At 72.2% G+C, this 56,066-nt stretch carries 52 protein-coding genes and 2 pseudogenes (1 of these 54 running past the window's edge); 20 read left to right on the top strand and 34 right to left on the bottom strand.

Going from position 1 to position 56,066, the window contains the following annotated elements:
• The 11 genes and pseudogenes from ACFV20_RS10665 to ACFV20_RS10715 form a co-directional block, all read right to left on the bottom strand.
• Positions 1–1,542 (bottom strand): annotated as a pseudogene (locus ACFV20_RS10665) (YibE/F family protein); the annotation flags it as partial.
• 312 nt (positions 1,543–1,854) lie between these two features.
• Complete coding sequence (locus ACFV20_RS10670; RefSeq protein WP_385654916.1) at positions 1,855–3,426, bottom strand: ABC transporter ATP-binding protein; 1,572 nt, start codon at positions 3,424–3,426, stop codon at positions 1,855–1,857.
• Positions 3,423–4,301, bottom strand: coding sequence for an ABC transporter permease (locus ACFV20_RS10675; protein WP_385654918.1), 879 nt, complete (start codon positions 4,299–4,301; stop codon positions 3,423–3,425). The genes ACFV20_RS10670 and ACFV20_RS10675 overlap by 4 nt, the downstream gene beginning before the upstream one ends.
• Positions 4,298–5,251 (bottom strand): ABC transporter permease, encoded by a 954-nt coding sequence (locus ACFV20_RS10680; RefSeq protein WP_385654921.1) that lies wholly within the window; start codon positions 5,249–5,251, stop codon positions 4,298–4,300. Before ACFV20_RS10680 ends, ACFV20_RS10675 begins: the two co-directional genes overlap by 4 nt.
• Positions 5,248–6,816 (bottom strand): ABC transporter substrate-binding protein, encoded by a 1,569-nt coding sequence (locus ACFV20_RS10685; RefSeq protein WP_385654924.1) that lies wholly within the window; start codon positions 6,814–6,816, stop codon positions 5,248–5,250. The genes ACFV20_RS10680 and ACFV20_RS10685 overlap by 4 nt, the downstream gene beginning before the upstream one ends.
• Positions 6,817–6,837: 21 nt before the next feature.
• A complete protein-coding gene (locus tag ACFV20_RS10690) occupies positions 6,838–7,641 on the bottom strand; it encodes a class I SAM-dependent methyltransferase (protein WP_385654926.1) in 804 nt (267 codons plus the stop codon).
• Positions 7,638–8,906, bottom strand: coding sequence for an MFS transporter (locus ACFV20_RS10695; RefSeq protein WP_385654928.1), 1,269 nt, complete (start codon positions 8,904–8,906; stop codon positions 7,638–7,640). Before ACFV20_RS10695 ends, ACFV20_RS10690 begins: the two co-directional genes overlap by 4 nt.
• Positions 8,890–9,948: a dipeptide epimerase gene (locus tag ACFV20_RS10700; RefSeq protein ID WP_385654930.1), complete on the bottom strand. Its 1,059-nt coding sequence runs from the start codon at positions 9,946–9,948 to the stop codon at positions 8,890–8,892. Before ACFV20_RS10700 ends, ACFV20_RS10695 begins: the two co-directional genes overlap by 17 nt.
• Positions 9,945–11,024: a PLP-dependent cysteine synthase family protein gene (locus tag ACFV20_RS10705; RefSeq protein WP_385654932.1), complete on the bottom strand. Its 1,080-nt coding sequence runs from the start codon at positions 11,022–11,024 to the stop codon at positions 9,945–9,947. Before ACFV20_RS10705 ends, ACFV20_RS10700 begins: the two co-directional genes overlap by 4 nt.
• Positions 11,021–11,884, bottom strand: coding sequence for a Rossmann-like domain-containing protein (locus tag ACFV20_RS10710; protein WP_385654933.1), 864 nt, complete (start codon positions 11,882–11,884; stop codon positions 11,021–11,023). The genes ACFV20_RS10705 and ACFV20_RS10710 overlap by 4 nt, the downstream gene beginning before the upstream one ends.
• Positions 11,881–13,137 carry an ATP-grasp domain-containing protein gene (locus tag ACFV20_RS10715; protein ID WP_385655296.1) on the bottom strand — a complete coding sequence of 419 codons (1,257 nt, stop codon included), beginning with the start codon at positions 13,135–13,137 and terminating at the stop codon, positions 11,881–11,883. The genes ACFV20_RS10710 and ACFV20_RS10715 overlap by 4 nt, the downstream gene beginning before the upstream one ends.
• Positions 13,138–13,285: 148 nt before the next feature.
• On the opposite strand from ACFV20_RS10715, the gene ACFV20_RS10720 reads away from it, so the two are divergent.
• Entirely contained in the window at positions 13,286–14,770 is a 1,485-nt protein-coding gene (locus ACFV20_RS10720; protein ID WP_385654935.1) for an alpha/beta hydrolase, read from the top strand.
• 119 nt (positions 14,771–14,889) lie between these two features.
• Here ACFV20_RS10720 and ACFV20_RS10725 read toward each other — a convergent pair whose 3' ends face one another.
• From ACFV20_RS10725 to ACFV20_RS10770, 10 genes and pseudogenes are all read right to left on the bottom strand, one after another.
• Complete coding sequence (locus ACFV20_RS10725; protein ID WP_385654937.1) at positions 14,890–15,621, bottom strand: TIGR03943 family putative permease subunit; 732 nt, start codon at positions 15,619–15,621, stop codon at positions 14,890–14,892.
• Positions 15,618–16,556 carry a permease gene (locus ACFV20_RS10730; protein ID WP_385654939.1) on the bottom strand — a complete coding sequence of 313 codons (939 nt, stop codon included), beginning with the start codon at positions 16,554–16,556 and terminating at the stop codon, positions 15,618–15,620. The genes ACFV20_RS10725 and ACFV20_RS10730 overlap by 4 nt, the downstream gene beginning before the upstream one ends.
• Positions 16,557–16,844: 288 nt before the next feature.
• A complete protein-coding gene (locus ACFV20_RS10735; protein ID WP_385654940.1) occupies positions 16,845–18,032 on the bottom strand; it encodes a GTP-binding protein in 1,188 nt (395 codons plus the stop codon).
• A 6-nt stretch (positions 18,033–18,038) separates the two neighbouring features.
• Complete coding sequence (gene rpmF / locus ACFV20_RS10740; protein WP_385654942.1) at positions 18,039–18,209, bottom strand: 50S ribosomal protein L32; 171 nt, start codon at positions 18,207–18,209, stop codon at positions 18,039–18,041.
• 186 nt (positions 18,210–18,395) lie between these two features.
• Positions 18,396–20,063, bottom strand: coding sequence for a hypothetical protein (locus tag ACFV20_RS10745; RefSeq protein ID WP_385654944.1), 1,668 nt, complete (start codon positions 20,061–20,063; stop codon positions 18,396–18,398).
• Positions 20,064–20,220: 157 nt separating this feature from the next.
• Positions 20,221–20,481: a hypothetical protein gene (locus ACFV20_RS10750; protein WP_385654945.1), complete on the bottom strand. Its 261-nt coding sequence runs from the start codon at positions 20,479–20,481 to the stop codon at positions 20,221–20,223.
• A gap of 65 nt (positions 20,482–20,546) precedes the next feature.
• A complete protein-coding gene (locus tag ACFV20_RS10755; protein WP_385654947.1) occupies positions 20,547–22,355 on the bottom strand; it encodes a hypothetical protein in 1,809 nt (602 codons plus the stop codon).
• Between the two features lie 280 nt (positions 22,356–22,635).
• Entirely contained in the window at positions 22,636–25,413 is a 2,778-nt protein-coding gene (locus ACFV20_RS10760; RefSeq protein WP_385654948.1) for an AAA family ATPase, read from the bottom strand.
• A 281-nt stretch (positions 25,414–25,694) separates the two neighbouring features.
• Positions 25,695–26,519: a DUF1684 domain-containing protein gene (locus tag ACFV20_RS10765; RefSeq protein WP_385654950.1), complete on the bottom strand. Its 825-nt coding sequence runs from the start codon at positions 26,517–26,519 to the stop codon at positions 25,695–25,697.
• Positions 26,520–26,674: 155 nt separating this feature from the next.
• A pseudogene (locus ACFV20_RS10770) lies at positions 26,675–26,850 on the bottom strand (LLM class F420-dependent oxidoreductase); the annotation flags it as partial.
• A 325-nt stretch (positions 26,851–27,175) separates the two neighbouring features.
• On the opposite strand from ACFV20_RS10770, the gene ACFV20_RS10775 reads away from it, so the two are divergent.
• The 3 genes from ACFV20_RS10775 (at position 27,176) to ACFV20_RS10785 (ending at position 29,373) form a co-directional block, all read left to right on the top strand.
• Positions 27,176–27,289 (top strand): putative leader peptide, encoded by a 114-nt coding sequence (locus ACFV20_RS10775; protein ID WP_344369967.1) that lies wholly within the window; start codon positions 27,176–27,178, stop codon positions 27,287–27,289.
• A 152-nt stretch (positions 27,290–27,441) separates the two neighbouring features.
• Positions 27,442–28,305: a glutathione S-transferase C-terminal domain-containing protein gene (locus ACFV20_RS10780; RefSeq protein WP_385654952.1), complete on the top strand. Its 864-nt coding sequence runs from the start codon at positions 27,442–27,444 to the stop codon at positions 28,303–28,305.
• Between the two features lie 462 nt (positions 28,306–28,767).
• Positions 28,768–29,373 carry a dihydrofolate reductase family protein gene (locus ACFV20_RS10785; RefSeq protein WP_385654954.1) on the top strand — a complete coding sequence of 202 codons (606 nt, stop codon included), beginning with the start codon at positions 28,768–28,770 and terminating at the stop codon, positions 29,371–29,373.
• A 25-nt stretch (positions 29,374–29,398) separates the two neighbouring features.
• Here the strand turns inward: ACFV20_RS10785 and ACFV20_RS10790 are convergent, their stop codons facing one another.
• Together ACFV20_RS10790 and ACFV20_RS10795 are read right to left on the bottom strand one after the other, a co-directional pair.
• A complete protein-coding gene (locus ACFV20_RS10790; protein ID WP_385654955.1) occupies positions 29,399–30,307 on the bottom strand; it encodes an SDR family oxidoreductase in 909 nt (302 codons plus the stop codon).
• 40 nt (positions 30,308–30,347) lie between these two features.
• Positions 30,348–31,124, bottom strand: coding sequence for an SDR family oxidoreductase (locus ACFV20_RS10795; RefSeq protein ID WP_385654956.1), 777 nt, complete (start codon positions 31,122–31,124; stop codon positions 30,348–30,350).
• Between the two features lie 79 nt (positions 31,125–31,203).
• Here ACFV20_RS10795 and ACFV20_RS10800 point away from each other — a divergent pair, with 79 nt between their 5' ends.
• Genes ACFV20_RS10800 through ACFV20_RS10815 form a run of 4 tightly spaced genes read left to right on the top strand, consistent with a single transcriptional unit; the run spans position 31,204 to position 34,656 of the window.
• Entirely contained in the window at positions 31,204–31,968 is a 765-nt protein-coding gene (locus ACFV20_RS10800; protein WP_385654958.1) for an enoyl-CoA hydratase family protein, read from the top strand.
• Between the two features lie 11 nt (positions 31,969–31,979).
• The gene (locus tag ACFV20_RS10805) at positions 31,980–32,828 is read left to right on the top strand and encodes a CoA transferase subunit A (protein WP_385655297.1); all 849 of its coding nucleotides are present in this window, start codon (positions 31,980–31,982) and stop codon (positions 32,826–32,828) included.
• Positions 32,825–33,595, top strand: a complete 771-nt coding sequence (locus ACFV20_RS10810; RefSeq protein ID WP_385654960.1) for a CoA-transferase subunit beta — start codon at positions 32,825–32,827, stop codon at positions 33,593–33,595. The genes ACFV20_RS10805 and ACFV20_RS10810 overlap by 4 nt, the downstream gene beginning before the upstream one ends.
• Positions 33,596–33,606: 11 nt before the next feature.
• Positions 33,607–34,656 (top strand): NAD(P)H-dependent flavin oxidoreductase, encoded by a 1,050-nt coding sequence (locus ACFV20_RS10815; protein ID WP_385655299.1) that lies wholly within the window; start codon positions 33,607–33,609, stop codon positions 34,654–34,656.
• On the opposite strand, the gene ACFV20_RS10820 is transcribed toward ACFV20_RS10815, so the two are convergent.
• Genes ACFV20_RS10820 through ACFV20_RS10830 form a run of 3 tightly spaced genes read right to left on the bottom strand, consistent with a single transcriptional unit; the run spans position 34,607 to position 37,733 of the window.
• Entirely contained in the window at positions 34,607–35,674 is a 1,068-nt protein-coding gene (locus ACFV20_RS10820; protein WP_385655300.1) for an acyl-CoA dehydrogenase family protein, read from the bottom strand. The genes ACFV20_RS10815 and ACFV20_RS10820 overlap by 50 nt on opposite strands.
• Entirely contained in the window at positions 35,674–36,876 is a 1,203-nt protein-coding gene (locus ACFV20_RS10825; protein WP_385654962.1) for an acyl-CoA dehydrogenase family protein, read from the bottom strand. Before ACFV20_RS10825 ends, ACFV20_RS10820 begins: the two co-directional genes overlap by 1 nt.
• On the bottom strand, positions 36,876–37,733 hold the full coding sequence (locus ACFV20_RS10830) for an enoyl-CoA hydratase (RefSeq protein WP_385654963.1): 858 nt from the start codon (positions 37,731–37,733) through the stop codon (positions 36,876–36,878). Before ACFV20_RS10830 ends, ACFV20_RS10825 begins: the two co-directional genes overlap by 1 nt.
• A gap of 76 nt (positions 37,734–37,809) precedes the next feature.
• Here ACFV20_RS10830 and ACFV20_RS10835 point away from each other — a divergent pair, with 76 nt between their 5' ends.
• From ACFV20_RS10835 to gdhA, 5 genes are all read left to right on the top strand, one after another.
• Complete coding sequence (locus ACFV20_RS10835) at positions 37,810–38,598, top strand: SDR family oxidoreductase (protein ID WP_385654965.1); 789 nt, start codon at positions 37,810–37,812, stop codon at positions 38,596–38,598.
• A gap of 15 nt (positions 38,599–38,613) precedes the next feature.
• Positions 38,614–39,240, top strand: coding sequence for a TetR/AcrR family transcriptional regulator (locus tag ACFV20_RS10840; protein WP_385654967.1), 627 nt, complete (start codon positions 38,614–38,616; stop codon positions 39,238–39,240).
• A 58-nt stretch (positions 39,241–39,298) separates the two neighbouring features.
• Positions 39,299–40,456 (top strand): acetyl-CoA C-acetyltransferase, encoded by a 1,158-nt coding sequence (locus tag ACFV20_RS10845; protein WP_385654969.1) that lies wholly within the window; start codon positions 39,299–39,301, stop codon positions 40,454–40,456.
• Positions 40,457–40,529: 73 nt separating this feature from the next.
• Positions 40,530–40,853 carry a DUF6980 family protein gene (locus tag ACFV20_RS10850; protein WP_385654971.1) on the top strand — a complete coding sequence of 108 codons (324 nt, stop codon included), beginning with the start codon at positions 40,530–40,532 and terminating at the stop codon, positions 40,851–40,853.
• Positions 40,854–41,041: 188 nt separating this feature from the next.
• Positions 41,042–42,388 (top strand): NADP-specific glutamate dehydrogenase, encoded by a 1,347-nt coding sequence (gdhA, locus tag ACFV20_RS10855; RefSeq protein WP_385654974.1) that lies wholly within the window; start codon positions 41,042–41,044, stop codon positions 42,386–42,388.
• 168 nt (positions 42,389–42,556) lie between these two features.
• On the opposite strand, the gene ACFV20_RS10860 is transcribed toward gdhA, so the two are convergent.
• Positions 42,557–42,778: a hypothetical protein gene (locus tag ACFV20_RS10860; RefSeq protein WP_385654976.1), complete on the bottom strand. Its 222-nt coding sequence runs from the start codon at positions 42,776–42,778 to the stop codon at positions 42,557–42,559.
• A 610-nt stretch (positions 42,779–43,388) separates the two neighbouring features.
• A complete protein-coding gene (locus ACFV20_RS10865; RefSeq protein ID WP_385654978.1) occupies positions 43,389–44,093 on the bottom strand; it encodes a GAF and ANTAR domain-containing protein in 705 nt (234 codons plus the stop codon).
• Positions 44,094–44,334: 241 nt separating this feature from the next.
• Between ACFV20_RS10865 and ACFV20_RS10870 the strand changes: the two genes are divergently transcribed.
• The 5 genes from ACFV20_RS10870 (at position 44,335) to ACFV20_RS10890 (ending at position 49,724) form a co-directional block, all read left to right on the top strand.
• The gene (locus ACFV20_RS10870) at positions 44,335–45,180 is read left to right on the top strand and encodes an endonuclease/exonuclease/phosphatase family protein (protein WP_385654980.1); all 846 of its coding nucleotides are present in this window, start codon (positions 44,335–44,337) and stop codon (positions 45,178–45,180) included.
• Between the two features lie 178 nt (positions 45,181–45,358).
• On the top strand, positions 45,359–47,077 hold the full coding sequence (locus tag ACFV20_RS10875) for a SpoIIE family protein phosphatase (RefSeq protein ID WP_385655302.1): 1,719 nt from the start codon (positions 45,359–45,361) through the stop codon (positions 47,075–47,077).
• 104 nt (positions 47,078–47,181) lie between these two features.
• Positions 47,182–47,712 (top strand): GNAT family N-acetyltransferase, encoded by a 531-nt coding sequence (locus ACFV20_RS10880; protein WP_385654982.1) that lies wholly within the window; start codon positions 47,182–47,184, stop codon positions 47,710–47,712.
• Between the two features lie 90 nt (positions 47,713–47,802).
• Positions 47,803–48,339, top strand: a complete 537-nt coding sequence (locus tag ACFV20_RS10885; protein ID WP_385654984.1) for an AAA family ATPase — start codon at positions 47,803–47,805, stop codon at positions 48,337–48,339.
• A gap of 194 nt (positions 48,340–48,533) precedes the next feature.
• Positions 48,534–49,724 carry a Rieske 2Fe-2S domain-containing protein gene (locus tag ACFV20_RS10890; RefSeq protein WP_385654986.1) on the top strand — a complete coding sequence of 397 codons (1,191 nt, stop codon included), beginning with the start codon at positions 48,534–48,536 and terminating at the stop codon, positions 49,722–49,724.
• 58 nt (positions 49,725–49,782) lie between these two features.
• On the opposite strand, the gene ACFV20_RS10895 is transcribed toward ACFV20_RS10890, so the two are convergent.
• The 3 genes from ACFV20_RS10895 to proP all read right to left on the bottom strand — a co-directional run bounded on the left by ACFV20_RS10895 (position 49,783) and on the right by proP (position 52,116).
• A complete protein-coding gene (locus tag ACFV20_RS10895; protein ID WP_385654988.1) occupies positions 49,783–50,091 on the bottom strand; it encodes a hypothetical protein in 309 nt (102 codons plus the stop codon).
• A gap of 6 nt (positions 50,092–50,097) precedes the next feature.
• Positions 50,098–50,511 (bottom strand): SRPBCC family protein, encoded by a 414-nt coding sequence (locus ACFV20_RS10900; RefSeq protein ID WP_385654990.1) that lies wholly within the window; start codon positions 50,509–50,511, stop codon positions 50,098–50,100.
• 108 nt (positions 50,512–50,619) lie between these two features.
• Entirely contained in the window at positions 50,620–52,116 is a 1,497-nt protein-coding gene (gene proP / locus ACFV20_RS10905; protein ID WP_385654991.1) for a glycine betaine/L-proline transporter ProP, read from the bottom strand.
• Positions 52,117–52,350: 234 nt separating this feature from the next.
• Here proP and ACFV20_RS10910 point away from each other — a divergent pair, with 234 nt between their 5' ends.
• Complete coding sequence (locus ACFV20_RS10910) at positions 52,351–53,865, top strand: MFS transporter (protein WP_385654993.1); 1,515 nt, start codon at positions 52,351–52,353, stop codon at positions 53,863–53,865.
• A gap of 3 nt (positions 53,866–53,868) precedes the next feature.
• On the opposite strand, the gene ACFV20_RS10915 is transcribed toward ACFV20_RS10910, so the two are convergent.
• Positions 53,869–54,609 (bottom strand): hypothetical protein, encoded by a 741-nt coding sequence (locus ACFV20_RS10915; protein ID WP_385654995.1) that lies wholly within the window; start codon positions 54,607–54,609, stop codon positions 53,869–53,871.
• 75 nt (positions 54,610–54,684) lie between these two features.
• Positions 54,685–54,846: an amidohydrolase family protein gene (locus tag ACFV20_RS10920; RefSeq protein ID WP_385654997.1), complete on the bottom strand. Its 162-nt coding sequence runs from the start codon at positions 54,844–54,846 to the stop codon at positions 54,685–54,687.
• Here ACFV20_RS10920 and ACFV20_RS10925 point away from each other — a divergent pair, their 5' ends adjacent.
• Entirely contained in the window at positions 54,847–55,110 is a 264-nt protein-coding gene (locus tag ACFV20_RS10925; protein WP_385654999.1) for a hypothetical protein, read from the top strand.
• A 10-nt stretch (positions 55,111–55,120) separates the two neighbouring features.
• Here ACFV20_RS10925 and ACFV20_RS10930 read toward each other — a convergent pair whose 3' ends face one another.
• Positions 55,121–56,066 carry the 3' portion of an ABC transporter ATP-binding protein gene (locus ACFV20_RS10930; RefSeq protein WP_385655001.1) on the bottom strand. It continues 869 nt past the right edge of the window, so the window shows 946 of its 1,815 coding nt (coding positions 870–1,815); the start codon falls outside the window, past its right edge; it ends in the stop codon at positions 55,121–55,123.

Below are 56,066 nucleotides of genomic sequence, written 5' to 3' on the forward strand. Positions count from 1 at the left end.
CCCCGCCAGTGGCGCCGTCACCGCCCCGGGGCCGACGACAACGCTTGCGTCGCCGTCGGCCCCGGCGGGTAGCCGCCGCCCCGGCCACCGCCGGGCCCGCCGTCGCCGTTTCCGTCTGTCGGCCGGGCCGGTCGGCGGCGACCATCAGGGCGGCCAGGCCCGTGGTGACCGGCACCGACGCCACGAGGCCGATGGAACCCACCAGCGTGCGTACGATCTCCTCGGCGACCAGTTCGCTGTTGGCGACTGTGCCGGCGCTGCTCCGCGCGATCGAGAAGAGCAGCAGCAGCGGTAGCGCGGCACCGGCATAGGCGAGGACCAGCGTGTTCACCACGGACGCGATGTGGTCGCGGCCGATGCGGATGCCGGCCTGGTACAGCCCGCGCCGGCCCATCGCCGGGTTCGCCTCGTGCAGTTCCCAGACAGCCGACGTCTGGGTGACCGTCACGTCGTCGAGGACACCGAGCGAGCCGATGATGATGCCGGCGAGCAGCAGACCGCTCATGTCGATCGACGGGTACAGGCCGTGGATCAGGCCGGTGTTGTCGTCGGTGTCGCCGGTGAGCGCCGCCCACTCGACGAACCAGGAGCCCAGGAAGCCGATCAGCAGCAGCGAGATCAATGTGCCGAGGACCGCCACCGACGTGCGGGCCGAGAGGCCGTGACACAGGTAGAGCGCGATCAGCATGATGGCGCTCGAGCCGATCACCGCCACGAGCAGGGGGTCGGAGCCCTGCAGGATCGCGGGCAGGATGAAGAAGTTCAGGATCAGAAAACTGGTGGCCAGCGCGACCAGCGCCATGACGCCGCGCAGCCGCCCGACGACCACGACGGCGACGGCGAAGATGACGGCCAGCACCGTCATCGGGACCCGGCGGTTGACGTCGGTGACCGAGTACTGCAGGTCCTTCGGCGCGGAGGGCTCGTAGGCGACCAACACCTTCTCGCCTTGTTCCAACTGCCGTGACTGGTCCGGTTGGACGATCTCGGTGAACGTACGGCCCTTGTCCTTCCCGGTGTCCACGCGGACCGTGGCTCTCTTGCAGGTGCCGCCCTCCTGCTCCTGGGCGGAGGAGCCCTCGGCCGTGGAGGTGTCCCCGGTCGGTGTGTCGCCCGAGGCATTCACGGACGCGCAGCTCACCTCGACGACCTCGGTGACCGTGGCCCGTTGGGTCTGCCGGTCGAAGCCCACTCCGGTGCGCTCGTGCCCCGGAGCGCCGCCGGGCCACAGCACCACGAGCCCGACCAGTACGGCGGCACCGAACGGGATGAGGATCGCCGCGATGACCTTGCGCAGATGCGTCGAGACAGGCGCGGCGGGCCCGTGGCTGTGACTGTGGCTGTGTGCCTGCCCGTGACCGCCGGCACCCGCTCCGGATCCGTGCCCGGAGCCATGTCCGCTGCCGGTCATCTTGCGCGCCCGTCGTCCATCACCGGGATGTGCCCGTGGCCTGTGGCCGAAGGCGGGAAGTGACCCGCGCCGGTACCGGGTCCGCCGACCCCGTCCTGGTCTCCGGCGTTCTGCCGGTCAGCGGCTTCCATGCCGTCCGTCTCCCTCGCGCTGGTTCCTACCCCCCTCCGGAGCCGGGCCTGCGCGGCGCCTCTGATGAAGAGTACGGGAAGGGCCGTGTGTGGTCTCAGCCTCGATCACGGGAGGTCATCGGCTGGGCAGGTCCCCCCGTGGTCGGTGGGTGCGCCCTGTCCCCCCCGGTGGTCGGTGGGTGCGACCGGGGCGCGTCGACCGGGTCAACGCTGCTCGTACGGGTCCGACGGCGTCTCGACCATCCTGACCGTCTTCGCGACTGTTCTCCGCCGTTCCGCCGATGATGCCAAGCCGCGCGATGGCCGGGACATTCATCGCCGACCCGACGTGGAGAACGGGTGGCTCGGTGTGCTGAGGACCTTGTGGGCCGGTCCCTGTTCGATGAGTGCGCCCGCGTCCAGGACCGCGATGCGGTGGGCCAGGGCCGCGGTGTCCTGGTCGTGGGTGATCAGGACCAGGGACAGGTCGTCGCGGCCTTTGAGCAGGGTCCTGAGGACGCCGAGGATGCCGCGCCGCGTGATCGTGTCGAGTCCGGAGGTGATCTCGTCGCAGATGAGGACACGGGGCCGGGCGAGCAGGGCGCGTCCGAGGGCCGCGCGCTGGAGTTCACCGCCGGAGAGCTGTCCGGGCCGTCGGCGGACCAGGTCCTCGGGGAGGCCGAGGTCGGCCAGAGTCGTCAGTGCCTCCTGCGTCGCGGCGGAGGTCTCGGCGCCGCGCAGCCGGACCGCGGTGCGGGCGACCTGGTGCAGGACGGGACGGTGTTCGTCGAATGCGGCGCGGGCGTCCTGGAAGACGTACTGCACGGACGCCAACCGGGCGCGGTCGCGGTCGCGCAGGCTGCGCGGAAGGGACGTGCCGTCGAGGAGGATCTGGCCGGAGTGGTCGCGGTGGAGTCCGGCGAGGCAGCGGGCGAGGGTCGTCTTGCCACTGCCGGAGCGGCCGACGACGGCCAGGCATTCACCCGCGCGCAGCTCCAGCCCGGGAACGCGCAGCACCTCGGTCGTACGGCGTGTGCCGGTGCGGTGGTATGCGGTCAGGTCGCGTATCCGCAGGAGTGGGCGCCCGGCACCGGGCGCGCTGTCCGGCCGCTCCGGTTCGCCGGAGAGCAGCTCGCGCGTCCATGCGTGCCGGGGCGCGAGCAGCACATCGTGCGGCGGGCCCGACTCGACGACCCGGCCCGCCCGCATGACGATCACCTCGTCGGCGAGTGCCCGCACGACGTCCAGGTCGTGGCTGAGCAGCACGACGGCGATGCCGCGTGCCGCGAGGGCCGTCAGCTGGTCGACGATACGGCTCTTCGTGAGGGCGTCCTGACCGGTGGTGGGCTCGTCGGCGACCAGCACCCGCGCGCCGAGCAGCAGGGCCTGGGCGAGGACGACGCGTTGCTGCTGGCCGCCGGAGAGCTGGTGCGGGTAGCGGTTCAGCAGGGACTCGGCGTCCGGGAGCTGGGCCTCGGCGAGGGCGCGCAGGACGCGTTCGCGAGTCGCTGACCTGCGGTGGCGGCGGGGCAGGTGGCGTACCTGGGGGCGGGCGATGTCGGTCAGGAGGGCCGTGATGCGGCGGGCGGGGTTGAGCACGGCGGCGGGGTGCTGGGGGATGTAGCCGACCAGGCCGTCGGCCGCTCGGCGTACGTCACCGGTGACGCGGGCGCCGGACGGGTACTCGCCGAGCAGGGCGAGCCCGGTGGTGGTCTTGCCGCTGCCGGAGGCGCCGATCAGGGCGGTGATCGTGCCGGGGAGGGCGCTGAGGCTCACTCCGTCGACGAGTGCCCTGCCGTCGACCTCGACGCGCAGGTTGCGGATCGTGGCCACGGCCCTCTCCGCGGTGTCACCGGGCTCCAAGGGCGTGCCGGTCTGGTCCGTCGTGTCGTCTGTGCTGTTCACGGGCGTGCCTCGCTCTCTGCCCGGTTGCGGACGGTCCTGGTCGCTCGCGGGATCCGTCCGACTCCGTCGCGGGTGCGATCCCGTCGTCGGTCGTCGGCCAGCGCGGCGTCGAAGAGGAGGTTGGTGCCCATCGTCAGGGCCACGATCAGCAGGGCGGGAACCACGACAGCCCAGGGCTGGACGAACAGGCCGGTTCGGTTGCGGTCGACCATGACCGCCCAGTCCGCGGCATCCGGGGCCACACCGACACCGAGGAACGCGGCTGTGGCGACCAGGTACAGCACGCCGGTCAGCCGGGTTCCGGCGTCGGCGGCCAGGGTGCGCAGGATGGATCGGCCGACGTATCCGACGGCGATCCCCCACCACGTCTCCCCCTGCATGCGCAGCGCCTCGACCGCGGGACGGGCGGCGGCCTCCGCGGCGGTGGCGCGGACGAGCCGGGCCGCATCGGGCACGTTCACCAGTGCGACCAGCAGGGTGAGACCCACGGCGCCGGGGGAGAAGACGGTGGCGGCCAGCAGGATCAGCAGCAGCGACGGGACGGCGAGCAGGACGTCCAGGGGCCGCATCAGCAGTTCGTCCAGCCAGCGGCGGTGGGTGAGCGCACCGGCCAGGCCGACCGGGAGCGCGACGAGACAGGACAGGGCGGTCGCGGCGAGGGCGGTCAGCACGACCGGACGGCCGCCGTGCAGGACCTGCTGCCAGACGTCGCGGCCCACGAAGTCGGTACCGAGCCAGTGGCCGTGGCCCACGGTGAAGGACCTTGTCCGCGGTTCTGGCTCACCGGCGAACACCGGGCCGAGCAGGGCCAGTGCGAGGGGCACGGCGACGACCGTCACGCCGAGGGCGAAGCGACCGGTCCCTTGCCTCGTCATGCGGCCACCCCCGCCCGAGGCGTGAGCCGGTGGGTGACGAGATCCGCGCCCAGGTTCAGTACGACGGTCAGCACGCCGAACACCACGGCGAGCCCCTGGACCACCGGCACGTCGCGTTCGGCGACGGCGTTGAGCAGGACGGTGCCGAGTCCCGGGATCACGTAGAGAGCCTCCACGACGATGACGCCGCACAGCAGCCAGTCGATGGTGCGGGCGAGTTGCTGGGCAGCGGGGGCGAGCGCGTTGGGCAGGGCGTGCGTGTAGCGGACGCGGGCGCCGGAGACGCCGTAGCGGCGGGCCTGGGCCGCGTAGGGGGAGGCGAGCGCGTCGATCATGCCCGCCCGCACCAGACGAGACAGGGAGCACACCGGCCGGGACAGCAGCACCAGCACAGGCAGGACGAGCGCGGCCGGGTGGCCGAGCAGGTCGGTCCCGTAGCCGACGGCGGTCGGCGGCAGCCAGCCCAGCCGGAGCGCGAGGACGCTCACCAGCAGCACGCCGAGGGCGAACTCGGGCACCGCGTACACGGCGAGCGTGACCGAGCTGATCAGCCGGTCGGTGAGGCGCCCTTCATGACGGGCGGCGAGTACGCCGAGGCCGAAGCCGGCCGGGATGAGCAGGGCCACGGTGAGCGTCGCCAGCAGGACGGTGGGGCCGAAGCCGTCGGCGATGTACTGGCCGACCGGGCGGCCGGAGGTCAGGGAGGTGCCGAGGTCGCCGTGGAGCAGTCCCGCTGCCCAGTCGGCAAGCCGTTCGTGGGCGGGCCGGTCGAGGTGCATGGCCTCGCGGATGGCGGCGATCCGAGCGGGGTCGGGCTGGTCGCCGGCCAGGGCGACGGCGGCATCGCCCGGCAGCGCCTCGGTGAGCACGAAGACCAGCAGCACGACGGCCACGGTCTGCGCGGCGCCGAGGAGCAGCCGCCGGGCGACGAAGGAACGCAGTCCGCTCACGCCAGCCAGACCTTGTCGAACCGGGCCCAGTCGAGGGTGTTGGCGGGAGCCTTGCTCTCAACCCCCCGTACGCTGCGCGCGGTTCCGAGAATCCAGTCGGCGAACCCCCAGATGAGGAAGCCGCCTTCGGAGTACAAGCGGCGCTGCATCCGCTCGTACACGGCCGCCCGTTCGGTCTTGTCACGGGTGGACTGGGCCTGCTGGTACTGCGCGTCGAAGTCCTTGTGCTTCCACCTGGTGGCGTTGGTGGTGGAGTCGGTGAGCAGGCGCTGGGAGATGTGGGACTCGATGGGCATGGCACCGGAGCGGTAGCAGCACAGGGTGCCGCCGTCGAGGATGTCGGCCCAGTAGGAGTCCTTGCTGCCCATCTTCACGTCGATCGTCACGCCCGCCTTCTTCGCCTGGTCGCGGAAGATGCCGGCGGCCTCGGTGAATCCGGCGGCGACGGCCGAGGTGTCGAGGGTGACCTTGAGGTTCTCGGCACCTGCCTGCTTGAGCAGGGCGCGGGCCTTGTCCAGGTCCTGTTCCCGCTGGGGGAGGCTGTCGGCGTAGTACTCGTAGCCCTTGCCGAACAGGTCGTTGCCGATGACGCCCGCGCCGGCCAGGGCACCGTCGACGAGTTCCTTGCGGTCGGCCATGAGGAAGAACGCCTCGCGGACCCGCTTGTCGTCGAAGGGGGCCCGGTCGGTCTTCATGCAGAACGCCTGCATGGCGCTGCCCCGGAGCCGCACGATCTCGATCTGTCCCCTGCCCTCATGGGCGCGGGCGGTGGTGGGGTTGAGCTCGTGGGCGTACTCGACCTGTCCGCCGAGGAGGGCGTTCACGCGGGCGGACTCCTCGTTGGCGACGACGAACTCGAGCTCGTCGAGGTGCGGGGCGCCCTCCCAGTAGTCGTCGTTGCGGCGGAAGACGGCGGAACGGCCGGGGGTGAAGGAGACGAACCGGAAAGGGCCGGAACCGATGGGCTTCCTGTCGAAGTCGGAGGCGTTCTCCGGGACGACGTAGGCACCGAACGCGGCCAGAACGTTGGGGAATTCGGCGGTGGGCCGCTTGAGGACGAACTCGATCGACCGCTGACCGGTCGCGCGGCTGGCGTCGAGGTCGATGGGTTCCAGGGACGCCTTGGCGCGGAACGCCTGCTTCGGGTCGGCGATGCGGCGGTAGCTGTAGAGGACGTCCGCGGCGGTGACCGGCCTTCCGTTGTGGAAGGTGGCCTCGCGCAGGGTGACATGCCAGCGGTCCAGGGTCTTGTTGGATTCCCATTTCTCGGCGAGGCGGGGTTGTGCGGACAGGTCGGCGCCGTAGTCGGCGAGCTTGTCGAACAGTGCCTTGGCCCGGGCGGCGTCGGCGAAGAGGTTGGCCAGATGCGGGTCGAGGGTCTCGCCGGCGCCACCGCCGGCGAACGCGGCACGCAGCCGGCCGCCGCGCTTCGGCGTGTCGCCGGAGCCGCTGTCCGCCTTGTCGTCGGTGCCGCCGCCGCAGCCGACGAGGGCGAGGCCGGCGACCCCTGAGGTGGCGGCGAGGAAGCCGCGGCGACGCAGGCCGGGAAGACGTTCGTCGTACATGAGTGTCCCTTGGAGTGTGGTTCAGCGGATGGAGTGGAGGCGTGCGACGACGTGCAGCCGGTCGGCGTCCGTCGTGCGGCCGGGCGGCTGTCCTTCGTGCCAGCGTGGTTCGGTGCGTGGGCCGGGCCCGTCGTGGAGTTCGAGGACCTCGAAGCCGTGGACGGCCAGCAGATGGCGTAGTTCCTGCGGGAAGAGCAGGCGCCAGGCGGAGTGCTGCTCGACCGGTTCCGATCCGTCGTCGGCGGACCATATGCGGGTACGGCGCAGGAGTTGGGCCGTGCGGTCCACGGTGAGCGAGGTGATGGAACGGTAGGCGGTGCCCTGCCAGGTGAACTCGTGGACGGTGGGCCCGTCCAGCAGGTCGGTTCGGCCGAGGAAGTAGGCGCCGTTGCGCATCTCCGCGACCAGCAGGCCGCCCGGGGACAGGGCCCGGCGGCAGGAGGAGAGAAAGGTGTCGAGCTGGTCGTTGGTGTGGCAGTACAACAGGGCGCTGTCCAGGCATACGACGGCGTCGTACGCGCCGTGTCCCAGGTCGAAGCCGTGCAGGTCTGCCCGGACGTACTCGGGTCCGGGGTGGTGGACGCGGGCATGGGTGAGCATCGCCTCGGAGAGGTCGGCGGCGGTGACCGTGTGGCCGGCGCCGTGCAGCTGGGCGGCATCGCGGCCTGTGCCGCAGCCCATGTCCAGCACCCGCTCTCCCGACCCGTGACGTCGCAGGCAGTCATCCGTCCAGCGGCCGGCCAGCCGGTCGGGGTCGGGGAAGCGGGCCTCGTACAGCTCAGGGTTGTCGGTGAGAAGGTTGTGCGGGAGGATCGCGGGGGTCATACCGTCTCCTTCCTCAAGCTGGCGGGCTGCGGCCTCGTCGGGAGCGATCCGTGACGGTGCAGCCAGACCACGCCGAGTGCGGAGGCGAGCCCGAACAAGGCGCAGCAGACCCACGGCAGCCAGTCGGCGCCGCCATGCTTCCCGGTGTCCATGGCCCAGCCGACGACGGTGTTACCGACGGCGGCGGCGATGCCGGACACCACGTAGAAGACGCCGAAGTAGGTGCCGGTGAGCTCGGCCCGGCCGAAGCCGGGGATCATCTCCATCACGAAGGGCTGGGCGATCATCACGCCGAGGTGGAGCAGCAGCGTGCCGATCAGGACGGGCAGGGCGCGCAGTGCTGCGTCGAGCGGGCCGTCCGGGCCGCCGGAGCCGTACGCCACCAGTGCGGGCGGCAGGAATGCCAACGCCATCAGGCCCAGGCCCGCCGTGATCCACTGCGCCCGGTCCCCTCGCACCTTGAGGGTGCGGGTGATGCGCATCTGGAGCGCCAGGTTGGCGAGAGTGCCGACGACGAAGACCAGTCCGGCGGCGCCGTCCCAGCCGGTGGCCCGCCGGGCTCCGTCGGGCAGCAGCAGGTACAGCTGGTTCTCCAGGGTGAACATGCCGACCATGGCGAGCGCGAAGGCGAGGAAGGCGCGATTGCCCAGGACCTCGCGCCAGTCGGCGATGACCGTGCTCGTGTTGGGCTCGACTTCCCGGGCGGGCAGCACGACGGCCTGCGCGACGGTGAGGACGGCGAAGATCCCGGCGGCGGTCAGCGCGGACGTGCGGAAGTCCACGAGCAGCAGCGCGCTGCCCAGCAGCGGCCCGATCAGGGCGCCGGTGGTGGCGAACACATTGAACAGTGCGAACGCCTCGGCCTTGCGTCCGTCCGCCTCCTGGGCGATGTAGGTGCGCACGGCGGGGTTGAACAGCGCCCCGGCGAGCCCGCTGAGCACGGACGCGGCGAGCAGCACGGCCAGGTCGTCACCGAGCGCGAACAGGGCGAACCCGAGGGTGCGCAGGGCGCATCCGGCGATGATGACGCCTCGTGCGCCGAGCCGGTCGGAGGCGGAGCCGCCGATGATGAACAGGCCTTGCTGGCTGAGGTTGCGGACGCCGAGGACGATGCCGACGACGGCCGCCGACAGGCCCAGGTTCTCGGTGAGGTGCGTGGCGAGGTAGGGGATGAGCAGGTAGAAGCCGGTGTTGACGCCGAGCTGGTTGACGAGCAGGAGCTGGACGGCGAACGGGAAGCGTCGCATCTCACGCCACGTCCTCATAGGCCCTCACCTCCTGAACTCCGAGGCCAGGGCGGGCGCTTGCGCGTACGACGCCGTCTTCGCCGCCGATCCCGTGCCACGGGTCGTGGGCGAGCAGCAAGTGCCCGTCGAGGTCCGCCCAGCGGGCCCGGTCGGCGAGGTGGACGGCGGGCGCGAGGCCGAGACTGCTGGCCGTCAGGCAGCCCAGCATCAGCTCCGTGCCACTGCCGTCGATCAACTCCGCGATGCGCAGGGCCGCGTGCACACCGCCGCACTTGGCGAGCTTGACGTTGACGCCCTGCACGCGTCCGGCCAGGCGGCGGACGTCCTCCAGGTGCACGGCGTCCTCGTCGGCGATGACCGGCACGGGTGAGCGTTCGGCCAGCGCGCCCAGTGCCTCCGGGTCGCCGGGTGCGAGGGGCTGTTCGACGGCCTCGACGCCGAGCCCGGACAACCGGGGCAGCAGCTTCTCCGCCTGTGCCACGGTCCACGCGCCGTTGGGGTCGAGCAGGAGCCGGGCGCGGGGCGCGGCGTCGTGGATGACGCGGACGCACTCCACGTCGTGCTCCGGATCGGGAGTCCCCGCCTTGATCTTGATGACCTCGAAACCGCTCTCCGCGAGACAACGGGCCTGTGCCGCCGCGTGGGTGAGGGAGGTGATGCCGATGGTGCGTGCGGTGGCCGCGACCGGCGGTGTCCTGGTACCGAGCAGCCGGTGCACGGGGCTGCCTGCGCGCTTGCCGACGAGGTCGAGCAGCGCGGCCTCCACGGCGGCCGTCACGGCCGGGGGAGTGCCGGCACCGGCCCACTCGCCCGACCGCAGGGCTGCAAGGGCGTTCTCGGGGTCGGGAAAGCGGGAAAGGTCTGTACCGACGTCGGTGAGGAGCCGTCCCAAGGTGTCGGCGTCGAGCCCGTAATAGACGCTCGTGACGGCCTCGCCGTGGCCACGGACGCCGTCGTGCTCGACGGTCAGCCACAGGGCGTCGCGGGCCGTCATGGTGGATCGGGAGATGCGCAGCGGCTCGGTGAGTTCGAGGCGTACGGTGCGCAGGGTGGCCTTCACGGGGTCCTCCCTGAGGCGAGCGGATCGGCGACGCGGGCGCAGCGCACCCAGCCGGTGGCCTCCGCCGCACGGGGGTGCGTGATCTCGACGGGGCGGGTGGCCGCGGCGGACGGGTCGAGGCCGTGGACCGTGGCGAAGTCGTCGTCGTAGACCGTGCCGAGGTAGCGGTGCGGGCCGTCGGGGAAGACGGTGGCGACGACCGCGCCGGGGTGGACGCGGGCGGCCCAGGCGGCGACGCGGGCGGCCGCGCCGGTGCTCCAGCCGCCGCTGACGAAACTGCCCCGGGCCAGGCGCCGGCAGCTGTCCACGGCCTCCGCCGGACCGACCCAGTGGACCTCGTCGAAGGCGTCGTAGGCCACGTTGCGCGGGTGGATGCTGCTGCCGAGGCCGCGCATCAGCCTCGGCCGGGCGGGCTGGCCGAAGATCGTGGACCCCGTCGAGTCGACGCCGATCAGCCGCAGCGCGGGCCAGCGCCGACGCAGCGGGCCGATGATGCCCGCGCTGTGGCCGCCGGTGCCGACGCTGCACACGAGGATGTCCAGATGGTCGAGCCGGTCGACGAGTTCGGCGGCCAGGGAGGCGTAACCGGCGCTGTTGTCGGGGTTGTTGTACTGGTCGGGCCAGTAGGCGCCGGGCAGCACGGACAGCAACTCCCGCAACCGTGCGAGGCGCGCGGCCTGCCAGCCGCCCTTCACGGCGGGGCGGTCCACGATCTCCAGACGCACCCCGTGGGCCCGCAGCAACTGCCGCATGAAAGGCTCCAGTTCACTGTCACCGACCAGCACGACGGGATGGCCGAGGGCCTGGCCCGCGAACGCCAGCCCGATTCCGAGCGTGCCGGAGGTGGACTCCACCACCGGTGCGCCGGGTCGCAGCTCACCGCGCTCCCGGGCGCCCAGCACCATCGACACGGCGGCCCGTGCCTTCATGCCGCCCGCCGCGAGCCCTTCGAGCTTGGCCCAGAATCCGGGATGCGGCCCGGGCAGGTCGGCGGTGACGCGGACCAGGGGCGTGCGGCCGAGCAGGGTGAGCAGCTCCGGGCGGGCGGCGGCGGGGCATATGGCTGTCGCGGTCACGGGGCGCCTCCCGGACAGGCCGAGCGGTAGCGGTGGACTGTGCCGGGACCGCCGTCGAGCCAGAAGAAGGGGTAGGGCTCCGCACACACCGCGCTCACCCCGTGGCCGAGGAAGCGGGGCAGCACGGCGCTGCCGGTCTGGGCGAACATCACCAGCTGCTTGCCGTGCGCCAGAGCATGCTGCCGCAGCGGTTCGAAGGTGCCGTTGCCCAGCGTCATCCCGGACACCAGCAGGGCGTCGCAACGGTCGGCCGCGGCGAACGCGTCGGCGACGACGGCCTCGCCCCACTCGGTCAGCCCGCCCTTGAGGTCACAGGGCACGTAGCTCAGACCGCGCGCTCGCAGTTCCTCCAGCAGGGAGTTGACCACCCCCACCACCAGCACGGTCGCGTCCGCCGGCAGGTCGAGCAACTCGACGACGGCCTTCGCCCGGGCCCTGGACTTCTCCAGCGACGTCCCGGCGAGCAGCGGAAGGGGCCGCGCCCCGTGCTCCGGAACATGGGGGGTGACGTGCATCAGGTAGGCGTCGAGAGCGGCCACCCGCACCGCCGTCAGCGGATGTTCCAGCAGGCTCGCTATGTCGGTGCCCACACACTCCTCGACCGCCCGGTCGGGAAGCGTCCCGGGCTCGACCGCGCACGAGCCGACAGCCTCGCCCAGACGCAGGCTGAGGACCTCGTTGCGGTAGCCGGTGCCGCGCCCGTCATGCCGTACGGCCTGCCGCGTGGTGAAGGCCACGGCGACCCGCTGCGAGGCCGCATCCGGTCCCAGCTCACCGGCGCGGACTCCTGCCACGAGCTCGTCGTAGGACCGGTACGTCTCGAACACCGCCGTGCGGGCTGTTCCGGTGACGGCGGTCATCGGATCACCATCCCGGACCGCAGTTCACCGAGCAGAGCCTCGACCTGATCGCGGGCTCCCGGCCCTTCGGCGTCGACCGCCATGACATGGCCGAGGTACTCGTTGTTGCTGCCCGCCGCCTTGACCTGCCTGCCGGGCTCGGCGAGCTGCACCTCCAGCACGCCCGCCGCGTCCCGGAGGTCGCCGCCGCCCAGCGACGCGAGCGTGCCCGAGGTGTCCGGCACGAGGAAGCCGATGGCCGCGCTGCGCAACCCTGTGTCGCTGCGGCGCAGGTCGGGCGCCCGACCCAGGGACACGTCCACGAAGGCCGCGGCCAGGTCGACGCCGGTCACATGGCGGACCAGCTCGGTGATGCGGTTGCCGGCGGGCCGCGGATTGACCTCGACCACGCGCGGGCCGTCGGAGGTCAGTTTGATCTCGGTGTGCGCCACCACGCCGTCGGTCAGGCCGAGGGCCTCGAGTGCGGCCAGGGCGGTCCGCTCGGCGGCCTCCATGTCGGCGGCGGAAAGGGCGGCCGGGAACATGTGCCCGGTCTCGATGAACGCGGGCGCCCCGCCGATGCTCTTGTCGGTGACGCCCACCACATGGACCGCACCCGCGTGCGACACCGTCTCGACGCTGACCTCGGGGCCGTCCAGCAACTCCTCGATCAGGACAGCCGGCCGGCGCCGCTGCCCTCGGGCGTTGACCGGGAAGTCGGCCAGCGCCCCCACAGCGGCGGCGAGTTGCTCTTCGTCCTCGACGCGGCGCACATACATGCCCGCGCACAGGTCGACGGGCTTGACGACCAGCGGGTATCCCATCTCCCATGCGGCCCGGGAGATGCCGGCCCACTCTTCCCGCACGGCGAAGCGCGGTCCGGGCACCCCGGCATCCGCGAGGACACGGCGTGTGGCGTCCTTGCGGCAGGCGTTCTCGACCGCCGCCGGGGGTGAGCCCGGGAGGCCGAGGTGTCCCGCGATCCGGGCCACCGTCGGCAGGTAGTAGTCACAGGAGGTGAGCACGCCGTCGAAGCGCAGTGCCGCGTGCAGCCGCTCGATCTCGGGCAGCAGCGCACCGGTGTCGTTGGTGTCGGCCGTGATGATGTTGCGCGCGCCGAGCAGGGGGTGCGACGCCCCCTCGGACGCCGAGCGGAGGTAGTGGTGCAGGTCGCGGGTGAGGAAGGTGAACTCGTGTCCGCCCTCCCGGATCGCCCGTGGCAGCAGTCTGCTCATCGATCCGACCCAGCTCTCGACCATCAGCAGATGAGCCACAACTCCCCTTTTCATGCGATCAGTTCAGTAAGCGGGCAGCCCAGAGGGCCGTCGGACGGGACGGCGCCGGGGGTTTGCGCTCCGCACACGCTAGCGATAATCATTTTCATTTACCACCCCCTTTCGTCGACCTGCTCGGAGAGACCCCTTGTCCCGTCGCACCGCCCTGCTGGCGGCCCTCACGACCGCGGCTGCCCTTCTGCCCACGGCTCCGTCCCACGCCGAGCCCGCTTCGACCCCGACGCTTCGCTTCGGCGCCTGCCCCGACTCGGTACCGGCGCCGCCCGCCCCGGATGCCGTCGAGTGCGGGCGGATCACCGTCCCTCTTGACCGGCACCACCCCGAGGGGCCGAGCGTCGACGTGGCGGTCTCACGCGTCCCCGCATCCGGCAGCCCCGCCGAGCGCCGAGGCATCCTGCTCGTGAACCCGGGCGGCCCGGGCGGCTCCGGCCTGCCGTACGCGGTCACCAAGCGCGCCAAACTCCCGGAGCGTGTGCGCCGTGCCTACGACGTCATCGGTTTCGACCCGCGTGGCGTCGGACAGAGCACACCCGTCCACTGCGGCTCGATGGGCGGCCTCTTCGACAGCCCCGGCGCCGACCCGATACCCGTCGGACCCGTGGCGGAACGGTCGTACCTCGCGTCCCTGCGGAACATGGCCGACGACTGCGCGGCGGCTGCGGGCGACGTACTGCCCTACCTGTCGACGGAGCAGACCGCGTACGACATGGATGCCATCCGTGCCGCGCTGGGGGAGTCCCGGACGAGCTTCCTCGGTGTGTCGTACGGCAGTTACTTGGGCTCGGCCTACGCCGCCCGATTCCCGCACCGCGTGGGGCACATGGTGCTCGACAGCGTGGTCGGCCCCTGGGACTGGTACGACTTCGACGTGATCCAGAGCCGGGCGCTGCTGCGGGCGCGGGACACCTTCTTCGCCTGGACCGCGGCCCATCAGCAGCGCTTCGCCCTGGGCGCGGACGCAGAGTCGGTACGGCGGGCCTACCTGCGCGTCCGTGAAGGACTCACCGCTCGACCGGTCGCCGGCTTCGGTCCGGCGGAGTTCGACCGCGCCGTCTACCGAGCCCTGGGCCGCACCGAACGCTGGGCCGGCCTGGCCGACGGCCTGCGCACCTATTTGCGCCGCGGCACTCCCGACGCCCTCCGCCCCGCCACCGCCTTCGACAGCGCCGCATCACGCAACTACGAAGCCGCCAACCGCGTCGTGAAGTGCGCCGACGGCCCCGCGCCGAACGCCCGCCGGATCCTGACGGACATCCGCCGCACCCGTCGCCTCGAGCCGCAGCCGGTCCTCACCGGCATGGAAGCCTCCGCGTGCGCCTACTGGCACCACCGCCCCGCGCACCGCACCCGGCTCGGCAGCCCGTACGCCCCGCCCGTTCTGCTGGTCGCCTCCGCTCATGACCCCGTCACGCCGATCGAGGGCGCCCGCGCACTGCGCGGACTGCTCCCCGGATCACGTCTGGTCACCCTCGACGACGACTACTCGCACGGGGTGTTCGCCAGCCGGAGCAACACGTGCGTGGACGACACCGTGGCCGCGTATCTCGTCGACGGAGCGGTTCCGGTGACGGATGTGCACTGCGCGGGTGCTGGACTGCCCGCTGTGCAGTGACCACTCTCGGCATTCTGACACCAGCGCGGCCGCTCGCTCAGTGCGTGCCCCACGGGGCCCAGGGCTCTCGGGTGGCGGCCCTGCCCACCTCGCTCGCGGGGTGGGCAACCCCGTGCGGTTCACCTGGTGGTGGGGAGCGGCAGAGCGTCCTGGTACGCGTTCACCGGCCGGGTGACCTTCGTGACGCTGCGCGCGTCGAGTGCGACCGCTGCGGAGGCCGTGCCCAGAGTTCCGTCGCTGTGCCAGGTTCCCGTGACGGTCACCCATGTGTCGGCGGGCAGGTCCGGGGCGCCGTGGATCCGTACCTTGACGGACTGGGCGTCCGCGGCACAGCAGTTGAGCATGAGCCGTGTCAGGTACCAGCCGTCGCCGTCCGGGCCGGGCGTCACGAAACCGGTCATCACCACGCTGCGTCCCTTGATGCCCTGCTCGCGGTCCTGCCGCACGCGGCCGGTGAACTCGGTGAGCGTGAGAGGGACCGGCGAGGTGGCGGGCAGCGGATCGAAGTGGTCCTGTTCCTTCACTGCCCTGGAGGGTTCACGGGCGGCGGTGTAGGCGCCGAGGGCAGGCGGGGCGTAGAAGAGCAGGCTCAGGGCGGGGAAGAGGAGCAACCAGGCGACGCGCGGAACGGTGGTGTGGTCGTCGGCTTCACCGGAGCCGTCGTCCCTGCCCACCCTCCAGAACGACACCGTCTCCGCCGCTGCCAGCAGGAGCAGGAGCACCCCCGAGGCGATCAGCAAGGGCCGCATGCCCTCCTTGACGTACCTGAGGTACAGGTCGGTGACGAGCGAGGCATGCAGCACGCCGAGGCCGCTGAGAGCGAGCAGGGGCACCTGGAGGAGTGGTCTCACAGCAGTACCTCTCCGATCAGGACGCTGCAAAGGATCGCCACGACCGTCGTGGCGGCGGAGAAGCGGACCGCGAAGGCCCTGCCGAACGTGCCCGACTGAAGGGCGATCAGTTTCAGGTCGACCATCGGCCCGACCACCATGAACGCCAAACGCGCGAGGGGCGAGAAACCGGTGAGCGAGGCCGCCACGAACGCGTCGGCCTCGGAACACACCGAGAGCAGGATGGCGAGCCCGGCCAGGAAGACCACGGACAGCCAGACGGAACCGGAGAAGGTCTCGAGGACCGACCGCGGGACTGCCACGTTGAAGGTGGCGGCCGCCATGGCTCCGAGGACCAGGAAACCGCCCGCGTGCAGGAAGTCGTGCTGGAAGCCGCGCCGGAATTCCGTCCAGCGGCTGTGCCCCGGCCGGTGCCCGGAGTGACGTACGGCGGGGCGCAGCCACTCGTCGCGGCCGAACCGGAGCCACAGCCAGCCCATCACGGTGGCGGTGGCGAGCGAGGCGAGCAGCCGGGCCAGCACCATCGCGGGGTTGCCGGGGAAGGCGATGGCCGTGGCAGTCAGTACCACCGGGTTGACCGCGGGGGCCGAGAGCAGGAACGCGAAGGCGGCGGCCGGGGTGACGCCCCGGCCGATCAGGCTGCCGGCCACCGGTACCGACGCACACTCACAGCCGGGCAGGACGACTCCGGCGGCGCCGGCGACCGGCACGGCGAGCGCGGGCCGCTGCGGAAGCACCCGGCTGAACACCCGCGCCGGGACGAACGCGCTGATGGCGCCGGACAGGGCCGTTCCCAGCAACAGGAACGGCACCGCCTGCACGGTGACGGCGAGACACACGGTCCGCCAGGCCTGTACGGCCGGTGCCGCCAGCCACCCGCCGCTCAGGAAGAGCACCACATCGATCAGGAGGACCGCTCCCAAGAGCACGAGCATCCCGAACCGGATACGGGCCCGTATCGGACTCTCGTCGTCCCTTTCGGCGACCGGCTCCTTCTCCGTCTCTGTCCCGTCGGCCCGTTGTTCTGTTCTCCGCACGCCCGCCCCGCATGTCCGAAGTCGAATGCCGGGTCGAACATAGCGTGGTGCCCTTCCCGTCCGCCCCTGCCCGGCTGCGGAGCCGAATGCCGCCGGGATGACCACTCGGACCGACGGGCGTACCGCTTCGCGGGGGAGGCCGGACCGGACGGTGCCGTGGCTGCGACCACCGCCCGGCCCGGAGTCTCAGTGCCCCGCCACGGAGGTGAGGGGGTCGTGCTCGTGCTCGCAGATCTCGTCGAAGCCGTAGGTGTCCCAGGCGGGGAAGGGGTCGCCGCGAGGGTCCGGTTCGTCTTCCCTCATCAGGCAGTCGGTCAGCGCCGCCCGCAGGGACTCGGTGTTCAGGTGGGTGCCGATGAACACGAGTTCCTGGGCGAAGGGGCTCTCGACGTCACGCGCGGAGGAGGGCTCGAAGCGCGCCACCGAGCCGGCCTGGGACCACAGTCCTGTCACCTGAGGGCGGGTGGACAGCGTGAAGAAGCCCTTGGACCTGAGTACCTGTCCATGGGCGCCGCTGTCGAGCGACTCGGTGATGAACGTCCACAGCCGGCCGGGGTGAAACGGCGTCCCGGAGCGGAAGACGGTCGAGGAGATGCCGTACTCCTCCGTCTCGGGAACGTGATCGCCGTTGAGTTCCCTGACCCAGCCGGGAGCCTGCTGTGCTCGCTCCAGGTCGAAACGGCCGGTACCCAGGAGCTCGCCGGTCGGCACGCGGCCCCGCACGGCCGGTACGACGCGGGCGGCGGGGTTGAGCCGCGCCAGGGTGGCTCGCAGCCGGTCGGCGGACGTGTCGTCGACGAGGTCGAGCTTGTTGAGGACGATGACGTCGGCGAACTCGATCTGGTCCATCAGCAGGTCGCTGACCGTGCGCTCGTCGTCCTCGTACTGGTCGAGGCCCCGTTCCACCAGTTCGTCGCCGCCGGCCAGTTCGGGCAGGAAGTTGGCGGCGTCCACCACCGTGACCATGGTGTCCAGCCGGGCCAGGTCGCCGAGGGTGGCGCCGTCGTCACGCGCGAAGGCGAACGTGGCGGCGACCGGCAGGGGTTCGGAGATGCCGGAGGACTCGATGAGGAGGTAGTCGAAGCGGCCCTCGCGCGCCAGCCGGTCCACCTCGTCCAGCAGGTCGTCGCGCAGGGTGCAGCAGATGCATCCGTTGGTCATCTCGACCAGGCGTTCCTCGGTGCGCGACAGGGCTGCCTCGCCGCCGCGCACCAGGGCGGCGTCGATGTTGATCTCGCTCATGTCGTTGACGATGACGGCGACGCGCAGGCCCTCACGGTTGGCGAGGACATGGTTGAGCAGGGTCGTCTTGCCGGCGCCGAGGAACCCCGACAGGACGGTGACGGGCAGGCGGCGCGAGGGGGTGTGCGTCATGCGGTGTCAGCCCTCGGGGCGGAGCAGGCCACGCTCGTACGCCCTGGCCAGCCGCTGGGGGACGCGGTACGGGACGCCGTCCACCGTGACCGTCACCAACGGGGGCGTCGCCGCCTTCCATTGCGCGCGACGGTGCCGGGTGTTGCTGCGCGACATCTTGCGTTTGGGCACGGCCATGGGGACCTCCGGTGTGATGAGCGAACGAGGGAGAGGCTACATGAAAATGGATGTCATTCCGAAATGGCTGGCCTGGCGTGATGGACGGTGACCCGTGAGGGACGGTGACCTCGTCCCCAGCCGCAGTGCGTGCCGGGCGCCTGTCCGGCCCATGGGCTCACCCGGCACGCACGTCACCGCCGGGGGTCAGGGGTTGGTGAGGCTGCTGGTGTACATCTTGGTCTTCTGCCGGGACAGGATGTCCGGCGGCACCTTGCGCAGTTCCTCCGATCCGTACATGAGGTTGTCCGGGTTGTTCTCGTGGCCGGAGCCCAGGAGGAGATGGCCGATCTCGTGCGCCAGGCCACCCCAGGAGACGTCGGTGTCGACGATCGCCTCGGGTGTGCCGGGCCGGTGCCTCGCACACCCGAGGATCGGACCGTTGCGTGTGACGGGCAGCAGTGAACCCACGACATAGACGACCACATCCGTGTCGGGCACGCCGTCCGGGCGATGGCCGAACAGTTCGGTCTGGTCGGAGGTCAGCGGATGTTCCGCGTCGCAGGCGCCCACGTCGACGCTCTCCATGCCGGGTATGTCGCGGTGCTCGACGGAGACGGTGTCGACGATCACCTCGACCTTGCCGAACAACGCGGTCACCTCAGCGAGTTTGGTGCGGAATGCGGCGGCGTCGCCCTCCGGGCGGTCGACCAGCAGGACGTGCACCCGAAGGTGTTCGGTGTCCCAGGTGTCGGTGCCGATCCGGCGGTCGGGGCGGACCCAGAAAGCGTCGAGATGACCGGGACGGCGGGAGATCAGGCTCACGGCGCCTGGCAGGGCACTGCCCGCCGCCGTGGCGGGCGAGCCCGACCAGCCCCCGGGGACGTCGTCGTCGAGGGACAAGGTGTGCAGGCGGTCGCCGGGAGAGATCCAGGCCACCTCCAGCCGCGTGCGGGTGCGCGCCACGGCCGCGAGCGCCCCGGGCCGTGCCGCGCCCGGCGCGGTGATCGGCCAGGGCGCCGGCCAGTCGAGCCGCGGGTTCCACGCCGTGGTGCCGATCGCTCCGTCGGGGCCGATCCAGAAAACGTCCAGCTGGTCGGCGCTGCGCGACGCGACGGTCAGCGCCGCGCGCTGCGGTGCGGTCCGGTCTCCGACGAGGACATGTCCGGCGGGCGCGATGGACCGGGAAGGCCAGTTGGCCCGGGCGTTCCACCACGCGGTGGAGACCCCGCCGTCGGGCCGGACCCAGAACAGGTCGAGCTGGTCGCGTACGCGGGAGACGACCGACAGGGCGCCGGCCGGGTGGCGTGCGGCCGCCGGTGCCGTGATCGGCCACGGGCGCAGCCAGCCGTGCGACGGGTTCCACGCGGTCGTGCCGATGGCCCGGTCCGGCCCGATCCAGAAGACGTCGAGCTGGTCCGGGTTGCGTGAGACGGCGGCCAGCGTGCCCGGCAGGGCGCTGCGGGCGGCAGCGATCGGGAAGGGTGTGGCCCAGCGTCGGGAGGCGGCGTCCCACCAGTTGCTGGAGACCCCGCCGTCGGGCCGGACCCAGAAGACGTCCAGGTGGTTCGGGTTGCGTGACACGGCGGCGAGCCCGCCGCCGAGCGAGCCCACCGAGGCCGAGCCCGGTGGTGCGACCAGCTGCGGGTCCCATACCTGACGGCCGTCGCTCCAGTACGCGGTGGCGACCGCCCCGTCCGACCGGATCCAGAACAGGTCGAGCCGGTCCGGGCCGCGGGACAGCGAGACGATTCCGCTCGACTCGACGGCTCCGGACGGTGGGACGGCTCGCTCCCGGCCCCATGCGTGCGCTGTCGGGCCGGGGATGAGCGAGATCAGGAGTACGAGGAGCAGGAGGGTGCTTCTACGGCGCATGCGTCTTCTCCGTTTCCATGGCGCCGCGCAGCCGGGGTGTGGCCGGCGCGGCGGCGGGCGGGTGTCGCTGTGCGAAGCGCCGGCGGTCTCTGCCACCGGCACCACCGACGGGCGGGCCGTTCCGGAAGGACGGCCCGCCCGGGGGGCAGTGGGTCCGTCAGCCGATGAGCGTGCGCAGCACGGGGATACCGGCTCCGGTGCTGAGCAGGCCCGCGAGGGCCGCTCCGGCGGCCGGCGTGCCGCTGAGGAAGGTGAGGACGGCGACGATCAGACCGATGACGATCGCCGTCAGCAGGACCAGGGCAGTGTGCAGGGGCAGGAAGGGGCCGACCGCGCAGGGTCCGGTCTCGCGGGGGCCGGTTGCTCCGGGCGAGGGTTTGGGCGGGCCGGACGGCCCGGGTGAGGACAGGTACGTCATGTGCTGCTCCGGGGGTGCGGGCGTGGACGGGTGACAGGGACGGCCGGGTGTCCGGGTCGTCCCGCTCAGCCGGGCTCGCCGCACTCGTACAGCGGCAGCGTCCCGAGATCGGCCTCCGTGCGATTGCCGTTCATGTCCTTGGCCAAGGCGTGGAGCCGCAACTGCACCGTTTCCAGGGGCTTTGGACCCGTCCGGTAGGCCGGGATGTCGAAACGGACGGCGTCCCCGTCGGCGATGCCCGAGCTGGACGTGTACGTCCCGTCGGTGGGGTGCTGGATGTACAGGGTGAGCCGGAAGATGCCCGAGGGATCGGATGCCGCCACGCGCACGCTGTAGGTGGTGGGGGTTCCGCTCGGGCCGCAGGTCTGCATCAGCGAGCCGTGGTTGTCCAGGACCTCCTGGCCGACCGCGCCCGTGCTGATCCCGGCCAGGCTGACGGTGGGACCGGTGGTGTCCTCGATACCGCCGTTGCCCATTTCGCCGTTCCCTGCGCCGCCGTTTTCGGAGCCGCCGTTCTCCGATCCACCGTTCTCGGAGCCGCCGTTCTCCGATCCACCGTTTTCCGAACCGCCGTTCTCGGAGCCGCCGTTCTCCGATCCACCGTTTTCCGAACCGCCGTTCTCGGAGCCGCCGTTCTCCGACCCACCGTTCTCCGATCCACCGTTCTCCGAGCCGCCGTTCTCACTGCCGCCGTTCTTGCTACCCCCCTTCTCGCTACCCCCCTTCTCCTTACCGCCGTTCTCGGGGCGTCGGTTCTCGTTGCCCCCGCCTCCCGCGTTTCCGCTTCCGCCGACGTGGTGCCCGGAGGTCGATTCCCCCGACGAACCTCCCTGGGCGGTGATCTCCTCAAGGCCCGGGATGCTGCGGACATCGGGCAGCGAGATGCTCCCCTTGCCCTCGTTCGCGAAGACGATCGCGGCGAGGAGTGCGGCCAGGCTCGCTGTCAGGGCTTTGCCGACCCGTCGGCGCGGCCGCCGCCGCGCGCTCCTGTCGGCGGTAGCGATGAAGGCCGTCCTGGTGGCACCGCGCCTTCCGGCACGCTTGGAGCCGCGCCCGGCACCACTGTTCACCTCCTTCGGTGTCGTGGTCGTCCCCGTCGACCTCAAGCTCGTCGCGTCGCAGACTTCGCGGATCCGGTCGTACAGTTCCCGCGACGGGGCGGCCACCACCCCCGGCACCCATGTGCGGTGCTTCACCTCGTCCCGCGCGGCTTGGCAGTCGTCGCACTCCTCGACGTGCTTGAGTCCGGCCTTGCGACCCCGCGGAGTCAGCCCGGGGCCCTCCTGGCCGGGCGTCGTCCCGCATGCGAGAAGCAGGCCCGGGCAGGGTTCGGCCGCCTGCAGCATGTGCAGCAGGAGCCGCGCGTCGGCCGCCTGCTGCCGTGCGCGACGAGTGCCCGGGTAGTAGTCCGCGTGCAGCTGCAGATTCAGCGCCCGCGCTTGTTCGAGAGCCGGCTTGTCCGTGGTGGCGTCGTCGATGGCCGCCGCCATGATGCGCCGTTCCTCGTGGTCCAGAGCTTGCAGAAGGGCCACGAAGGCCCTCTGTTCGGTGATCCGTTCCACTCCCGGATCACCGGCCGGCAAAGACTCCTCGGGTTCGCCGGCCGGCGTCGGTGGCCTCCTTCGGACCAGGTCCACCGCCTTGCGGCCGACGACCCTCCTCAGCCAGGCTTCCGCGTTCCTGATCGGCTTGGTGTCCTTCGCCAGCGCCGCGAAGGCGTCGACGACGGCCTCCTCGGCGTCGTGCCAGTTGTTGCCCAGCCTGGGCAGTGCCGCCTTGAAGAGGGTGTGCCAATGGTGGTCCAGCAACTGCCGGCCGGCCTCGTACTCCCCGGCGCGATACCTGGCAACCAGGTCGCGGTCGTCGGTTGTCATCGCTGTCCTGCCTTTCCTCGCGTCCGGCGGGTGCCGCCCCCGCCTTCTCGACGCGCTCGAGGGAAAGTCGTCGCCGCACCACCAAGATTGTTAAGAGCACGAATTTCCGCATGGGTCCGCATGGGATGGCTCGTCCGTCACGATCACGCGGCCGGGGAGCGCCTGGCGCTGTGCACGCTACGGAGTGACACCCCGGGGGCACACCAGGGATCTCCCTAGCCTTGAGGGCGCTTCATGTGAGGTCTCGCGAGTGCCGGGTCCTGCGCGGTCGTACTCCCACTCATGCGGGAATGCGCGGGTCGACGGCCAGGAGACCGGCAAGTTCGACTCGTGAGCGAATGGACAGCTTGGCGTAGATGTGGCTGAGGTGGTACTCGACTGTCTTGTCCGACAGGAAGAGCGCCGCGGCAACTTCGCGATTGGTGTGGCCTTTGGTGACAAGGACCGCGATCTGCGTCTCGCGTTCGGTCAGCGCGGCGGGCTCATGGCCGCGGCGGGTGGGTGTGTCGAATCCGGCCGCCCGGAGTTCCCTCTCGGCGAGCGCCGTCCACGGATCCGCGCGAAGGCGCTCGAACACCTGGCGGGCCGCGACGAGCGGACGGCGGGCGTCACCGCGCTTTCTCCGCCTCCGCAGGAAGCGGCCGTAGGCGAGTTCGGTGCGGGCCCTGGCGTAGGGATCGGGCAGTTGCTCGTGGTGCCGCAGGGCCTCCTGGAAAGCGTCCTCGTCGGCGTGGACGAGCCCTCGGCACCGTGCGCTCACGGCACGTCCCCACGCGGAGGGGGCCTGCTCGACCTGACCCACGAGTTCGTCCAGCGCGGCCCGCGCTGCGGACAAGTCGTCCGCGGCCAGGCACGCTTCGATCAGGTCGGGCTGGTGCTGCAGCACGACCGGTTCCCTCAGCCCTGCGGCGGTCACCTGCTGCTGCAGATCATGGAGGCGGGCCGCAGCGTCGGAGTCCTTGCCGGTGCCCAGATCGAGGAGACCGAGTGCGGCCTCCACGTAGGGGCTGACCAGTTCCGCGCCCCGGCCCTCGATGAGTGCACGAAACTGGCGGGCGTGCTCGGCGCACTTCTCGGCGCGGCCCTGTGCAGCCTCTATCCGGGCCAACGTGGAGACGGCGTAGGCCTGAAGGACCGGCTGGCCGATCTCGGCGGCGAGGGCGGCACCTTCGCCTGCCAGTGCGTAGGCGTCGTCCCAGTACCCGGTGCGCAGCTGGGTCTCGGCCAGGACGGTCAGGTACGGGACGAGTCGCTCGGAGGCGCCGATCCTGCGCGCACCACGAACGGCTCGTTCCAGCAGCGTCCGCGCGGCGGGGAACCGTTCGAGCCACATGAGATCCATCGTGGAGAAGCTCGTCGCCTCGACGCCGATGGAGAGCGGGTCGGTGGTGGTGAGGAACGTGTCGCAGGCATCCAACACGGCGGCGGCTTCGCTGCGTTCACCGGCCAGCATCATCGTATGGGCCCGCATCAGGGCCGCAGGGTGACCGAAGGCCGAGGCGGCACCGTCGCAGGACGACGCGGCTCGCTCGGCGGTCGCGCGCGCCTGGGCGATCGCGCCCCCCATGCATGCCGCGCCCGCGGCGGCGACCAGCAACGGCACCGCCTGCGCCGCCTCAAGTCCAACGGCCATGTCGACCAACTGGTCGTGGACACGGCGCGGTGGCTGGCGCAGCAGCAGGATCTGACTGCGCATCCCGGTTGCCCCGGCGCGCACCGCGGCGTCGTCGGTGGCGTTCGTCGCCGCCTCGGCCAGGGCCAGCGCCCGGTCCCCTCGGCCGGCAAGCTGCGCGACCTCGGCGGCCGCCAGCAGGTGGCGGCCCCGGTCGACCGGGGCGGCCGAAAGATCGGCGGCTCGTTCGAAGGCACGGACCGCGGCGGGCAGAGCACCCCGGTCGCGGGCGTTGGCCGCGGTGTCGGCGAGCGCCGATGCGGCGGCCCGATCCGGGCCGGCCGCCGCCGCGGCGAGGTGCCAGCTGCGTTGGTCACGGTCCACCGGACCGGTTCGGTCGGCGAGTGCCCCGGCCAAGGCGCGGTGGGCTTCTCGTCGTTGCTCGGCCGTCGCCGTGTGGTACGCGGCGGCGCGCAGCAGCGGATGCACGAATCCGACCCTGCCGCCGGACCGGTCGATGAGGTGCGCGGCCTCAAGCACCTCCAGGGCCTGCGTGTCCAGGGACAGTTGACGAAGCGCAGCCTCCAGGACCGCTGCCTCCTCCGTGTATCCGGCTGCCGCAACCGTCACCGCGCGGCGCGCGGTCTCCGGAAGACCGGCCAACCGGACGGAGTAGGCGGCGGTCAGCCGCGGCCCCACCGGCAGAGGACCGTCGGGGGTCGGTGCGGCCCCTTCGGCACGGCCCAGCGCGGCCGCTGCCTCCAGCAGGGCCAGCGGGTTGCCGGCGGTCTCCCGGTAGAGGCGCTGGAACGCCTCGCTGTCGGCGGGGATGTCAGTCACCCTTCGCACCAGCGCGGCGGCTGCGGCCGGTTCGAGTCCGCTGAGAGTCACGGTCGGGAGGCCGGCCCCGGTGAATCGGCATTCCTCGCTGTCGCGTGCCGTGACCAGCACCGCCACCCCCTCGGCCTGTAAGCGCCGAAGGGCGAAGAGCAGGGGCCGTGCGCTGGCCTCGTCCATCCAGTGGGCGTCGTCCACGGCGACCAGGACGGGTGTGGTGTCCGCGGCGTCCGTGAGCAGCGTCAGTGTGGCGGCTCCCAGGGTCACCGTGTCCGGGGCGTGTCCTTCCTCCAGGGACAGGGCGGTGCGCAGGGCGCTCGCCTGTGCCGACGGCAACCGGTCGATGAGGTGCCTCAAGGGACGCACCAGCTCGCCGAGCCCCGCGAAGGCCAGCTCCGCTTCCATCTCGATGGCCGTGGCCCGCAGCACGGTCATCCCGGCAGCCTCCGCCACCGTCTCTTCCAGCAGGGCGCTCTTGCCGATCCCCGGCTCGCCCCGCAGCAGGAGAACGCCGCTTCGCCCCTGCCGGGCATCGGCGACGAGCTGCCGCAGACGCGCCCGCTCCGCCACGCGCGACAGCAGCTCCCGCGACCCAGGCCCCCACGTCATCACAGATCCCCCCGAGAACCCGACCAGTCGGTGGCGACGCGTGCACGCCGCGTGACGAGTGTGGCCGATGGCCGGCGGCTCCCGCAGGAAGTGCAGAAGATCCCGGGCACGCTGCGCCCGGAGGTGCCGGTGGCGTTGCCGAGTGACGAAGAACAGCGAAGAACAGTCTCCTTGCTTTGACGTCGCACTACCCGGCTTTGACGTCGCACTACCCGGTGAGCCCGCGGGGTCACTCTGTGGGGCGTCGTGCCGGTGACGGGTGGCCGAGGTCCGAGCCCGGCTCAGGAGCCCCCGCGCTCACGGGGGATCTTCAGTCCGGCTTCGATCGCCACCGGCAGCCGGTTCTCGGCCGGGGGCAGCGGACATGTGGCCAGGTCCGTGTAGGCGCACGGCAGGTTCGCGGCACGGTTGAAGTCCAGGACGACCGTGCCCTCGGCGGTGGGCGGCTCCACGGACAGGGCCCGGTTGGCCGCGTAGGTGGTGACGCCGGAGGTCGCGTCGGTGAACAGCACCATCAGCCGGCCCGCACCGGCGCCGGGGAACGCGGTCAGGGACAACTGCCGCCCGGCCAGCTCGAACTCGATCCTGCCGGGTGCGTCGTACACGTGCTCAAGGCCCTCGACGGCGGCCCCCACGGTGGTGGGCCGTGGCGTGTCGAAGGGGACGTAGCGGCCCGGCACGGCCCAGCGCGGGTCGGGGGCGTAGGCGGGCGTACCGGTGAAGGCCGTGCGCAGCGGCGCGTCCGGGTGCCGGGGCCGCACGATGTCGTTGCCGCCGCGCTTGGCGACCTCGATGACAGCGTCTCCCCAGACCGCGTCGACGCCGCCGCGCTCGGGCAGCACGCCGAAGTGGTGCTCACCGCGTACCGGAGTGCCGTCGACGAGTAGTTCCTCGCCTTCGTCGAGCACTACGACGACTCCCTCGGGGCCGGTGTGCCACGCGCCGGGCGCGTCCGGGAAGCGCTGGGGCCGGTCGTCGAGCCAGTGCAGGCCCGTGACCGCGAGGAAACCGTGCGGGGCGGCGAGCCGGGCCTCCTGGGCGCGGTACCACTCCAGCCAGGTCTCGGTGAAGGCGTGCAGGTCCGGCGTGCCGGCCTCGGTGGTCATGGGGAGTCTCCTTCGTAGCGGGGGACAGTGCAGGAGAGCAGGAGAGCAGGAGAGCAGGAGAGCAGGAGAGCAGGAGAGCAGGAGAGCAGGGGAGCAGGGGAGCAGGGGAGCAGGGGAGCGGGGGTGCAGGGGGCTCGCCGGGCGGGCGGAAGCGCTCAGCGGGACAGTTCGCCCAGGAGCCGCCAGGTGCGGCGGTGGTGGTCTCCCCGGCGATCTCCGTGCTCGAGAACACGACCTAGGTGGCACCGGCGTCGCGGTAACGGCGTACCTCGGCCTCGACCGCCTTCTCGTCGCCGATCACGGCCAGGTCGGCGGCCCGGCTGCCGCCGGAGTGGGCAGGATCCCGTCCGCCAGCTTTCCGACGAGAGCCCGAACTCCGCTGCCTCGCGGGCGAGTTGCGCGGTGGCGTCGATCTGGTTCGGTGCGTCGGACGCGTTGAGCGCTACTCCCACGGTCATGTCAGTCGGAACGGGCGCGGGCCGCACCGCATTCCGCCCGTGTATGACGGCTTCTTGTCAGTCATGTGTACAGGACCCGGCACCGCGCGGGGCCCCGCCGTCCGGCGGCTCGTCCGTCATGCGGGACGGACCCCTTGACGCCGGTGCCGGTCGGATCGACACTCGCTGAGGGAATCCCAGTGAAGAGGTAGGGAAAAAATGAGGCGCCTGGAACCGGTCACCGTCCGCGTGAGCCGTCCGCCTCTCCTGCTCACCTCCCGCCGCCACATCGACCTGCAGCGCGTCTGCAGCGCGATCAGGTCCCAGGGCTGAGCCGCGCCCATCCCGCGCCGACGGCGTCCCCGTTCCCTGAGGTCTCGTCCTGTCCGGTGCGCACGGTGAGCCCTGCTCCCTCGTCCGACGTCGCTTCCGCCCGCGCGTTCGTCCGCCCGCGCGTTCGTCCGCGCCCGCTCCCGGGGAGAACCATGACCGTCGCACCGCCGGCCGCACACACCTCCGACCGGCCCGTACCGGCCTTCCGCGGCCGCATCGGCAGGGACGCGCGCAGCGGCCACTACGCCGTACCCGGCCGCTACCGCCTCCACCTGTCGACCGCCTGCCCGGACGGCCTGCGCATCGCCGTCGCCCACAGCCTGCTCGGCCGCGCCACCGTCTGTCCGGTGACCTTCCTGCCCGCCGTGCCCGACTCTGCCGACGGCGGGCACTCGGCCCTGCGTCCGCTGTACGAGGCGAGCGCCCACCGGTACACCGGTCCGGCCGTCGCTCCCGTGCTCAGCGACGACTGGTCCGGACGGATCGTCAGCACCCACGCCCAGGACATCATGCGCGACCTCGCCCGCCGCTTCGCCACCGGCGGCCCCTCGCTCTACCCGTGCGGCGCGGAGTCGGAGATCGAGGCCGTCGAGCGGATGTGCGCACAGGGCATCGAACAGCCCGCGCAGCGCGCCGGATCGGCCGACGGCGGACCGGCCGACCGCGAGGCGGCTCTTGACACACTCCTGGACTCCCTGGGCGCGCTGGAGCGCTGGCTGGCCGGTCGGACGTACGTGCTCCGCGACGACGTCACGGCCGCCGACGTCGAGTTGTGGGTCGCCCTGGTGCAACTCGACACCGTGCACCGCAACCATCTGGACGCCTCCGCCGTCCAGCGCATCGCCGACCACCCCGCACTCTGGGCCTACGCCCGCCGCCTGACCGCCCACCCGGCGTTCGGCGCCCACCTCGACCTCGGCGGCATCGAACGCCGCCACCACGCCCGCTGCCATGGCCTGGAGGCCGCCGGGGCAGCCGTACAGATCCTGGACTGGGCGGCACACGCGGCCCGTTGACGGTTTCCGGCCGGTGGTCCTGCACGAACATGCGGGGCCGTACGCGATCGCTTCGGCGCGGCAGCCGGGGTCACCCTTCCGTCTGCCGCCGCCGAGGGACGCCGGACGCATGGGCATTGCGCACGAAGGAGTCGTGCGGGTCGCGGACCGCCCGCGGTACGGAGACCGAAGGACGGCGCTCCAGCACCAGCAGCGCGTCCGTCGTAGCCCCGCGAGGGGACGCACCTTGATCGCGTCCCGCCGCACCAGCGGGTCGCCGATGACGCTGAAGTCCGATAGCACCGTGGCGTCAGCCGTCTCCCGCGGCCCAGGTCCCCTTCGTCGCCGCGGGGAGCCCGCGCCGCCCCCTCTGATCGCCGCCGACGGTGATCCACGCCGAGCTGCCGAGCCGTGTCTTCGAGACCCCACCGATGAGTTTCCGCCCGCCGCGCGGTCCACCCCTCGATACGAAGGGAGCGCACCATGCGCAAGATCATCGTTTGCACGTTCCTCTCGCTGGACGGCGTCATGCAGGCGCCGGGCGGTCCGGACGAGGACGCCGAGAGCGGCTTCGAGCACGGCGGCTGGCAGAAGCCGGTGTCCGACGACGAGGTCGGCGCTGCCATCGCCGGCTGGTACGAGCCCTCCGACGCGATGCTGCTCGGCCGCAAGACGTACGACATCTTCGCGGCGTACTGGCCGACCGCCGACCCGGCCAACCCGTTCACCGAGCGGATGAACAGCATGCGCAAGTACGTGGCGTCCCGGACCCTGACGTCCCTGGAATGGCAGAACTCCACCCTGCTGGAGGGCGACGTGGTGGACGCCGTGCGCGCGCTGAAGGCGTCCGACGGCGGTGACATCAACGTCGTCGGCAGCGGCGACCTCGCCCAGACGCTCATGCGGCACGACCTGGTCGACGAGTACCGGCTGACCATCCATCCGGTGATCATCGGCACCGGGAAGCGGCTGTTCGCCGACGGAGCGGTCCCCACCGCTCTGGAGCCGATCAGTGTCACGACGACGAAGAGCGGCACCGTCGTCGGCGTCTACCGGCCGATCGGCAAGCCCGGCTACGACAGCTACTGAACCCGGATCTCCGCTCCGGCCGTCGTCATCGCGCGCCGTACACCGGCCCCGGCGGCGTCGCCTCCGCGAGAAGCTTCAGCGCCGTCTCCCCGGCCTCCGCCGGGGACCAGCGGGCGCCCTTGTCCGCCGTGGGGCCGGGGCGCCACCCCTCCATGACGGTGATGCGGCCGCCCTCCGCCTCGAAGACCCGCCCGGTCACCCCGGCCGAGGACGTGGAGCCCAGCCACACGACGAGCGGGGACACGTTCTCCGGTGCCATGGCGTCGAAGCCTGTGCCGGGGGCCGCCATGGCCGCGGCGAGGGCCGTCTCGGTCATCCGGGTGCGGGCCGCCGGGGCGATGGCGTTGACCAGCACGCCGTAGCGGCCCATCTCGGCGGCGGCGACCAGCGTCAGTCCGACGATCCCCGCCTTGGCCGCGGAGTAGTTGCCCTGGCCGACACTGCCCAGCAGCCCCGCCCCGCTGCTGGTGTTGACGACCCGGGCCTGTGGTGCGCGGCCCGCCTTGGTCTCCGCCCGCCAGTGGGCCGCCGCGTGCTTCAGCGGCAGGAAGTGCCCTGTGAGGTGGACGCGCAGGACGGCGTCCCAGTCGTCCTCGTCGAGGTTCACCAGCATGCGGTCGCGCAGGAAGCCGGCGTTGTTGACCAGGGTGTCGAGCCGCCCGTAGGTCTCGACGGCGGTGCGGATCAGCGAGGCCGCGCCCTCGGTCGTGGCGACGTCCCCGCCGTGGGCGACCGCCTGCCCGCCCCGGGCGACGATCTCCTCGGCGACCAGCCGGGCGGGCCCCGCCTCGCGTCCCGTGCCGTCGAGGCCGGCCCCGAGGTCGTTGACGACGACCTTCGCCCCCTCGGCGGCCAGGGCGAGGGCGTGCGCCCGGCCGAGTCCGCGCCCCGCCCCGGTGACGATCGCGACGCGTTCGCTGCACAGTCCGGACATGCTGGGTCCTCTCGTTGGACGGCCCCGGGTGCTCACGGGGTCAGTGGCCGGCGGTGGCGGCGTCGAGGAACGCCGGACGTTCGCCACCGCCGTGGACGAGCAGGCTCGCGCCGCTGATGTAGGAGGCGCGTGCGGAGGCGAGGAACACACAGGCGTCGCCCACCTCGGAGGGGTCGGCCAGCCGGCCGAGCGGCACCGTGCGCCCCACGGCCTCGACGCCGCTCTCGTCGCCGTAGTGCAGATGCGACAGCTCGGTGCGGACCATGCCGACGACCAGGGTGTTGACCCTGACGGCCGGGGCCCATTCCACGGCCATGCTGCGGGCCAGGTTCTCCAGCCCCGCCTTGGCCGCCCCGTAGGCCGCCGAGCCCGGGGACGGGCGGCTGCCGCTGACACTGCCGACCATGACGATCGAGCCGCCGCCCGGCTGGGAGCGCATCTGCTCGTAGGCGGCGAGGGAGGCGGTCAGGGGGGCCAGCAGGTTCAGCTCGACCACCCGGGCGTGCCGTGCGGCCGAGCCCTCCTCGAGCAGCCGGTACGGCGTGCCCCCCGCGTTGTTGACGAGGACGTCCAGCCGGCCGTACTCGCCGCTCACCCGCGCGAAGAACGCGGCGACGGCGTGCGCGTCGCGCAGGTCGACCGGAAGGAACCGGGCGCTGCGCCCGCCCGCTTCGACGGGCCGGTCCGCGGGGCGCCGCGCACAGGTCACCACCTCGGCCCCGGACTCCAGCAGGGCCCGCGCGATGCCGGCGCCGACCCCCCGCGTGCCGCCCGTGACCACCGCCACCCGTCCGCTCAGATCGGTGACCGTTGCCATGAGGGACCTCCCGTGACGCGTACCCCGCTGCTACCTTCGCGCCTAACAAACGTTTGGTGGAAAGGTAGCTGATCTGCTCATGGGTGTCTCCACCACAAGCCCCGAAGAGGGCATCACCGTCATCACCGTGGACTTCCCACCGGTCAACGCCCTTCCCGTCCGGGGCTGGTACGACCTGGCCGCCGCGGTGCGCACGGCCGGCGCCGATCCCCGCGTGCGCTGCGTCGTCCTCACCGCGACCGGACGCGGCTTCAACGCCGGGGCCGACATCAAGGAGATGCAGCGCACCGAGGGCTACACGGCGCTGGTCGGCACCAACCGCGGCTGCTACGAGGCGTTCGCCGCGGTCTACGACTGCGAGGTCCCGGTGGTCGCCGCGGTACACGGCTTCTGCGTCGGCGGCGGCATCGGGCTGGTGGGCAACGCCGACTCGATCGTGGCGAGCGACGACGCGACCTTCGGCCTGCCCGAGCTGGACCGGGGCGCGCTCGGCGCGGCCACGCATCTGGCCCGGCTGGTCCCGCAGCACCTGATGCGGACGCTCTACTACACCTCGCGCACCGTGACGGCCGGGGAACTGCACCGCCACGGCTCGGTGTGGCGGGTCGTCCCGCGCGAGCAACTGCCCGCCGCGGCCATGGAACTGGCCAGGGAGATCGCCGCGAAGGACGGGCAGCTCCTCCGCTTCGCCAAGGCGTCGATCAACGGCATCGACCCCGTGGACGTCCGCCGCAGCTACCGCTTCGAGCAGGGCTTCACCTTCGAGGCCAACCTCAGCGGCATCTCGGACCGGTACCGCGAGGCGTTCGTGTCGTCCACCTCGTCGGAAGGGGAGCCCCGTTGAGCGACAAGACGATGACGGCCGAGGAGGTCGTCGCGCGGCTGCGCAGCGGCATGACGATCGGGATCGGCGGGTGGGGTTCGCGCCGCAAGCCGATGGCACTGGTCCGTGCCCTGCTGCGCTCCGACGTCACCGGTCTGACCGTGGTGTCCTGCGGCGGACCCGACGTCGGCCTGCTCGCCGCGGCGGGACGGATCCGCACCCTCGTGGCCCCGTTCGCCACCCTGGACTCCGTCCCGCTGGAGCCGCACTTCACCGCGGCGCGGCAGCGCGCTGCCTTCGACCTGGTCGAGCTGGACGAGGCGATGTTCATGTGGGGCCTGACGGCCGCCGCGCAGCGGCTGCCCTTCCTGCCGGTCCGGGCCGGCCTCGGCTCCGACGTGATGAGGGTCAACCCGCACCTGCGCACGGTGGTCTCGCCCTACGAGGACGGCGAGGAGCTCGTCGCGGCCCCCGCGTTACGCCTGGACGCGGCGCTGGTGCACCTCAACCGGGCGGACGCCCAAGGCAACGCCCAATACCTGGGGCCCGACCCGTACTTCGACGACCTCTTCTGCCAGGCCGCCGACGCCGCGTACGTCTCCTGCGAGCAACTCGTCGACACCGCCGCCCTGCTGAAGGACGCGCACCCCCAATCCCTGCTGGTCGAGCGTGCCTTCGTGACCGGGGTCGTGCGGACGCCCCACGGCGCGCACTTCACCTCCTGCGCCCCCGACCACGACCGTGACGAGCCCTTCCAGCGCGCCTACGTCCAGGCGGCCCGCGACCCGGAGGCGTGGCAGGCCTTCACCGCTCGCTATCTGTCCGTGGACGAGGAGACCTACCGAGCCGAGGTCGCGGCCTTCCACGAGGAGCGGGCGTGAGCGGTTCCGCGACGAAGGAGACGACCCGCGCCGAATACTGCGTCGTGGCCTGTGCGGAGGCCTGGCGCCAGGCCGGAGAGATCCTGGCAAGCCCCATGGGCACCGTGCCCACCATCGGCGCCCGGCTGGCGAAGCTGACGTTCGCACCCGACCTGCTGCTCACCGACGGCGAAGCACTGCTCATCGGCGACGTCCCGGCGCTCGGTGCCCGCGCCCGGGTGGTGGAGGGCTGGCTGCCCTACCGCCGGCACCTGACCCTCGTGGCCACGGGGCGGCGGCACGTGATGATGGGCGCCGGCCAGATCGACCGTCACGGAAACCAGAACATCTCCTGCATCGGCGACTGGACCCGCCCCACCCGGCAACTGCTGGGCGTACGGGGAGCACCCGGCAACACCCTGAACAACCCGACGAGTTACTGGGTGCCCCAGCACTCCCCGCGCGTCTTCGTCGAACAGGTCGACATGGTCTGCGGAGTCGGCTACGACCGCGCCGCCGAGGCCGGCCCGTCCGCCACCCGCTTCCACCACGTCAAGGAGGTGGTCAGCAACCTGGGCGTCTTCGACTTCGCCACACCGGACCACTCGATGCGGCTGCGCTCGCTGCATCCGGGAGTCACCGTCGAGCAGGTGCTCGAAGCCACGGGTTTCGCGCTCGCCGTCCCCGACGAGGTGCCGTACACCCGCGAGCCCACCCCTGAGGAACTGCGTCTGATCCGCGAGGTCGTCGACCCGGGGCGCGCCCGTGACCGTGAGGTGTCCGCATGAACGGCACCGCGATCACCACGGCCCTCACCGAACTCGTCGGCGTACGCACCCCGATCGTGCAGACGGGCATGGGGTGGGTGGCCGGGCCCCGGCTGGTCTCCGCCGCGGCCGGCGCCGGAGCCCTGGGCATCCTCGCGTCCGCCACCATGACCCCGGAACAGCTCCGCTCGGCCGTGCGCGAGGTCAAGTCGCGCACGGAAGCTCCCTTCGGGGTGAATCTGCGGGCCGACGCCTCGGACGCGGGGGAGAGGGTGCGGATCATCCTGGACGAGGGCGTCAAGGTCGCTTCGTTCGCGCTCGCGCCGAGGCCGGAGCTGATCACCCGTCTGAAGGACGCCGGGGTTGTCGTCATCCCCTCCGTGGGCGCCCGGCGGCACGCCGAGAAGGTCGCGGCCTGGGGCGCGGACGCCGTACTGGTGCAAGGCGGTGAGGGCGGCGGCCACACCGGCGGCGTCGCCACCACCGTGCTGCTCCCGCAGGTGGTGGACGCCGTCGACATCCCGGTGATCGCCGCCGGCGGCTTCCGCGACGGACGCGGGCTGGTGGCGGCCCTGGCCTACGGCGCCGCCGGCATCGCCATGGGCACGCGCTTCCTGCTCACCTCCGACAGCACCGTCCCCGACGCCGTCAAGGCCCGCTACCTCGCGGCGGGCGTCCAGGACGTCACCGTCACCACCAAGGTCGACGGCCTGCCCCACCGGATGCTGCGCAGCGACCTGGTGGACGCGCTGGAGCGTTCCGGCCGCCTCACCTCCCTGCTGCGCGCCCTCCGGCACGCCTCCGCCTTCCGACGGGAGTCGGGCATGAGCTGGGCCGCTCTGGTGCGTGACGGTCGGGCGATGCGCCACGGCAAGGACCTCGCCTGGAGCCAGGTCCTGCTGGCGGCCAACACGCCGATGCTGCTCAAGGCCGCGATGGTCGACGGCCGGACCGACCTGGGCGTGATGGCGTGCGGCCAGGTCGGGGGACTGATCGACGACCTGCCGTCCTGCGCCGAACTCGTCGACGGGATCATGGCGGAGGCGCAGGCGACTCTGGGCCGGCTTCCGACGGTCGCGTGAGGTGGTGCGTGCGCGGCTCCCCCCGACCGTGGGGCGCGAGGACCCGTGCCCGGCAGACGGCCGGGGTGCCCCACGCGGTGCGCAGCGGGCGGGCTTTGCGGATCCACAGGGACACGTCCGGTTCGTCGGTGTAGCCGACCGCCCCGTGGAGCTGCAGGGCCGTCCGCGCCGCCCCGTACGCCGCTTCGCAGGCCGACACCTTCGCCGCGGCGACCTCCCGGCCGGCCGTCGGATCGTCCGCCGCCAGGGCCAGGGCGGCGGCGTGGACCAGCGGCCGGGCGAACTCCAGGGCGACGAGGGTGTCGGCCAGGCGGTGCTTCACCGCCTGGAACGAGCCGATGGCCACCCCGAACTGGGTGCGCTGCCGCACGTACTGCACCGTGCGCTCCAGCAACGCCCGCCCCAGTCCGAGGGCTTGGGCGGCCGTGGCCAGCGCGGCGACGTCGCAGGCGTGCGCGGCGGCCGCCTCCACCGAGGACCCCTGCTCCAGGACCGCTGCGCCGAGCGGGCGGGCCAGTCGCCGCGCCGGGTCGGCCGACGGCTGCACCGGGCCGTGCGATGGCGCGAGGCGTACGGTGTCGCCGTCCACGACGAACACCGCGTCGGCGGCGTCGGCGTCCAGGGCGTACGGGCTGCCTCCGGGAGCGAGGACGCACAAGGACGCCACGGCCTTGCCGGACGCGAGCTGCGGCAGCCAGAACCGGGCCGTGTCACCCCCGAGCCGGCCCAGCAGGGCCCCGGCGGCGACCGTCTCGACCAGCGGGCCGGGCACGGCATGACGGCCCAGTTCGCCGAAGGCCACGGCCAGTTCGACCGGCAGCGGCCCCAGACCCTGGTGCTCCTCGGGGACCGCCAGGCCGAAGACACCGGCCTCGGCGAGCCGCCCCCACAGAGCGCGTCCGGGCCCGTGGTCGCCGGACGCCCAGGACCGTACGACACCGGGTGTGCCGGCCGAGCCGAGCAGGCCGTCCAGGGCGCGAGCGAACTCCCGTTGCCCGTCGTCGAGGAGGAACCGCATCACCGGCGTCCCTTCGGCAGGCCGAGCAGCCGCTCGGCGATGATGTCGCGCTGGATCTCGTTGGTGCCGGCGTAGATCGGCCCGGCCAGGGAGAAGGTGTGCCCCTCCGCCCAACTGCCGTGCGCCGCGGCGTCGGCGGCCCGGTCGGACAGCTCGCCGCAGGGGCCGAGCAGATCGAGGGCCGTCTCGTGCAGGGCGATGTCCAGCTCGGACCAGAAGACCTTGTTGAGGCTGGACTCGGCGCCGATCGACCCGCCGGCGGCGATGCGGGAGGCGTGGGCGTAGGCGAACAACTGGTAGGCGCGCGCGCCGATCACCCCGTCGGCGACCCGGTCGCGCAGGGCGGAGCCCGCATCGGCCGCCGAGCTGCGATCGGCACCGGCATCCGGGGCTTGGGCGGAATGCCACAGCGCGGTCAGCCGCTCCGCCGTGGCGATGAAGCGGCCAGGGCTGCGCAGCGTCAGGCCACGCTCGTTGCCGGTGGTGCTCATCGCGACCCGCCAGCCCTGCCCCGGCTCCCCGATGACGTCCTCGTCCGGCACGAACACGTCGTCCAAAAACAGCTCGGCGAAGGCGGGCTTGCCGTCCAGCCGCCCGATGGGCCGCACGGTGACCCCGTCCGCGCGCAGCGGGAACATGAGGTACGTCAGACCCCGGTGCGGGCGGCCGGTGTCAGGGTCGCTGCGGAACAGGCCGAACGCGCGGTCCGCGAAGGCCGCCCGGGACGACCACGTCTTCTGACCGCTGATGCGCCAGCCGCCCTCCGTCCGTACGGCGGTGGACCGCAGGGCGGCCAGGTCGGAACCCGCCTCGGGCTCGGACCAGGCCTGCGCCCAGATCACCTCACCGCTCGCCATGGGCGGCAGGATCCGCGCGCGCTGCTCGTCGGTGCCGTGTTCGAAGAGCGTGGGCGCGAGGAGGCTGATGCCGTTCTGGGAGACCCGGCCGGGCGCACCGGCCCGGTAGTACTCCTCCTCGAAGATCAGCCACTCCAGCAGCGAGGCCCCCCGGCCGCCGAACTCCCCGGGCCAGGACACCACCGACCAGCGGTCGGCGAACAGCGTGCGCTCCCACTCCCGGTGGGCGGTGAACCCCTCGGCGGTCTCCAGCGACGGCAGCGGCACGGACGGCACATGGGAGGCGAGCCAGTCCCGGGCCTCGGACCGCAAGGCGTCCTCGGCGGCGGTGAAGTCGAGGTCCATCAGCGGCCTGCCTCCTTCATCGCGCGCACGTCCATCCCGCCGAGGGAGTCGTCGCTCGTCTCCGCGTTGTGGGCGTGGGCGAGATGGTGCAGCCCGAAGACCGAGTCCAGTCCCGCGTGCAGGCCCTGGAGGTCCTCCGCCTGGTTGACGGCCCGTTTGGTCAACGCCAGCCCCATCCGGGGCATTCGCGCCACCCGCTCCGCCAACTCCCAGGTGTGCCGCGCGAGTTCCTCGCGGGGCACGACCCGGTTGACCATGCCGACCTCGTAGGCGCGCCGCGCGCTCATCCGGTCGCCGGTGTAGAGGAACTCCTTGGCGATCCGCGGCGGCATCACCCACGGGTGGGCGAAGTACTCCACCCCCGGGATGCCCATGCGCACCACCGGGTCGGCGAAGAAGGCGTCCTCGGAGGCGACGATCAGATCGCAGACCCACGCGAGCATCAGTCCGCCCGCCACGCACGCCCCCTGCACCGAGGCGATGACCGGCTTGGGCAGTTCGCGCCAGCGCCGGCACATGCCCAGGTACACCTCGGACTCACGGGCGAAGCGGCTTTCCGCCCCCGGCTTGTCCGAGTGGTCCCACCACAGCCCGGCCCTGCGCTCGAACGGCAGGTGCGCGTCCCGCTCCGGGGTGCCGATGTCATGGCCGGCGGAGAAGTGCCGCCCCGCTCCGGCGAGGACCACGGCCTTCACCTCGTCGTCGTCCGCGGCGCGGTAGAAGGCCCGGTCCAGGGCGTAGGTCATCGCGGAGTTCTGGGCGTTGCGGTACTCGGGCCGGTCCATCGTCACCAGGGCGACGGCGCCGCGGCGCTCGTAACGGACCGGCTCCGGGGGCGTGGTGCGATCGGAGGGCATCCGCGTGCTCCTTCCCTAACAATTGTTTGGTAGGTTAATCTACGGCCCGTCAGCAGTCGAGCGTCGGGAGCCGTCCATGACCTCGGTCCCACCGCCGTACCTCCCCGGCCACGGCCTCCTGACCGGCCGTGCGGCCGTCGTCACCGCCGCCGCGGGCGCCGGGATCGGCGGCGCGACCGCCCGGCGGTTGCTGGAGGAGGGCGCCCGGGTCGTGGTCTCCGACGCCCACACCCGCCGGCTGAAGGAGTCCGAGGCGGCACTGGCCGCCGAGTTCGGCGCGGACCGCGTCACCGCGCTGCCCTGTGACGTCACGGACGAGGACCAGGTCGGCGCACTGTTCGACCACGCCGAGGACCGGCACGGACGGCTGGACATCGTCGTGAACAACGCGGGCCTCGGCGGCACCGCCGACGTCGTCGACATGACCGACGAGCAGTGGGACAAGGTCCTCGACGTCACCCTCAACGGCACCTTCCGCTGCACCCGCGCCGCACTGCGCCGCATGAAGGCCGCGGACGCCGGCGGTGTCGTCGTCAACAACGCCTCGGTGATGGGCTGGCGCGCACAGCGCGGGCAGGCCCACTACGCCGCCGCGAAGGCCGGTGTCATGGCCCTCACCCGGTGCGCCGCGGTGGAGGCCGCCGCCTACCGGGTGCGGGTCAACGCCGTCTCCCCTAGCCTCGCCGTGCACCCGCACCTCGCCAAGGTCACCACCCCCGAACTGCTGGAGGAACTGACCGGCCGTGAGGCCTTCGGCCGCCACGCCGAACCCTGGGAGGTGGCCAACGTGATCGTGTTCCTGGCCTCCGGCTACTCGTCGTACCTGACCGGCGAGGTCCTGTCGGTCAGCAGCCAGCACCCGTGAGGCGACAATGCTCCGGTGCCGAAAAGCAACGACAGCAACCAGAAGAAGCCCGCGGTGAGCCCGCCCGAGCGGCGCGAGGAACTGCTGGCCATCGCGGCCCGGGTCTTCGCCGAGCAGGGCTACAACGCCACGACCGTCCGCAAGATCGCCGACGCGGCGGGGATGCTGGCGGGCAGCCTCTACTACCACTTCGACTCCAAGGAATCGATGCTGGACGAGATCCTCTCCGGCTTCCTGGACGAGCTCTGGGCGCGCTACGACGCCGTGCTCTCCGCAGGGCTCGGCCCCAGGGAGACGCTGGAGGCCCTCGTCACCGAGTCCTTCCGCGAGATCGACCGGCACCTCGACGCGGTCGCCATCTACCAGAAGGAGTCCAGGCACCTCGGGGCGCGGCCGCGCTTCGCGTATCTCGTCGCGTCGCAGCAGAAGTTCGAGAAGGCGTGGCTGGGCACGCTGGAGCGCGGTGTCGCCGCCAAGGTGTTCCGCGCCGACCTGGACGCACGGCTCACCTACCGCTTCGTGCGCGACACGGTCTGGGTCGCCGCGTCCTGGTACCGGCCGGGCGGCCGGCACAGCCCCGAGGAGATCGCCCGCCAGTACCTGTCGATGGTGCTGGAGGGCATCGCCCTGCCCGGCTCATAGACAGACCCGCCTGTCGCAGACAGCCGCAGACAGCCGCAGACAGCAAGGAGGAGACGCCATGGCCGAGGCCTACATCGTCGAAGCGGTGCGCACCCCGGTCGGGCGGCGGGGCGGCGGGCTGTCCGCCGTCCACCCGGCCGACCTCGGGGCGCATGTGCTGACCGCGCTGATGGAGCGCTCCGGCGTCGACCCGGCCGCCGTGGAGGACGTGGTGTTCGGCTGCCTCGACACCGTCGGCCCACAGGCCGGTGACATCGCCCGCACCTGCTGGCTGGCCGCCGGGCTCCCCGAAGAGGTGCCCGGCGTGACCGTCGACCGCCAGTGCGGCTCCTCGCAGCAGGCCCTGCACTTCGCCGCGCAGGGCGTCCTCTCGGGCACCCAGAACCTGGTCGTCGCGGGCGGCGTGCAGAACATGTCGCAGATACCCATCGCCTTCGCCACCCGTCAGGCCGCCGCACCGCTGGGCCTGACCGAGGGCCCGTTCGCCGGCTCGGCCGGCTGGCGCGCCCGCTACGGCGATCGGCCGGTCAACCAGTTCCTCGGCGCCGAGGAGATCGCCCGCAAGTGGGACATCACCCGCGAGGCCATGGAGGAGTTCGCGCTGCGCTCCCACCGGCGGGCGGTCCGGGCCGTCGACGAGGGCCGCTTCGACCGGGAGACCGTCGCGTACGGGGACGTGGTCCACGACGAGGGGCCGCGCCGCGACACCAGCCGGGAGAAGATGGCGGGCCTGCCGCCGCTGATGGAGAACGGCCGGCTGACGGCGGCCCTGTCCTCCCAGATCTCCGACGGCGCCTCGGCCGTGCTCCTCGCGTCGGAGCGGGCCGTACGGGAACACGGCCTCACCCCGAGGGCCCGCGTCCACCACCTCTCGGTGCGCGGGGAGGACCCGATCCGCATGCTGTCCGCCCCGATCCCGGCGACCGCGTACGCGCTGAAGAAGTCCGGGATGACGCTCGACCGGATCGACCTGGTCGAGATCAACGAGGCCTTCGCCTCCGTGGTGCTGGCCTGGACGAAGGAGACCGGCGCCGACCCCGGGAAGGTCAACGTCAACGGCGGTGCCATCGCCCTCGGCCACCCGCTGGGCGCCACCGGGACCCGGCTGGCCACCACGCTCCTGCACGAGCTGGAACGCACCGGGGGGCGCTACGGACTGCAGACGATGTGCGAGGGCGGCGGCCAGGCCAACGTGACCATCATCGAACGCCTTTGACACACCGGCCGGCCGGTGTCGCAGGCCGTGATCTACTTCTCGCCATGATGCCGATCGACGAGAAGCCGCAGTCATGACCGTGCCCCCGAAGCACTGCTGCGAGGAGATGACCGCCCGCGTCACCGTGCGCTGCGACCGGCACGACGACCCCTTCGACTGCCCGGACACGCTGGTCGACTTCACCGCCAGGTTCCAGGAGTACGGGCTGATCATTCACGACGGCGGCAGGGCGAGCATCACGATCGAGTTCTGCCCCTGGTGTGGACGGCGCCTCCCGAAGTCGCAGCGCGACCGGTGGTTCGACGAACTGGAGCGCCGCGGGATCGACCCGGGGGAGGACGAGGTCCCCGCCGAGTTCCAGGACGACCGCTGGCTCGCCTCGACGGTTCGGCCGTAGGGCGCCGGCCCGGAGGAGCGTGGTGCGACGCGGGCCGGGCCGACGCGGTGCGGGCGGCCGCTGTGGAACACCGCCGATGAGTATTTCGGCGCGTTCACGCGTGGTGATGAGTGTCCGTCATCGCGAACGGGCGAGCACCCCCGGCCGGTGCGAGCCCGGCCGCACCTGAGCGAAGAGAGACCACGCACATGGACGTCAGCGCCCACATCGAAGCCGTCTACGACACCCTCCGCCGACGCGACCCCGGCGAGAGCGAGTTCCATCAGGCGGCACAGGAAGTCCTGCACACGATGGGGCCCGTGCTCGAAGCGCACCCGGAGTACGTCGACGCCCGCATCGTGGAGCGGCTCTGCGAGCCGGAACGGCAACTGATGTTCAGAGTCCCGTGGGTGGACGACCAGGGTACGGTGCGGGTCAACCGCGGTTTCCGGGTGGAGTTCAACAGCGCCCTCGGACCGTACAAGGGCGGCCTGCGCTTCCATCCCAGCGTCAACCTCGGCATCGTCAAGTTCCTCGGCTTCGAGCAGATCTTCAAGAACGCGCTGACCGGCATGGCGATCGGCGGCGGCAAGGGCGGCGCCGATTTCGACCCCAAGGGCCGCTCCGACGGTGAAGTGATGCGCTTCTGCCAGGCGTTCATGACGGAGCTGTACCGCCACCTCGGCGAGCACACCGACGTGCCCGCCGGGGACATCGGCGTGGGCGCCCGCGAGATCGGCTACCTCTTCGGCCAGTACAAGCGGATCACCAACCGCTTCGAGGCCGGCGTCCTCACCGGCAAGCCGGTCGGCTGGGGCGGCTCCCCCGCCCGTACCGAGGCCACCGGCTACGGCGCGGTCCACTTCGTCCAGGAGATGCTCGCCACCCGGGGACAGCACCTGGAGGGGCGACGAGTGGTGATCTCCGGCTCGGGCAACGTGGCCGTGTACGCCGCCGAGAAGGTGCACGCGCTGGGTGGCCTCGTGGTGGCCTGCTCGGACTCCTCCGGCTACGTGGTCGACGAGGACGGTCTGGACCTGGAGCTGCTCAAGGAGGTCAAGGAGGTGCGCCGGGCCCGGATCTCCGCCTATGCCGAGGCGCGCCCGGCCGCGCGGTTCTCCGACCGGGGCTCGGTCTTCGACGTGCCGTGCGACATCGCCCTGCCGTGCGCGACCCAGAACGAGCTGAACCAGCAGGACGCCGTGGCCCTGGTGAAGAACGGCGTGCTCGCCGTGGCCGAGGGAGCCAACATGCCCTGCACGCCCGACGCGGTCGAGGTGTTCCGCGACGCCCGCATCCTGTTCGGCCCGGGCAAGGCGGCCAACGCGGGCGGGGTCGCCACCTCCGCGCTGGAAATGCAGCAGAACGCCGCGCGTGACAGCTGGACCTTCGAGCGCACGGAGGACCGTCTCGCCGCCATCATGCGGCAGGTGCATTCCCAGTGCCGTGTCACCGCCGCGACCTACGGGGGAGACCCCGACGACTACGTGTTCGGTGCCAACGCCACCGGTTTCCTCCGCGTCGCCGAAGCGATGACCGCCCAGGGAGTGGTATGAGCACCCTGACGGTGGAGCCTGGCATACGCCGCCGGAGAGGCTGAGACGGACCGTGCTCCCCTTCGCCGACGGCGGTGCGTGCGGGGTGGTGGCCGTGGGCGAGCAGGGGAGGGGGCCCGTGCCGGGCTCCGGACGAGCGCTTCGAGGATGCCGGGTGGAGCAGTCCCGTCAGTGGTATGACCGGGCCCCGCCCCAGGTCCGGGACAAGTGGTAGAAGCCGGTCGCCGTGCCGCACAGCAAGGCCTGCTTCTCGTGTTCGGAGAGGCCGTGCAGCAGCTCGTCCACGGTGGCCGCCCAGCGTGCCCAGCCGCCGGCCAGGACGCAGACGGGCCAGTCGGAGCCGCCTGGACGGCGCGCAGGCCGCGTTCGGCGGCCGGCCGCTGCAGCCACTGCGGATCGGGTTCCCCCTGCACCAGGTGCCGCACGGCGCGCAGGTACGAGCCCCCGGTGCCGGCGAGCAGCGCGTCGAGCCGGTCCCCGGCGTCGGCCGCGGTGAGATCGGTCCGGCCCACGACCGCGCCCACCAGCGGATCCCGGTCGGCCAGGACGAGCAGGTCCGCCGTCTCCTGCGGGGACGGGAGGCACTGCACGAGGACCGTACGGGCCAGCCACCGGCCCGCGATCGCCCGGACCGCCGCCCGGCGCAGGTCCTGGAGACCGTGGGAGCGGCGGATCGGTTCCAGACCGGGCTCGTCCAGCCAGGGCTGCGGGCGCCGATCCGGGTCCCACACGTGGTGGTGCGAGTCGATCAGGGGCGGGGCCTGCGAGACGGGGGTGTCCGACGCCGGTAAGTCCAGCGGGAAGATCGGCGATGACATGGGACGTATTGACGGCGACGCCACGCCGCATGTCCAGGGCGCGGGCAGCAAACACCGGGCGTGCGTGCGGTACAGGACGGTCGTCGTTCATGAACGGTGACGGGCAGCGTTCGTGAACGGTGACGGGCAGGGAGCGCCGTCGGCCCGTGGACATCGGATGTCTGTAGGCGGCGTCCGGGTCTTCAGGCCCGGTCGGCCCGGTCGTCGGAGCGCTTGTCCCGGATGCGCTGGGCCACGTCGCGCAGTTTGACGTTGTGGTGCTGGGAGATGCTGCGCAGCACGTTGAACGCGTCCTCGTCGCTCATCCCGTGGCGTTCCATGAGGATCCCCATGGCTTCGCCGATGGCGTGCCGGGTCTCCAGCGCGTGTTCGAGCTGGTCGATGGTGCGGGCGTCCGCGAGGGCGACGGCCGCGTGCGAGGCCAGCAGCCAGCCGGCGGTCGCGATGTCCTCGGTGAAGGCGCCCGGGCGGCGGGCGTAGAGATTGAGCGCGCCGAAGTCCTGTTCGTGGGTGTAGAGCAGGACCCCGGTCATGCTGCCGATGCCCAGCCCGCGGGCGGCCTCGGCGTACCGGGGCCAGTCCGGCTGGGGCCGGCCCATGTCCACGATCCGGAACACGCGGTCGTCGTCCGCGCGACGGGCGAGATCGAAGCACGGCCCCTCACCCAACTCGCCCTGCACACGGTCGGACTCCTCGACCATGTCGCCGTACGAGGCCAGCGTGACGGCGCGTCCCTTGCGCACGGCGAGGACGCCCGCCGCGTCACAGCCGTCCACCAGCCGCACGGCCGACGCCGCGATCTCGTCCAGCGTCTGCTGCACGGAGTCCTGCTTCAGCAGGGTCCGCGCGAGCACGGCCATTTCCTCGGCGAACTTCTGCCAGTCCATGCGTCACACCGCCCGCGTCGATCACCAGTACGGCCACCCTACGCGCAGCCCGGCCCCGCACCGTCGAAGGCGCCAGGAGTGTGGCGTGCGCCTCGCTTCCCCTCCCACACGACGGGACAGTCGGCCGCGTGCGCCGGCCACGGCGACGAGATCGCCGATCACGCGTCGTGCCGGCGCCCCCGTCCCCTAATCTCGTGCAGGGGGACACCTCGAGGCCCGGCGGGTCCGCCGTGAGGAGGCGATGGTGCTCGACATGCGCACGGGCGGACGGTTGCTCGTGGGCGCCGCGCTGGCGGTCTGCGTGGTGCTCATCGGCCCCAGCGCACCGAACGGTGCCCTCTTCGCCGGTGCGCAGCCCGCCGTGGCCGCCCGGGACGTCGTGCCGAACCGGGTCATGACGTGGAACATCTGCAACCCCTGCGAGGCGAGCGACGTCGACAAGGCGGCGGACATCGCCGCCCATGCCCCCGCGGTCATCGGCCTGCAGGAAGCGTGCGTGCGGGACGTCGAGAGGATCCGGGAGTACCTGGAGAACCTGCACGGGCTGGTCTACCACGTCGAGTACGGCTCGGTCCTGCGCAAGTGGGGCCGCTGCGGGGGCGCGCCGTGGAGCCCCGGAGCCTTCGGACAGGCGATCCTCTCGGCCGCGCCGATGACGGACCGGGTCGTCGTGGAGTATCCCGACGGCGGCTCCGAGGACCGCGGCTACATGGCCGTCACCACCACCGTGGACGGCCGGCCCGTCCGGGTCTTCAACACCCACCTCGCCCAGCGGCGTCAGGAGACCGTCCGGGCCGAGCAGGCCCTCGTGCTGGCGTCGGCGGTCGTCCGGTACGACCGCGCGATCCTCCTCGGCGACTTCAACGCCGTACCGGACGCCCCCGAACTGTCCGGCGTCTGGGCACTGGCCACGGACGCCGACCCGCGGTGCCGTCCGTCGCCCACGGGCGGCTGCCGGACGACGACCGACTGGCTGAGCAAGTTCGACTACGTGTTCCTACGGGGCATCGCCCCCCTCGGGCACGGCGTGCATCCCACCGCGTCCTCGGACCACGACCTGGTGCACGCCGACGTCGACGTGACATGAGTACCCGACCGGTCCGGCTGCTCCCCCAGAACCGCAGGTCAGCGGGTCGCACGGGCATCGGGCGGCAGCGATGTCGCCGCGGCGCGTGGATTCCGGTTCCGCAGGGGAATACGGGGAGGGCGAGCAAGCAGGACACGCCGGACAGCGGGACGCCGGCCAGATGAGCAGGGAGGCCGCGATGGCGGGGCCGCAGGACACGGAGACCTTTCACGGGCCGTCCGTGCCGACAGCGTCCGTGGCGCCGGCCGTACCACTGGACGCCATCGGTGCCGGCGCCTACCTCGTGGACGAGCAGGGCTGCATCATCGCCGTGAACGCCCACGCCGAGCAGATCCTCGGCCGTCCCGCCGCCGAGCTGCTCGGACACGACGCGCACGACCTGCTGCACCGCGGCCCGCAGGGGCAGCCCCTGCCGCGCACCCAGTGCGCCATGCGGCAGGCTTTCCACGCCGGGCGCACCGCCCAGGACGACGAGGACTACTTCGCCCACGCCGACGGCACCGTACTGCGCGTCTCCTGGCTGATCACGCCGTACGACCTCGGTGACCGCCGCAGCGGCACTCTCGTCGTCTTCCACACCCCCGAGACGTCCCGCGTGGCCGAGCCGCAACCGGAGCCCGGGGCCCAGCCGCTGTCGGACCTGGCACGCCTCGCGCTCCTGGCCGAGACGACCACCCAGCTGACCTCCACCCTCGACGTCGACGAGGCGCTGCGGCGGCTGGTGAGGCTGGTGGTGCCGCGCCTGGCGGACTGGGTGGTCGTCGACCTGATCACCGAGCGCGACGAGGTGTGGCGCACCGTCGTGGTCCACGCCGACGGCGAGACGCTCACGCACCGCGAGGATCTCCAGGGGCCGATGCCGCCGATCCCCGAGGAATCCCCGATGCCCCTGTCCAGAGCCCTGCGCGGGGTCGCCTCCAACCTGGCCGGCCCGCAGACCTACCAGGGCGCGCCGGACTCCGGCATCGCGGTCGAGCAGCGCCACCTGTTCGACGTCACGGGGATGCACTCCGCGGCCATCGCGCCCATCCGCAGCACCCGCGACGTCCTGGGAGCGCTGACCCTGGGCCGTGGCGACAACCCGGCGCCCTTCACGCCCGCGGACCTCCCCCTCATCGAGGACATCGCACGCCGGGCCGGTCTCGCCCTGGACAACGCCCGCCTCTACCAGCGTCAGCGCAAGGTCGCCGAGACCATGCAGAACCACCTGCTGCCGCAGATGCCGAGCCTCTCCGGCCTGGAGATGGCCGTCCGCTACCTGCCCGCGCCCGACGCCTCCCAGGTCGGCGGGGACTGGTACGACGCCTTCCCCCTGGCCGACGCCTCCACCGCCCTCGCCATCGGCGACGTCGTCGGACACGACCTGGAGGCGGCGGCCGGCATGGCGCAGGTCCGCAACATGCTCCGGGCCTACGCCTGGTCCCAGCACGAGCCGCCCAGCCGGATCGTGGAGCGGCTCGACGAGGCGATCCAGCACATCACCGACGTCGCCATGGCCACGACGATCTTCGCCCGGGTCGAACCGGCCGAGGAAGGCCACTGGCAGTTGTCCTGGACCAACGCCGGCCATCCTCCGCCGCTGCTGATCAGCCGCGACGGCCTGGCCCGCTACCTCACCGACGGCCACGGCATCCTGCTGGGCACCCAGACCGGCACCCGGCGTCCGGACGCCACCGCGCAGCTCCCGCCCGGGTCCACCCTGGTGCTCTACACGGACGGCCTCATCGAAGCGCCCCGCCGCACCCTCGACGAGGGGCTGGAACGGCTGCGCCAGCACGCCGCCGCCCTGGCCCACCGGCCCCTCGCCTCGTTCACCGACCAGCTCCTGCGCCGCGTCCGCCCCGAAGGCAACGACGACGACGTCGCCGTCCTGGCCGTGCGCGTCCCCACCGGCTGACCTGAGCGGGGTGCACGCCGGCGTCCCTTGCTCGTCCGCTGCGGGGGCTCACGCACGGCGATATTCGCTGTCGTGGGACCCGGGGTGACGCACATACTGACGCGGTGGAACCAGTGACACTTGAGACCGGGCGTCTGGTGTTGAGGGCCTTCGGGCCGGGCGACGTGGACGCGGTGTACGACGCCTGCCAGGACGAGGACATCCAGTTCTACACGCCGGTGCCCGTGCCCTTCGGGCGGGCGGACGCCGAGAAGCGGGTCCACGAGGAGTGGCCCGCGGGCTGGGCCCTCGACAAGGACTACGTCCTCGGAGCGTTCCGCAAGGACACCGCCGCGCTCGTCGGCTCCTCCTGCCTGACCAAGGTGAGCGAGGGCGTCTACGAGCTCGGCTACTGGGCGGTCAAGGAGCAGCGCGGCCGGGGCTATTCGGTCGAGGCGGCGCGGGCGCTGTGCGACTGGGGGTGGGCCACCCTCGACGTCCACCGCATCGAGTGGTGGGCCATGACCGGCAACACCGGCTCGCGTGCCGTCGCCGAGCGACTGGGCTTCACCGTCGAAGGGACGCTGCGCAGCCGCGGCATCGCCAACGACGGCGCACCGCACGACTGGTGGGTCGGCGGACTGCTGCGGCCCTGAGGCGGAGCCCGTGGACCGGCGTTCCCGACCGCCGGTCCGGTTCCGGACGCCCTCACGCCCCGCGTAGGACACCCCTGGCAGGAGGCCAAGGTGAAGGTGGGCACCGAACACACCCGGCTTGTCGTGCTGCGGGGCAACAGCGGATCGGGGAAGTCGTCGGTCGCGGCCGGGCTCCGGGAGAGGTTCGGGCGGGGGCTGGCGCTCGTCGGGCAGGACAACCTGCGCCGCGACGTGCTGCGGGAGCGCGACCGGCCCGGTGCGGCGAACATCGGTCTGATCGACCTGACGGCCCGCTACGCGCTCGACGCCGGGTACCACGTCGTCGTCGAGGGGATTTTGTACGCCGACCACTACGGCGAGATGCTCACCCGGCTCGGCGCCGACCACCGCGGCCCGACCCACGCCTACTACCTGCACGTGCCGTTCGAGCAGACGCTCGTCCGCCATGCCACGAAGCCGATCGCGCACGAGGTCGGAGCGTCGCAGCTGCGTGAGTGGTACCGGGAACGGGACCTGCTGCCCGGCGGCGTGGAAACCGTCATCGATGCCGACAGCACCCTGCGCGAGACAGTCGACCGCATCATGCGCGACACGGGCCTGGCCGCTCTGCCCGCGATCGACCGCTAGGGGACCCGGGGCCTGGCCGCTCTGCCCGCGATCGACCGCTGGGGGACCCGCCCGGCTCACCCGTCCGTACGTGCCGGGCAGGGCGTGGGCGGTGCGGCGCGGTGAGGATGGGCGGTGCCGGGTGACGCACCGGCAGCTCCGTGCTGCCTGGTGGGACGCGCGGCTGTCGCTGCCCGTACGCGCGAGGGAGAGGTATGACCGAGACGGACGAGGCCGGGGCCTTCTCTTCCGGGGCCGACTGGCCCGCGGAACACCGTGACCCGAGGACGGGCCTGGTCGACCTCCGGCGCGTCGGGGCGAACCCGGATCACTGGTATCCGGTCGCCCTGTCGAAGGACGTGCGGACCAAGCGGGCGTTCGCGGCCACGTTCGCCGGGGAGCGCATCGCGCTCTACCGAGGGGAGCGCGGCTGCGTGTACGCGCTGGAGGACCGGTGCGCCCACCGTCAGGTGCCGCTCAGCATGGGCGTCGTGGAGGGTGAGACACTCCGCTGCTGCTACCACGCGTGGGCCTACCGCGGAGACGGCCGCATCTCGCAGATCCCGTACCTGTCCAAAGGCGACGGCCGGCCGCCGCGCGGCGTGCGCGGCTACCCGGTGCGCGAGGCCTACGGCCTGGTGTTCGTGTTCCCCGGCGACCCGGACAAGGCCACCGCCACCCCGCTGCCCGACCTGCCGGCGTTCGGCTCCCCGCGCTACAGAACGATGACCTACTCGCGGACCGTGCACTGCCACTACTCGTTCATGCACGAGAACCTGCTCGACATGAACCACCAGTTCCTGCACCGGGGCGTGGTCGGCAGACTCCACCCCGAACTGCTCGACTCCCGCACCGACGGACGGTCGGTGGAGGCCAGGTACCTGTTCAGCCACACCGGGGGCAAACGGAACCGCGGGGCCAGTCTGCTGGCCTCCGAGGGCCTCGGCGGCAGCGACTCCCGCGATGTCATGACGATCCGCACCGAGTACCCGTACCAGACCCTCGACCTGGTCCCGGAGAACGCCGAGCGGCCGGCCTTCCGCCTCTGGGTGGCCTACGTCCCCGAGGACGCCGAGCAGCGCCGCTGTCACACGTTCGGCCTGCTCATGATCGAGAAACCGCGGGTCCCCGGTGTACTACGGCTGGCCTGGCCCCTCATCAGGCGCTTCACGGAACGGGTGTTCGCCGAGGACCGGATGGCCGTCGAGGCCGAGCAGCGGGCCTGGGACGAGCAGGGGCAGGACCTCAACCGCGAGGTCTTCTCCCTGATCCTCGACGTCCGCGAAGTGCTGCGCACCAACGGTGTTCCGATCCGCCCCCGGGCGGGCGCGTGCGGCGCCGCCGCCCTGTGCGACGGGCAGGACCGCGGTCCGGCGGCGGCGACCGGCACCCCTCAGCGGACGTGACGGCCCGCCCGCGCGTCGGGCGGACCCGGGGCTCCCGTCCCGGTGTGCCCTGCGGCCCTCACGGGCGGGGACGGGTGCGGTGCCACCGAGGGCGGGCGTCGAAGCCCCGGCGTCCCGCCACCGAGGCGCAGCGTGGGCACTGGCGCCGTACCCGGTCCGCCGCGCCACCGGACTCCGGAAACGTGTCCGGCCAGCCGACGTGCGGGAAGCGCACCAGCCGGGAGCGGCTGAGGGACAGGCCGCAGACCGTCTCGTTGCGGCCCGGCTCCCAGGCGTGCACCTCACCGGAGGGCAGTCGGCGCCGCCCCTCCTCCTCGTCGGTCCACTGCCCGGACGCCGCGACGGCGTACCGCTTCTCGCGCGCCACGGCGGGTCAGCCGGCCGGGTGCTCGACGCGCAGCCGCACCTGTTCCTCCAGCCGCCGCAGGCTGGTGTCCAGCGCGTCGGCGACGGCCTGCTCGCCCGGGTCGTGGCCCTGCTCGAAGAACGACAGGTGCACGGTCACCTCACTGACTCCGCCGTCGAGCCCGGCGACCTGGAGCCAGCCCGCGTAGGCGCCCTGGTCGCGGGTGCCCCACTCGAGCCGCATCTGCTCCGGCCGGGCACGCAGCAGGGCGGAGGTGTCCTCGTCGGTGCGGTCCTCGTGCACGGTGACGGCCGGCAGTTCCCCGGCCTCCACGTGCAGGGCCTCCGGCAGCCAGCTGTCCAGCCGGCCGACATGGGCGGCCTGGTCGAAGACATGCTCGGGCTGGGCGGGCATCGTGCGGGAACGTTCGTACTCGGTCATCGCCTTACCGGCCTCACCTCGGGGTCGTAGCCCGCACCGTGTTCCCCCGCGGCCCCGGCCCAATCGCGAAAGGCCCCGCCCGCACGGGCGGGGCCTTCCACCGGCCGGTCAGAACCTGGGCTGAGGGGTCTGCGCCTGGACGAGTTCCTCCGCCTCGGCCTGTGTCTCCACGGACGGCGGGGAGCCGGCCAGGGGCTTGTTGGCGGTCTCGCGCATGCACAGCACGGCGATGACACCGACGACCGCCGCGCCCGTGGCGTAGTACGCGGGCATCAGCGTCGAGTCGAAGGCACTGATCAGCGCGGTGATCACCAGCGGTGTCGTACCGCCGAAGATGGAGGTCGCCAGGTTGTAGGCCACCGAGAGCGAGCCGTAGCGCACCTGCGTGGGGAAGATCGCCGGGAGCGCCGCCGACATGGTGCCGAGCATCGCCACCAGCGAGAGCCCCATCAGCAGCAGCCCCAGGGTGATGAGGACGACGCTGCCCTGCCGGATGAGCAGGAACGACGGCACGGACAGGAACAGGAAGCCGAGCATCCCCGCCATCAGCAGCGGCTTGCGCCCGAAGCGGTCGGAGAGCCACCCGACCCGGTTGATCACGCACATCTGCAGCACCATCACGACGAGCAGGATCAGCAGCCCGTGGTTGGTGCCGTAGCCCAGCTCGTCGGACAGGTACGTCGGCATGTACGACAGCAGCATGTAGTCGGTGATGTTGTACGCCGCGACCAGCGCGAGGCACAGCAGCAGCGGCCGCCAGTACCGGGTGAAGATCTTGCCGAGGTCGGCGGCCGCCGAGGTCTCCACGGCGTCGGCCGCCTCGCTCGCCTTGGCCTGCCCGCCCTCCAGCTTCTGGAAGGCGGGCGTCTCGTCCAGCTTGAGCCGCAGGTAGAGGCCGATGAGGCCGAGCGGCGCCGCGACCAGGAACGGCACGCGCCAGCCCCACGACAGCATCTGGTCCTCGCTGAGGAGCATCTGCAGGACGACGACGAGGCCGGAGGCCCCGACATAGCCGGCGAGCGTGCCGAGCTCCAGGAAGCTGCCGAAGAAGCCGCGCCGCTTGTCGGGCGCGTACTCCGCGATGAACGTCGAGGCACCCCCGTACTCACCACCGGTCGAGAAGCCCTGCACCAGCCGGAAGAAGATCAGCAGGGCCGGTGCCCACAGCCCGATCACCGCGTGCGAGGGGACCAGGCCGATGGCGAAGGTCCCCACCGCCATCAGGATCATGGTGAGGGAGAGGATGCGCTTGCGCCCCACCTTGTCCCCGAGCGGCCCGAAGACCATGCCGCCGAGCGGACGCACCAGGAAGGCCACCGCGAAGGTCGCGAAGGAGCCGAGCAGCTGGGCGGTGTCGCTGCCGGACGGGAAGAAGACCCGTCCGATGGTCGACGCCAGATAGCTGTAGATGCCGAAGTCGTACCACTCCATCGCGTTGCCGAGGGCGGCGGCCTTGGTGGCCCGTTTGACCGCTGCCTCGTCGGTCACCGTGATGTCGCTGCGGCGCAGCTTCGGGTTGCGCCGCTTCTCGATCGCCCGGAACAGCACCCGGTGTCGTCTCACCGCCGCGGGATCCACCGACTCGTCGTTGTCGGGCTCCGCCATCACGTGGTTCCTTTCGCCGTTCGCATTCCCGAAGACCACGCCTGCACAGATCTCGCGCGCTCAAACTGCCCCCTTCGCGCGGCGACCGCATGATCACGGAACGTGAGACGTCGGTGTTCAGGGCGAGAGGCGGTCCACCGGTCCGTCCGGGAGGATCTGCTGAGACGGGTGTGTGCCCGGACCCCGGCGGGGGAACTTGATTCGCCGGGTGCGTGCCTGGTGAGAGGAGCCCAAGTGACAGCGTCGGCGGCGGGCGGCCGGAACCAGGGCGGGCAGCAGGACGGGTACGAGCCCGACCCGAACCGCTGGCGGGCCCTCTGGGTCACCCTGGTGGCCGGCTTCATGAGCCTGCTGGACGTCTCGATCGTGGCCGTCGCCCTGCCCACCGTCCAGCAGCAGCTGCACGCCTCCGCCGCCGAGGTGCAGTGGGTGGTGTCCGGCTACGCCCTCTCCTTCGGCCTCGCCCTCGTCACCGCCGGCCGCCTCGGCGACGCCCTGGACCGGCGGCGCATCTTCCTCGTCGCCCTCAGCGGTTTCGTGCTCTTCAGCGCCGCCTGCGGCGCGGCCCCGAACATCACCCTGCTGGTGGTGGCCCGGCTCGCCCAAGGCCTGGCGGCCGGCTTCATGGCACCGCAGAACTCGGCGCTCATCCAGCAGATGTTCCGGGGCGGCGAGCGCGGCCGCGCCTTCGGCTTCTTCGGCGCCACCGTCGGCATCTCCTCCGCCGTCGGCCCCCTGACCGGCGGCCTGATCCTCGCCCTGGCCGACGGGGCCCAGGGCTGGCGGTGGATCTTCTACGTCAACGTGCCCATCGGCATCCTGGCGGTCCTCCTCGGCCGGCGCCTGCTGCCCCGCACCCCGCGCTCCGGCCGGGAACACCTCGACCTGCCCGGCGTGGCGCTGCTCGGCCTCGGCGTCCTCGCCCTCATGTATCCGCTGGTCCAGGCCGAGACCGGCGGACTGGCCCGGCTGTGGTGGCTGTTCCCGGTCGGGGCCGGACTCCTCTTCGCCTTCATCCTCTGGCAGCGCCGCCTCGTGGACCGGGGCACCCAGCCGCTGCTCGACCCGCGGCTGTTCACCACCGTCCGCGGCTACGCCATCGGCGCCGGCGTCGGCACGCTCTACTTCATCGGCTTCAGCGGCGTCTGGCTGGTCTTCGCCCTCTTCTACCAGCACGGACTCGGCTTCTCCCCGCTCGAGTCCGGTCTCGCCGTGACACCCTTCGCCCTCGGCTCCGCCTGCGCGGCCGCCCTGTCCGGGCGGCTGGTGGACCGGCTCGGCCGCCTGCTCACCGTCGGCGGACTCACGGGCGTGATCGTCGGACTGGGCGGCACCGCGCTGCTGCTGCGCTTCGCGCCCCTGGGCATCGCCCCCTGGATCGCCGCCCCGGTCATGTTCCTGGGCGGTCTGGGCGGCGGGTGCGTGATCTCGCCCAACATCACCATGACGCTGCGCGACGTGCCCGTGCACATGGCGGGAGCGGCGGGCGGCGCCCTGCAGACGGGTCAGCGCCTGGGCGCCGCGGTGGGCACCGCCGCCCTGCCCGGCCTCTACTACCTGGTGCTCGGCAGCAAGAGCGACGACTACCGGGGAGCCCTCTTCCTCGCGATGGCCGCCGGGATCGTCGGCATGGCGGCCTCCCTGGCCCTCGCGGCCTACGACTGGCGGCGCGACCGGCGCTCGCGGGAGCCGCACCGCCCGTGTCCGGACGACGTCGCCCACAGTCCCGTGCACGCCCGGCAGAGCTGACCCTCAGGCACCCACGGGGCCTGCGGGCTGCGGATCCTGCCGGGCGGGAGCGACGTCCAGCTCGCCGCGCAGCGCGCCCAGCGCGAAGGCCGTCATGGACGCCAGGATCAGCAGCGCGAGCGGCCCCCAGATCGCGGGAACGGCCCACAGCGGCCAGTCGTTGGCCGCCTGCGCCCACAGCGTCAGGATCGCCGTGCCGCCCAGACCGATGCCGTGCCACCGCACCATCTTCGCCGCCGCCACATGACGCGGCTCGCCCCGCGCGAGCAGTGGCCACACACCGCCCACCAGGGCCGCCAGACCGAACGATGCGCAGGCCAGCGCACCACCCAGACGGTCCTGCGGCCATCCCACCGGCCCGTCGGACGTCTGCTGCCGCCGCCCCTCGGCGTCCCGCACCTCGACGACCCGCCCGTGCCAGATCACCCCGACGACCTTCTCGTCCGGCTGCATCTCGGACAGCACGGGCTCGGTGCGCGGGAACGTCACCTCCCACCGCTTGCCGGACGGCAGCACCAGCTCCGCCTCCGGGGACGCGCCCCGCTCGCCGCGGTGCAGCGCGGCGCTCCGCACGGTGAACTCCTGCTGCCACACGCACCCCGACGCCGTGACGGGCACGGCGGCGCAGACCGGCGCGGCACGGTACGCCCGCTCCCGCTCCAGCGCCCCGCGGACCTGGGAGGCCGAGGCCGCGCCCACACCGAGCAGCACGAGGGCGATCAGCACCCACATCACGGACCGCATGGCCCCGCCCCCCGACGACCCCACCGCGCCTCAGCCCCCTCCGTACGCGTGTTCCCCGGAGCATTGCACCACGCCTCAGCCGGCGCTGTGCACCCGCCTGCCCTCGACGAACGTCTCCAGGACCCGGGTCGCGGCGATCTCCTCGGGCGGACCGGCGAACGGGTCGCGGTCCAGGACGACCAGATCGGCCGCCTTGCCCACCATGATGCTGCCGCTGACGTCGTCCAGGTGGTTCACATGGGCGCTGCCCGCGGTGTACGCGGCGAGCGCGGTGCCCAGTCGAGGCGCTGCTCCGGGAAGAAGGCCGGGGCGAGGCCGACCGGCGGTCGTGGCGCGACGTCTACCCGCGACGTCTACCAGGGCCTCGACCCTGCGACCTACCCGTCCCTGACCGCGGTGCGCCCGGAGCTGCCCGCCATGGCGGACAGCTCCTTCGCACAGGCGGTGGATCTCCTGCTGGAGGCTCTGGCGGCCCGGGCGTCGGCCCGCGAGCAGAGGTGACGAGCCGGCGCTACAGCACCTCGGCCCGTCCCGGTGTGTCGTCGAGGAAGCCGCCCGACTGGTGCTGCCACAGCTTCGCGTAGGCACCGTCGTACGCGAGCAGTTCCTGGTGCGTGCCCTGCTCGACGATCCGGCCGCGGTCGAGGACCACGAGCTGGTCCATGCCGGCGACCGTGCTCAGCCGGTGCGCCACCACCAGGGCGGTCCGCCCGTCCATGAGCCGCCACAGGGCCTCCTGGACCAGCAGTTCGCTCTCCGAGTCCAGGGCGCTGGTGGCCTCGTCGAGCAGCAGGATCGGCGCGTCGCGCAGGATGGCCCGGGCCAGGGCGACCCGCTGGCGCTGCCCGCCGGACAGTTTGACGCCCCGCTCGCCCACCATCGTGTCGAAGCCGTCCGGCAACGCGTCGGCGAACTCGGTGACGTGGGCCGCCTCGGCTGCCCGGAGGATCTCGGCGTCGGTGGCGTCCGGCCGGGCGAAGGCGATGTTGTCCCGCAGACTGCGGTGGAACATCGCCGGGTCCTGCGGGACGTACGCGATCCGCCCGCGCAGTTCGGCCTGCCGCACCCGGCTGATGTCCTGGCCGCCCACCAGGATCCGGCCCCCGTCGATGTCGGTCATCCGCAGCAGCAGCCGGGTGAGCGAGGTCTTCCCGCCGCCGGACCGGCCCACCAGGCCGATCTTCGTCCCGCTCGGCACGGCCAGGTCGAGTCCCTCGAACAGGGGACGGCCGCCCCGGTGGGCGAAGGTCACCTTCTCGAAGCGGACGTCGGCGGCCCGTGACCGCAGCGGCTCCGGGGCCGGCGGGTCGAGCACGGTCGGCGGCGTCAGCAGCAGCTCGGTGAACTGCGCGGCCTCCGTCATCGAGCTCTCCAGCCGGCGGTAGATCTGGTTGAACTCGAACATGATCCGGGTCGCGTTGTTGTAGTAGGCGAAGGCGACCACGATCGCCTCCACG

Source organism: Streptomyces sp. NPDC059696 (assembly GCF_042733745.1).
Lineage (GTDB): Bacteria > Actinomycetota > Actinomycetes > Streptomycetales > Streptomycetaceae > Streptomyces.

Excerpts from the sequence above, each read along its gene's own strand:
- ACFV20_RS10795 (WP_385654956.1), bottom strand. The coding sequence starts at position 31,124 with ATGGCAACGGTCACCGATCTGAGCGGACGGGTGGCGGTGGTCACGGGC.
- ACFV20_RS10790 (WP_385654955.1), bottom strand. The coding sequence starts at position 30,307 with ATGTCCGGACTGTGCAGCGAACGCGTCGCGATCGTCACCGGGGCGGGG.
- ACFV20_RS10915 (WP_385654995.1), bottom strand. The coding sequence starts at position 54,609 with ATGCGGTCCGTGATGTGGGTGCTGATCGCCCTCGTGCTGCTCGGTGTG.
- ACFV20_RS10710 (WP_385654933.1), bottom strand. The coding sequence starts at position 11,884 with ATGACCGCCGTCACCGGAACAGCCCGCACGGCGGTGTTCGAGACGTAC.
- ACFV20_RS10900 (WP_385654990.1), bottom strand. The coding sequence starts at position 50,511 with ATGACCGAGTACGAACGTTCCCGCACGATGCCCGCCCAGCCCGAGCAT.
- ACFV20_RS10780 (WP_385654952.1), top strand. The coding sequence starts at position 27,442 with ATGACCGTCGCACCGCCGGCCGCACACACCTCCGACCGGCCCGTACCG.
- gdhA (WP_385654974.1), top strand. The coding sequence starts at position 41,042 with ATGGACGTCAGCGCCCACATCGAAGCCGTCTACGACACCCTCCGCCGA.
- ACFV20_RS10805 (WP_385655297.1), top strand. The coding sequence starts at position 31,980 with ATGACGGCCGAGGAGGTCGTCGCGCGGCTGCGCAGCGGCATGACGATC.
- ACFV20_RS10875 (WP_385655302.1), top strand. The coding sequence starts at position 45,359 with ATGGCGGGGCCGCAGGACACGGAGACCTTTCACGGGCCGTCCGTGCCG.
- ACFV20_RS10750 (WP_385654945.1), bottom strand. The coding sequence starts at position 20,481 with ATGACGTACCTGTCCTCACCCGGGCCGTCCGGCCCGCCCAAACCCTCG.
- ACFV20_RS10675 (WP_385654918.1), bottom strand. The coding sequence starts at position 4,301 with ATGACGAGGCAAGGGACCGGTCGCTTCGCCCTCGGCGTGACGGTCGTC.
- ACFV20_RS10775 (WP_344369967.1), top strand. The coding sequence starts at position 27,176 with ATGAGGCGCCTGGAACCGGTCACCGTCCGCGTGAGCCGTCCGCCTCTC.
- ACFV20_RS10695 (WP_385654928.1), bottom strand. The coding sequence starts at position 8,906 with ATGAGGACGTGGCGTGAGATGCGACGCTTCCCGTTCGCCGTCCAGCTC.
- proP (WP_385654991.1), bottom strand. The coding sequence starts at position 52,116 with ATGGCGGAGCCCGACAACGACGAGTCGGTGGATCCCGCGGCGGTGAGA.
- ACFV20_RS10870 (WP_385654980.1), top strand. The coding sequence starts at position 44,335 with ATGGTGCTCGACATGCGCACGGGCGGACGGTTGCTCGTGGGCGCCGCG.
- ACFV20_RS10830 (WP_385654963.1), bottom strand. The coding sequence starts at position 37,733 with ATGCCCTCCGATCGCACCACGCCCCCGGAGCCGGTCCGTTACGAGCGC.
- ACFV20_RS10820 (WP_385655300.1), bottom strand. The coding sequence starts at position 35,674 with ATGCGGTTCCTCCTCGACGACGGGCAACGGGAGTTCGCTCGCGCCCTG.
- ACFV20_RS10825 (WP_385654962.1), bottom strand. The coding sequence starts at position 36,876 with ATGGACCTCGACTTCACCGCCGCCGAGGACGCCTTGCGGTCCGAGGCC.
- ACFV20_RS10730 (WP_385654939.1), bottom strand. The coding sequence starts at position 16,556 with ATGCTCGTGCTCTTGGGAGCGGTCCTCCTGATCGATGTGGTGCTCTTC.
- ACFV20_RS10760 (WP_385654948.1), bottom strand. The coding sequence starts at position 25,413 with ATGACGTGGGGGCCTGGGTCGCGGGAGCTGCTGTCGCGCGTGGCGGAG.
- ACFV20_RS10745 (WP_385654944.1), bottom strand. The coding sequence starts at position 20,063 with ATGCGCCGTAGAAGCACCCTCCTGCTCCTCGTACTCCTGATCTCGCTC.
- rpmF (WP_385654942.1), bottom strand. The coding sequence starts at position 18,209 with ATGGCCGTGCCCAAACGCAAGATGTCGCGCAGCAACACCCGGCACCGT.
- ACFV20_RS10690 (WP_385654926.1), bottom strand. The coding sequence starts at position 7,641 with ATGACCCCCGCGATCCTCCCGCACAACCTTCTCACCGACAACCCTGAG.
- ACFV20_RS10800 (WP_385654958.1), top strand. The coding sequence starts at position 31,204 with ATGGGTGTCTCCACCACAAGCCCCGAAGAGGGCATCACCGTCATCACC.
- ACFV20_RS10890 (WP_385654986.1), top strand. The coding sequence starts at position 48,534 with ATGACCGAGACGGACGAGGCCGGGGCCTTCTCTTCCGGGGCCGACTGG.
- ACFV20_RS10835 (WP_385654965.1), top strand. The coding sequence starts at position 37,810 with ATGACCTCGGTCCCACCGCCGTACCTCCCCGGCCACGGCCTCCTGACC.
- ACFV20_RS10785 (WP_385654954.1), top strand. The coding sequence starts at position 28,768 with ATGCGCAAGATCATCGTTTGCACGTTCCTCTCGCTGGACGGCGTCATG.
- ACFV20_RS10925 (WP_385654999.1), top strand. The coding sequence starts at position 54,847 with ATGGGCGCTGCCCGCGGTGTACGCGGCGAGCGCGGTGCCCAGTCGAGG.
- ACFV20_RS10685 (WP_385654924.1), bottom strand. The coding sequence starts at position 6,816 with ATGTACGACGAACGTCTTCCCGGCCTGCGTCGCCGCGGCTTCCTCGCC.
- ACFV20_RS10850 (WP_385654971.1), top strand. The coding sequence starts at position 40,530 with ATGACCGTGCCCCCGAAGCACTGCTGCGAGGAGATGACCGCCCGCGTC.
- ACFV20_RS10755 (WP_385654947.1), bottom strand. The coding sequence starts at position 22,355 with ATGACAACCGACGACCGCGACCTGGTTGCCAGGTATCGCGCCGGGGAG.
- ACFV20_RS10845 (WP_385654969.1), top strand. The coding sequence starts at position 39,299 with ATGGCCGAGGCCTACATCGTCGAAGCGGTGCGCACCCCGGTCGGGCGG.
- ACFV20_RS10765 (WP_385654950.1), bottom strand. The coding sequence starts at position 26,519 with ATGACCACCGAGGCCGGCACGCCGGACCTGCACGCCTTCACCGAGACC.
- ACFV20_RS10735 (WP_385654940.1), bottom strand. The coding sequence starts at position 18,032 with ATGACGCACACCCCCTCGCGCCGCCTGCCCGTCACCGTCCTGTCGGGG.
- ACFV20_RS10865 (WP_385654978.1), bottom strand. The coding sequence starts at position 44,093 with ATGGACTGGCAGAAGTTCGCCGAGGAAATGGCCGTGCTCGCGCGGACC.